Here is a 47,073-nt window from a genome sequence, read left to right as displayed (position 1 = left end):
CCTATGATACAACCTATTGTATTTTGCCTGCAATAAACGAAGAGGTTATACGCGCGTTGCTTTGTGGGTGTAGATTATCTTGTTATTCAAGAGAAGTTTTTATGCTACACTAAGCGGCTCTTGTTTAGTGTGGGGCTGTTGCGCGACAGTATACCGTGAGCATGCCCGCGAGAAATGGGGAGTCGGAGTGGTTATGAGGTGTGATGCTACGCAGGAAAAACGTGCGCACTCAGAATCAGGGGAGAGTGTTTTTTTCCAGAAGTTTTTGGAAACGCGGCAAATTCTCCTTTCAGGGGAAATAAGTAAAGACCTCGCAGAGGGAATAGTACGGCAACTCTTTGTATTGGAGTCTCTTTCCGTTTCGAAGCCCATCTATATGTACGTGGATTCTCCTGGGGGGGATGTGGATGCAGGGTACGCTATTTTTGACGTTATTCGCTTCGTCAAGACGCCAGTGTACACAATTGGAATGGGGTTGGTTGCGAGTGCTGGTGTACTCGTTTTGCTCGCGGCAAAAAAGGATTGTAGGTTTGGATTGCGCAATAGCCGGTACTTGATACACCAACCCCTTTCTGGTATGCGTGGCGTTGCGACAGACATAGAAATCCACGCACGGGAGCTTGAGAAAACGCGATCGAAACTGAACGCTTTGATCGCAAGTGAAACGGGTGTGAGCTTAGATAAAGTTGCACAGGATACAAATCGAGACTACTGGCTCGACGCTTCTCAAGCACTAGAATATGGTCTCATTTCGAACCTGATTGAAAAAAGGGCGGACCTTCCTAAGAAATAATGGATACCGAATCTGTCCTCTTTCGCGCGCAGTGCTTGCGTGCAGTGCGTGATTTTTTCCTTGAACACCACTACATAGAGCTCGATACGCCTGCACTCGCCCGTGCGCTCGTTCCAGAACGGTGTCTTGAGGTGTTTCAAACCGAGTACTTTACGTCAGTGCATGCTAAAGATACACAGAAGTTATATCTCGTTCCCTCTCCTGAGGTTTTTCTGAAACCGCTCATCGCGCAACTGCAACGTTCGGCTTTTCAGATCTCAAAGTGCTATCGCAATGGAGAGTCCATGGGCGCCTTGCATAGGCCGGAATTTACTATGGTCGAATACTACACGGTGTACGCTGACTACAAGACGTCGCTCGATGTAAGCAGCAAACTCTTTCGCTTTGTGGTTGAACAAGTACAGAGTCATCCGCTCGCGGACCCATATTCGTGTGCTTGTTTTTGTGCTCCCTTCGAGTACGTGACGGTCGAGGAAGCTTTTCTCCGCTATGCAGGCTTTTCCCTTTCGCACGCGAGTAGTGTACAGACGCTTGCGCAGGAAGTATTGCGCTCCGGAATAGACCTGGGAGCACGTGCGGGGGTCGATTATACCCAGTGGTCATGGGACGATTTGTACGAACTGTTGCTCGTGCATATTGTTGAACCAAAGTTGAGGTCAATAAAGGATCGTTGCGTCGTGCTGTATGACTATCCTATACAGATATCCTGCCTGGCGCAGGAACACACTGGACGCTCAGGGATACAATCTACGTCACCTAACAAGGGTGACGCACCTCACTGGGTGGTAAAGGAACGGTGGGAACTGTACGTCCGCGGTGTGGAACTCATAAACTGTTACACAGAGCAGCGGGATGCGAAGCATGTTACCCGGTACTGCAGGGAAGAACAAACCGCAAAACAGGGATCTGCGCGAGTTGTGCATCCTGTTCCAGAGGGCTTTGCGCACGCGTGCGCACGCATGCCCCCTTGCTCTGGAGCAGCACTCGGATTTGATCGCCTGGTTGCGCTGCTAGCCGGTCGGCACTCATTAGATGCGTTTGTGTATGATCAGTGACACTCCTCCTGCCTTGGAGAAGTTAATTGGAAGTTTCCTGGTTGTATTCGATGAGCGTTCTCACGGGAAGATCCCCAATCAGCTCATGGTACCGTAGGAATGGTAAACCCACAACGGCGAAGAAGCCCACCACTTCTGCCCCGCCAGCCCGGAGCATCGTGCGCGCTGCATTCAGCGTTCCACCGGTGGCAATCAGGTCGTCTGTTAACAGCACGCGGGCCCCCGCGACTACATCGCTCTTGTGAACCTCAACGGTCGCCTTTCCATACTCTAAGGAATAGGAGCACGAGTACGTATCCCCCGGTAGTTTCCCCGCCTTCCGAACTAAAATAAGAGGTATTCCCATGCGATCTGCAAAAGGCGCGGCAAAAATAAAGCCACGTGATTCGATTGCTGCGACCGCGGTAACGTGCTCATCGCGGTAGAATTCCACCATTTGATCAAGACAGTAACGAAATACAGCCGCGTTCATCAGCACGCCAGTAATGTCGTAGTAGAGAATTCCTTTTTTAGGGAAATCAATCCGCTTACGAATTGCGCGGTCCAGCGCCGCGTGTCCGTCCACAGGGGCATGGTAACGTCCAATACCACGCACGTCAATGATCTTACCGGTTTGTTGGGAGGCTTGGTGGATTGAGAATTACGTCTCCTGGAAAAAAGATTTCGCTGAAACTTCACGAAATCTCGGTGAAAATAAATGATTATTTTACCAATCGGTGAAAAAAAGCCGGGAAAAGTCCAAAAAGACAGTGGTTATGCTCCATTTCTTTCGATTTTTTGTTGGCATGGTTTTTGCTTTAAAGTTTGGAGGAGAAAGAACGATGAACATGTGTACAGATGGAAAAAAATACCACAGCACCGCCACGAGCGCTGCAGTTGGAGCCAGCGCCCCCGGTGTACCGGACGCTCGTGCCATTGCTGCTATCTGCGAGCAATTGCGCCAGCATGTAGCGGATCTGGGAGTACTGTATATCAAGCTACATAACTATCACTGGCACATCTACGGCATTGAGTTTAAACAGGTGCATGAGCTCCTTGAAGAGTATTATGTATCAGTTACTGAAGCCTTTGATACGATTGCCGAGCGGTTGTTACAGCTGGGCGCGCAGGCTCCTGCGTCTATGGCTGAATACCTTGCGTTGAGTGGAATTGCAGAAGAGACGGAGAAAGAGATCACTATCGTCTCTGCGCTTGCGCGCGTAAAGCGGGATTTTGAATACCTAAGTACGCGATTCAGCCAAACGCAAGTACTTGCAGCTGAAAGTGGGGATGCAGTGACTGACGGCATTATCACAGACATACTGAGGACGTTGGGAAAGGCCATTTGGATGCTTGGTGCTACCCTGAAAGCCTAGGTAGAGCAGGCTGTACGTACAACACACGTACGGCCATGCGCTGGAAGTCCTGTATTTTGCACATAAGGCCTCTCTCCCGTTACAGCATGAGGGGAGGGAGGTGTTGGTTGAAGTGCTTGGGGAAGTGTGCATAATCGTCCTACGGAAGGGGGCGTTTTGTGGAAAAAATTGTTAACGCAGACGGATCGGATGCTATCTGTCCTGCGTCTGCGGCCTGTGCTAAGTCCATACGATCTTACCAGGAGAGCTATTCTCTTGGTGAGGAAATCGCAAATGCAGTCACCCACGGTATCGGTGTCGGACTATCCATCGTTGCACTGGTGCTCCTGGTGGTGCGTGCAGTGCACTATACGCCGGCTGACTTGACGGCTCGCTATGTTGTTGGTTTTAGTGTCTTTGGCTCCTCACTCATTGTGCTGTACCTGTGCTCTACGCTGTACCATGCTCTGCCTCGTGGAGCGAAGTATGTGTTCGGTGTTATTGATCACTGTTGTATTTACGTGCTCATTGCAGGTACGTATACTGCGAGTTGCCTGACTACACTGTACGGCGCGATCGGATGGACTGTTTTTGGGGTTATTTGGGGATTAGCGTGTAGTGGGAGCGTAATATACTCCGTGTTTGGGCATCGGGTACGGTGGCTGTCTCTCGTGATGTATATAGCGATGGGGTGGCTGGTAGTGTTTGTAGCAAAGCCGTTGCGGGAACGGCTCCCTGAGATTAGCTTTCTGTTTTTGGTATTAGGAGGCGTGCTCTACACGGTTGGTTGTGTATTCTACGCACTCAAGAGAATAAAGTGGACGCATACTATCTGGCATATGTTCGTCATCGGCGGTAGCGTCATGCATTTTTTTTCGCTGTATTTAAGCTTTTAAATCCATAAGCCTCCTATGATAGATAGGAGGTTCGTTTCTTTGCGCAGACCGCATCCTGTCTGACGGAGCGAGCGAGTTCGCGCAGTCCTTTATGGTGATGAAGACTGAAACTGGTTCAACCTCAACGCATTGCATAACACCGAGACTGAGCTTAAACTCATCGCTGCTGCTGCAAGCATAGGTGTGAGACGTAATCCGAAGAAGGGATATCCGAGTCCTGCTGCTAGAGGAACGCCGAGCGTGTTGTAAAAAAATGCCCAAAATAAGTTCTGCTTCATGTTCCGCACCGTTGCAATGCTGAGATCTACCAACGTTACCACGTCCCGTATGCAGTTTCTCATCAGGACTACGTCTGCACTTTCTACTGCAATATCAGAACCTGCACCGATGGCGATCCCAACATCGGCGGATGCCAGTGCAGGCGCGTCGTTTACGCCGTCTCCTACCATCGCTACCATCATTCCGGACGCTTTTAAAGCGGAAATTTCTCGTTCCTTATCATGAGGGAGTAACTCCGCTTTACTTTTCTTGACACCACAGCGTGCAGCGATGGTGTGTGCAACGTGTTTGACGTCTCCCGTTAGCATCAGCGTTTGGATCCCACGCTTGTGCAAGGCACCAATCGCTGCAGAAGAATGTACCTTTACGGGATCTGAAACAAAAAGAACTCCTACGAGATTTTTATCCGCTGCTACAAATAAGGGCGTTTCCTCTAGATTGTGTGATGGAGAGAGATATGTGTCCATGCCATCAATACTGTGTGCGACCATCATACGTGCATTGCCTACCATGACGGTCTTTGCATACGAGGTATGCACTAAGCGCGCCCGTAGACCGAGTCCTTGTTCTGAGTTGAAATCGGTTATAGCAAGCGGTGTCATTCCTTTACGCTGTGCAGCTACGCTAATTGCAGCTGCAAGCGGATGGCCAGAGCATACTTCTAAGCTGTACGCAAGGTGGAGTATGTCTTCTTCGTTATAGGTTGGATGGAGCGTGTGTATGTGTGAAAGTGTAGGACGTCCTAAGGTGAGGGTGCCAGTTTTATCGAACGCTATTACTTTCGTGCGTGCCATTTGCTGGAATACCTGCGCTGATTTTATGAGAATACCCATCTGTGCACCCTTACCCGTTGCAACCATGAGCGCGGTAGGGACGGCAAGTCCTAACACGCACGGGCATGATATGACCAGGACAGTGACTGCGATAGAAAAGGCAAATTCTGCAGACGCTCCTGCGCATAACCACGCGCAGCCAGAGAGCAAGGAGAGTGCTACGATTGATGGTACGAAGTATGCGCTGACAGCGTCGACTAGTTTGGTGACCGGAACTTTAGACGCAGCAGTTTTTTCTACCAATGAGATAATTTGCGCAAGGGTGGTATGCTCCCCTACCCGTTCAGCACGAAATTTGAGGAACCCCGTGCTGACTAAGGACGCAGAAATGACGGAATCTCCGCGTCCTTTTTCTACCGGAATACTTTCCCCTGTGACGTTTGACTCATCGAGCGTGGCCTGCCCGGATGTGATGATCCCATCTACCGGAACTAGCTCACCTGCTTTTACAAGTACGGTGTCTCCGACAAGTACGTCCTGTGCAGGAATTTCTATCTCAATTTCATGGGTCTCATGGGCTGATGCAGCGCTTGCAGTTGTTGGGGAAGAAGGGGATGCTCCGCGCGGAACAGATACCTGACGGATAACGCGAGCCGTTTTAGGTTTTATGTCTAGCAGTTGTGTGAGTGCGCGAGAAGTGCGCCCTTTAGACAAGGCGGACAGGTATTTACCCACCGTGACGAGCGTTACGATCATTGCAGCTGATTCGAAATACAAATCCGCCACATAGTGCGATACAAGTGCCGTGTCGTTGGCATGCACGCCCATTGCTATACGCGCCGTGGCAAAGAGACCGTATGTAAAAGAACTCAGGGAACCGAGAGAGATGAGCGAATCCATAGTTGCAGTGTTGCGTCTCAGAATTGCACCATACAACGCAATAAGTCCTGCACGAAAAAGAGAGCGATTGGCGTACAGGACAGGTAATGTCAGAAACGCCTGTACAAGGGCAAAGGAAAGCGCATATTTCAGGGGGTGCAAGAACCCAGGGATCGGTAGGTGCACCATGTGCCCCATGGACAGATACATAAGGGGCACGAGTAAGCAGAGAGAAGTACGGACACGCCTTTTGAGCGTCACAAAATCTGGATGTACCGGCTGGGTTGCAGCAAGCGGTGCGGTTGTCGAATGCGTATCTAAAAGCGTGGCTTTGAATCCTGCATGTGAAACTGCATCGATGATGGTCTGAGCAAACAGGGTGTGCTCAGTAGGGTGAAGATCAGTGTGTACGTATAAATGGCTGGTGGTGGGATTTACGTAAACGTCGTATGCGCCTGTCACGTGGCGCACTGCTTCCTCTATGCGCCGCACGCACGCAGTGCAAGATATACCGTGAACAACAAATGACACTTGCATGAAAGACTACCTCCTATTCAGGACGGGTTTTTTATGTATCCAAAAGCTCTGGGGAGGAGCGGCTGGCAGTGACGGCAAGAAACTTGCATGTACCGGATAAAAAACCGTACACTTTTCATCCTATCTGCTGTGAAATGGGAGCTCAACGAATTATGACCCAAAAACTGCAAAAAATAGTGCTGCCTCCTGTCTATGGGCCTGCAGATTTTGAAGCGCGTGTCTACGCATGCTGGGAGCAGCGGCAGGCATTTAGCCCGCGTGCGCGCGGGAGTGGAACGTCGGATAGCGAGGGGTGCGATGGGCATAGCAGACAGATAGAAGGGGGTGCGCGTACCTTTGTCATTGCTATCCCACCGCCAAATATAACGGGCGTACTCCATATGGGGCACTGTCTCAATACGGTGTTGCAGGATATCGTTATCCGCTACCAGCGCATGGCCGGTGCGTGTACGCTCTGGATTCCGGGAACTGACCATGCAGGTATTGCCACGCAGCATGTGGTTGAACGCGCCTTGAGGAAGGAAGGCATCCATAAGCGTGAGGTGACGCGCGAACAATTCGTTGCACGAACGCAGCAGATAAAGGATTCCCATCAAGACACTATTCGCATGCAGTTACGGAAGATGGGGGCATCTTGTGATTGGACCTGTGAGCGCTTTACGCTTGATGCAGGTATGTCAGCCTCCGTACGCGAAGCGTTCGTTACGCTTTATGAACGTGGCTTGCTCTATCGTAGCATGTACTTGGTTAACTGGTGTCCTCGCTGTGGCACCGCGCTGTCTGACGATGAGGTTTTTCATCAAGAAAAGGATGGCGCGCTCTATTATGTTCGGTACCCTCTTTTACCCCGTACTGAAGAAGAAGGAAACGGCGTTCCCCCTCCATTAGGGACTGCTCAGGTGGGGGAAACTATCATCATTGCTACTACGCGCCCTGAAACCATTTTGGCAGATGTGGCAGTTGCGGTGCATCCAGATGATGCGCGCTACCAATCTTTGATTGGACGTAAGGTATGCGTGCCAATGGTGAACCGCATTGTTCCTATTATTGCTGATTCATATGTTGCGCAGGATTTTGGAACCGGTATGGTAAAGATTACTCCTGCGCACGATCCGAACGACTGGGATATTGGGACGCGCCATTCGCTTGAAGCGATTAATATGCTCAATCCAGATGGCTCGCTCAATGATCAGGTGCCTGCTGCGTATCGGGGGCTTTCGTGTGCTCAGGCACGGATACAAATCGTTGCCGATTTGCAGGCGCATGGGCTCCTGTCCCGTGAGGAGCGCATAGTGCATTCGGTGGGAGTGTGTTATCGCTGCGAAGCAGTTATTGAGCCGTATCTTTCTCTGCAGTGGTTTGTCAAAATGAAACCACTTGCTTCTCAGGCCCTGGCTGCGTGGAAGCGTGCGGACGTGCAGTTCCATCCTAAGAAATGGGAAAATACCTATGTGCGGTGGCTTGAGCACATTCGCGACTGGTGTATTTCGCGCCAGCTGTGGTGGGGACATCGCATCCCGGTGTGGTATTGCGCACAGTGTGCACAGCAAACGGTGAGTCGGGTGGATGTGCAGCGCTGTGCTCATTGCGGCAGTGCGGATATAACGCAGGATCCTGACGTGTTAGATACGTGGTTTTCCAGTTGGCTGTGGCCTTTTTCTACTCTTGGGTGGCCTCAGGAAACGCAGAAGCTGCGCGCGTTTTACCCCACGTCTGCGGTCATTACCGCGTATGACATTATTTTCTTTTGGGTGGCGCGCATGATAATGGCGGGGCTGGAGTTTACGCAAACGGTTCCTTTTCGAGATGTGTACCTGCACGGTTTAGTGCGTGACAAGCAGGGAAGAAAGATGAGCAAATCACTCAACAACGGGGTGGACCCGCTGCACATTATTCGCACGTACGGTGCCGATGCACTGCGTTTTACGCTTGCCTTTATGTGTGCGCAGGGGCAGGACGTGTTGATAGAAATGGATTCGTTCAAGATGGGTTCGCGGTTTGCGAATAAGGTGTGGAATGCTTCTCGTTATATTTTGGGCAATCTCGAAGGCAGGCGGGTGTACGCTATTGCGCACGTGTCTCTAACTGAACTGGATCGCTGGATCTTTCACACATTTAATGAAACTGTGCAGCAGGTGCGTACAGCACTTGAAGCGTACCGTTTTAATGATGCGGCACAGGCAGTGTATGAGTTCTTTTGGAACAGCTTTTGTGATTGGTATGTAGAGGCAAGTAAATGCTCGTTTCAGAAACCTGATGAACAGGAGAAGGATCGCGCAGCTTCAGTGCTCTGTACCCTTCTGGAAGAGACGCTGCGACTGCTCCATCCTTTTTTGCCGTTTGTAACAGAAGAGATTTACCGGTCGCTGTCGCCTTCTGTGCACGATACCACCCAAGCAATTCCGTCTGGGGCGCACGCGTTGCTCATGTGCGCGCCATATCCGGTGTATGTGCCGTCGCGGGTAGATGCGCGCGCGTGTGCGCATATAGGTGCGGTGCAGGAAATAGTGCGTGCGGTGCGTACGCTGCGCGCTGCGTGTGGTATTGATCCGCAAAAAGCTGTTTCAGTCAGACTGCGTCCGAGTTCTCCGGCGCAGGATGCGAACGCCGCAGCGCAGGTGTCCTGTGTGCACGATCCGGGAGCGGTGGCGCGCACATATGAGGAATTGATTTGTGTGTTAGCGGGTATTTCCTCGCTTGTGTATCTTGAAAGCGATGCGCCTAAACCGCAGGTTGCCGTTGCAACAGCGGGGACAGGGTTTGAGCTGTTCTTAGTAACGACGGAAGGAATTGACCGGACGATGCTGTGCGCGCGTCTTCAAAAAGCGTGGCAGAAGGCGCGGCAAAAAGTGCAGCAGGTGGAGCGTAAGCTTGCAGACGCGCAGTTTTGCACGCACGCTCCTGAAGAAGTGGTGACCGCAGAGCGCAAGAAACTGGCAGAGGCGCGCGCAACGTGCCACACCCTTGCAGGATATCTTGCGGACATGAATGGAAAGCCTGGACCGCTCTCTGACTCCGATTAGGGTCCTGTGCCCCTGAGCAATCCGTTTAGCAGCACGAACAGCCCATATACCGCGCACAGGAGCACACCGGCAGGGCGGGTGAGGGTCCTGCGGCCGAGTGCGCACGCGTGAAAGATTCCCACGACTAACAGCATGGCAGGCAGGTGTAGCAGAGAAAAGATTTTTGGCACCGGCAGGCCGTGTGGCGTAAGAGACGCGGCAGCTCCGACTACAAACAGCACATTGAGGATATCCGCACCTACTATGTTTCCCACTGCCAGTGCGCCGTGTCCGCGGCGTACTGCGGTGATGGCAGAGACGAGTTCTGGCACGCTGGTGCCAAAGGCGATGATGGTTGCGGCTATGATGCCTGCAGGTACTCCTGCGCGGAGCGCCATGATTTCTACCGTGGGGATGAGGACGCGCGAACCGAGGACGAGGAACCCGATTCCCCCTCCTAATTGCAGGAGCAGGCGGCATACACTGCGCGTATCAGTCTTGTCTGCGGGGAGCGCTGCTGTGCGGGTGTCTGGAGCGTGTGGGAGGGCCGACCAGCGCAGAGAAACCCACAGGTACAGCGCGAGCAGACTGAGAAACAGCCAGCCGACGTACTGATGCACCCGCGCGCCAAAGCGTGGCAGGGTTACCCATCCGAGCGCGCATACGACGAACAATTGCACCCGCGCGTGCCGGCGCATCAAGTGTGTGTCGAGCGCGAGCCCGGGGCGTGCAAGGAGTGCCCCGAGTCCGAGAATGAAACCGGTATCCACCACGATGGATCCTATGGCGTTTCCGAGTGCTAAGTCGGCGTTGCCGCAGAGCGCAGCGTATACAGACACGGCTGCCTCGGGGGTGGTGGTGCCCAGGCTCACGAGCGTGGCGCCCAGGAGCGCTTCGCTGATCCCCCAACGCCGGGAAAGCGCGCTGGCGCTCTCTACCAAGCAGTCTGCGCTGCGGGCCAGAAAGTAGAGCGCACAGAGCAAGACGCCGAGTAAGGTGGGGAGTGTGCGCGCCGCAAGTGCGCTGCGTACAAACGATTCCATACTGCGTACTGGAACGGTATCACACTGGGGGGAGAATGGACAGCAGGGAGGAAAACGCTCATAATGACCGCACGTGAAGTGGTCGCTCGTTCTTTCAGGTGGTGGTGCGCGGGGAATTGCCCACATTGGGGTGCTCAAGGCGCTTGAAGCGCTACAGGTTCCGCCGCCGCAATGTGTCGTAGGATGTTCTATGGGTGCGGTGGTGGGGGCGCTCTATGCGCTGGGGATGTCGGTGCGGGAGATGGAGGCGTTTTTTCAGCGTGATTTTGTTATTTCAGACTATGTGAATGCACGGGATCCCTCTGCGTGCGTTGAGGCGGGGATGGTGTGGGGGGCGCGGGCTGCGTTTCAACGCTTGGGCAAGCTGGTGCAGCTGGGGGTGAGTTTGAACACGCTCGTGCGGGGGCTGGGGCTTGATTCGGGAGAAAAGTTTGCCACGCTGCTGACGCGGGTGACGGGGGGGAAATCCTTTCACGATTGTAAAATTCCGTTTTTGTGCAATGCGGTCAATCTGTGTACGGGCGCGGAGGTTGTGCTCTCCAGTGGGGTGCTTGCCCGTGCATTGCGCGCCTCGTGTGCGTACCCGGGTGTTTTTGCGCCGGTGCGGCAGGAGGGGGTGTATTTGGCGGACGGCTGTATATTGAACAACACGCCGGTGTGGATTGCGCGCGCGCAGGGTTTTGACGCGGTGCTGGCGGTGACGTTTGACCGGTTTGAGCAGCTGGGGCTCAGTGACTTTCGGACGGGGTTTGACGTGTTGCTGCGCAGTCTTTCGTGTGCGTCGCATGCGGTTGCCACGCAGGCGCGCAATTACCCGAGCGCGTGTGTGCGGGTAGAAACGCGGCGGGACCAGAGTGATTTTTCTCGTCCGCAGGAGCTGGTGGCGCGTGGGTATGCGGCGGTGCAGCACGCCCGTGCAGTGTTGGACGTATTTTTTGCCCGCGGGGTGCGGGGGATGCTCGGGCGGCGGCGTCTGGCGCGGCAGGCGCGTGCGTATTTTGAGCGCTAACGGGGGGACGCGTGGCCTGCGGCGAGAATGAGCGTGCCTCCACCTCTCCCCCGAATCGGGCGGCTGCCGCGCGCGGCGGAAGGCTGACGCTGCTGGACGGGTGCTGCGTGGCGCTGGTGCTGGCACTGACGGCGTGGAGCGGATTTTTTGTGTACCGCATGCAGGGGGGAGCGCGGACGCTCGACATTCGGTGTGGGGCGCAGCGGTGGACGTACCCGCTCGATCAGGAACGGGTCATCCGGGTGCGCGGCCCCCTGGGGGAAACGGAAATTGAAATTCGCGCCGGGGCAGCCCGGGTGTGCCGCTCGCCGTGCGCGAACGGCACGTGCATCGCGCACCCGCCGGTGCAGCGGGTGGGGGAGTGGAACGCCTGTCTACCGAACGGCGTCTTTCTGTACGTGCACGGCACCGACGCGGCTGAACCCGAAGCAGACGCCGTGCAGTAACGCGCCGGCGCGCCCGCGCGCGTGCCGGCAGACGGCGCTGGTGGGACAGTCCGCAGGCGGCGCCCCGCTACCACGCGATTTTAAGGCCGCACACAAAGGTGCCAAAGTGCTTATCTGAGGAAATATCTTCGGTAATTAGCATGTACGGCGCGGTGGCCAGCCGCCCCTGCTCCCACCGGGCGTCAAACTCCACTTTTTCTATTGGGCTAACGGTGAACCCCACGTGGTACTGCATTGCCTTTTCGCGTAGCAGATTGTTAGCTTTGTCGGTGTTGAAACGGTTAGTGGTTCCGTACACCACCGCGTACGGCTTGAGCCAGGCGTGGGAGCCGAGCGCAATCTGATAGCTCAGCCACGTTTTGCCCACGACCGGCAGGTTGATAGGCCCCCTCATTGTAGTCTTCTTGTAATCGATGCCCCCGTTGTTTACGTAGGAGGTGTAGGTGAAGGGAATGTACAGGCGCGCCTCCACCCCCGCGTTCAAGCCGGTGAGCAGGTGCGTGTAGGGGTCGCCGGACTTTGTTTCTAATTTTAAGAATGCGGCGCAGTCCAAGTAGTCTGTAAGCTGCCTGGAAAAGACGCGCTTGCCAAACATATTGGCGCCGGCGGTGGCAAAATACGCGCCGGAAGAAAGCCACTTCCACTGCATGCTCAGCAAGGCGTCAGCGCCCAACTCGTGCACGTGCAGGCGGTGCAGCCACGCAAAGAACGTGACGAGCGCAATGGCCGGGTCCGGCTTTTTAAGGAGCTCGGCGAATCCCTGGGTGAGCTGGTTTACCACCGCTCCCAGGCCCAGTGTGCTCTGAAGTAGATTGGAGAGTTTTCCTTCCAAATGGGAAACCACCAGTGCCACTTGCGCTATGAGGGCAGCGCCCCGCACTTTTTTGACAAAAAACTCTCCGACGCCACCGTTGGCCATTATCTGGGCCACTTGTGCCCAAAATTCGGTTACCGCTGCACTTACGGCTTCTGCCGCCTTGGCCTGCACGTTTACCGTCTTCCCTATATCCGCGTCGCTCCGGTGAATGTTTCCCACATCAAGCGCCAGCACGAGCCGAAACCCGTACCCCGGGGTCAGCGTCAGCCGTCCGCCGGCGCTCCACAGCAGGCGGTTTTTCTGCTCATTGTTTTTTCCCTGCTCAGTCCCCGTGGTGTATTGGGGCTCCAGCGTGGCGTTCCCCGCCAGCTCCATCTTGATGCGCTCAGCGCGGTGGTGCGTGTACGTAAGCGTGGCGTCTGCTCCAAAGCCGTACTTGCTGTGCGCAGTACCACTATCCCACATACCGTTTGACGCAAACGAGAGCAAGCCCACGTCCAACCCAATGCCACTGCCGCCGATATCCTGCGCACGGTAGCCGAGCTTGCCCCCATAGCCGCCAAAGCCGGGCGCATAGCGCACGTCCTCCTGCTTGTAGTCGCTGGTCACGAACGGGTCCCACAGCTGCGCAAAGTTAATAAAGCAGTTCGGGTCCTTGCCAATGGTCAGGTACGCGTTGTAGCAGTGGAGCGTTGCTTCAAAAGACGCTTTGGGTTTTTTGAGCGTAAAGGCCTGCCCCGGCCTGGGGGATTCAAAATCAACGGTCAGGTCCTTGAGCCGCAGCTCCGCCCACACGCCTGAGCGCGCCCCGCCGCGACGCAGGTGCGTGGCCTTGGGCACGAGGGGGAGCGAGATTTTCAAATCATTGGTGGTGCGAAACCCGTGCGTGTACTCGTTCGGTTGCACCGAAGGGTTCTTTTTAAACTTAATGCCCCACTGCAGCTGGGCGTGACCAGTTACCTGCGGGGCAATGCCTAGCTGCTCAGAAAAAACGGGCAGTGCGCCAAACCCCGGGAGCAGCGCCCCGGCGCCCGCACAAAAAAAGACTGCACGGTGCAGTTCCCTCCCGACCCATTTCATTTTTACAACACCCCCCCCCCCGCCCGTGTCTAGCACCCTCCAGAAGGGGCCAACCGGCGCAGGGTGGCGTCACCGCCGCACGCCCCGCCCCCTCCTCAGGTAGACAGGGGGGTGGGGGCGCGCTATACTTGCAATTCTCAGTGCGCAGAGGGAGTTTTGTATCGCCCCGTGCGCCGCGCGCTGCAGCGCAGCGCACGTGCCCGTTTTCATGGCACCGCATTATGAGCGCACGAAACGTTTAAAACTCAGGGAGCGCGAGAATGTCAAAAATATCCTCCAAAATATCGAGCGTTGATCAAGAAAAATTCCAGGCATTTCTGCAACAAATCCTCAGAAACGTAAAAACGCAGGAAGACCCCCGCGTGCTCGACGCCTATCGGCGCCTTTTTCGCAAGAGCGTCCCCTTCTCCATGCGCTCATACGTGGCCGCACACCTGGCGCACACGCACTGCCGCGCCGGCGCCACCGCCGGCAGCACGCGGCGCACCGGAGCGCGGGAAGGTATACGTACCGGCAGCGCGCACGCGCCTTCCTGCGCCAGCGCGCCTGCCAGCGCCGCCCGCGCGCGCGACTTTGAGCGCAAAGCGCGCGACTACCCCGCCCTCTGCCCGGGGGACACCACGAGCATCTTCATCAGTATTGGAAAAAATCGGCACATCTATCCGCGCGACATCATCGCCCTGCTCATGCAGCGCGCCGATGTTGCACGCGAGCACATCGGCACCATCCGCATCCTCGACCACTATTCCTTTATCCAAGTCCTTTCGGGTGAGGCAGAAGCGGTTATCGCCCGTTTAAATGGCCTCTTTTACCGGGGGCGCACCCTGACGGTGAGTCACTCACGCAGGGCGGACGAGCATCCCGCTCCTTCTACAGAGCCGCACGCCGCTGCCGTTGCACCAGAGCCTGACTTTATGGCAGAGCCCATCCCCGCCCTGGAAGAATAAGGAACATGCCGTCAGTGCAGGGCGCCGCCCGGGCGCGGTGGCACTCGGTGCGGTGCGGCAGTTTTCGGTTGCAGGGCTGCGCGTGGAATCCTACCTGAGCGCGCTCAATGAGGCGCAGCGTCAGGCCGTTTGCCATTATGGCAGCCCGCTTCTTATCCTTGCCGGCGCAGGCTCAGGAAAGACGCGCGTTATCACCACCAAAATCGCCCATCTTATCCGTTCCCGGCAGGTTCGCCCCGAGCAGATTCTGGCAGTAACCTTTACCAATAAAGCGGCGCGTGAGATGCGCACGCGTGCCTGCGCGCTTGAGTCTGCCGCGCAGGGGGCAACTATCTGTACCTTCCACGCACTGGGGGTGTGGATCCTGCGTCGCTATGCAGTCCGTCTGGGATTGAACCCCCATTTTAGTATTTATGACGACCATGACGTCCGTGCACTCTTGCCAAAAATCCTGCCTCATTGCGATCACAGTCGGGCAGGCATGCTCGCGCGTGGAATTTCTCAGGCAAAGGACTATGGGCTCGACTGCGCCTCGTTTGAGTCAGTGCACGCGCGTGTCTCCGCTCCTGCATGCGCTGCCAGAGCCGTTCTGGGTGACAGGCAGTTTGCGCACGCATATGCGTGCTACCATCGGCGTATGCGCGAAATGGGAACGGTAGACTTTGGGGATCTGATTATGCTTCCGGTGCAGCTCTTGCGTGAGCACCAGGACGTCGCCGAACAGCTGCATGCACGGTGGCAGGTGGTCATGGTAGATGAGTATCAAGACTCAAACGTGGCGCAGTTTCATTTCTTGCAGGTGCTCACCGGTGCGCACACCTATCTTTGTGTGGTAGGGGACGACGATCAGTCCATCTATCGCTTTCGCGGAGCAGAGGTAAAAAATATCTTGACCTTCCCTGAGTTCTTTCAAAATACCCAGATTATCCGCCTGGAGTACAACTACCGGTCCACAGACGCAATTCTGCGTGTTGCTGATTCGGTAGTGAAAAAAAACCAAGACCGCTTAGGAAAGGCGCTGATTGCCCAGCGCACGGGAGGTACTAAGCCGCGCCTGTTCTTGCTGAATAATCAAGATGAAGAAGCTGCGCTGTGCGTGCACCTCATTCAAGAAGCGCGTGCGCGCGGCATCCCATACGCGGATTGGGCGATTTTATATCGGGTAAATGCACAGTCGCTGAGTTTTGAACAGTGTTTTTTGCGGAATCGCATTCCGTATCGCATTGTCGGCACGCTCAAATTCTACAGTCGCGCAGAGGTAAAAGACGTGCTGGCGTTTCTCCAGCTCATAGTCAATGGCTCAGATGAACTGGCCCTCCGGCGGGTGCTGAATAAGCCGCCTCGGGGCATTGGAGAAAAGACACAAGACGCATTGTTTGTCTGTGCACAGCAGGCAGCCATAACTGATTTTACCACACTCCAGTCCACCCACCTGACCGCGCTTGGCACGCGTGCGCGGCAAAAGGTCAGTAGCTTTCTGTCGCTGTTACGTGCGCTGCGTGCACGCATGCCACAGGCCCCCGCAGCGGGAGAAGAAGCTCGCACCAGTGCGCCGCCTGAGGAGCCGGTAGAGGAGCGCACCCACGATGCAGAAGGACTTGCGCGCTTTGTTTCTGTGGTAATGGAACACACGGGGCTGGAAGAATGGTATCGACAGAAGGATGAGGAAGAAGGGACGCAGTGCGCGGTCAACGTGCAGGAGTTAATGAACGCAGCGTCACTGTATGCATGTTCGCATGAGGGGTTAGTGAGTTTCCTAGAACACATCCAATTGGACCAAAATATGGCCGACGAGGGAGGAGCGGCTGACGCAGTGCACTTGATCACCATTCACAATACAAAAGGGCTGGAGTTTCGACGGGTGATTCTGACCGGACTAGAGAACGGGGTGTTTCCGCGTGATGACGAAGCAGATATACAGGAAGAGCGGCGTTTGATGTACGTTGCCTGCACGCGGGCTATGGATAGCTTATACCTTACCGCGTGTGCGTACCGCAGAATGTGGGGACGACACACGGCGATGAAGCCCAGCCGCTTTTTGACCGAGCTTGACTCCGCGCTGTTAGAAATAACCGATCCGCGACACTTTGCCTAAAGCACTGCAGTGCGCCTAGCGCGGGGAGTCTTGGGTGATGAGTAATTTGACCGCTTCGACTGCAACCCGTATGGCGTTTTCGGTGTCGTGAACTTGAATGTCTTCCAATCCCTGTGCTCTGCGGGTTTGGTTTCCAATGACTAAGAGCACTGCGCCGGTGCGCACGCGCCGTACGCTCCCGAGCACAAAGAGCGCTGCAGACTCCATTTCGGATGCGAGTGTGTTGCATGCAATCCATGCGTGCCATTTTTGCGTGAGTTCTGCATGGACGGGCATGGTATGGGGGGAGTGTTGACCGTAGAAGTTGTCTTTACACTGAACCACACCGAGCGCGTGGCGCACCTGCACGTCTTCTGCAGCGTGTTTGAGTGCAGCAGTGACCGTAAAGTCCGGCACCGCAGGAAACTCCACGGGGGCATATTCTTTACTGGTGCCTTCAAAGCGAATCGCACCGGTTGCAATAACTACCGTCCCGGCAAGAATATCAGGCTGCATGCCCCCTGAGGTCCCTACGCGGATAAAGGTGTGTGCGCCCAAATGGATGAGCTCCTCAACACCAATTGCAGTTGACGGCCCCCCAATACCGGTGGACATGACGCTGACTGGTGTTTCGCAGAGGGTGCCCGTGTACGTGACGTACTCGCGGTTGTGGCCAACTTTGTGAGGATGAGAAAAATGTTGGGCAATCTTTTCGCTTCGTGCAGGATCCCCCGGTAAGATAACATAGTGTCCGATGTCTGACGCTTTCAGTCCAATGTGGTATTCGCAATCCGTACTGTAGACAAGCTTCATGTGTTTCCCCTTTAAGCGTAAGGTGCACAGCACTCCCCAGTCACGAAGAATCCCGACCACGGGGGACGGTGACAGGTAGTTCTCTTTTTGGCGAGGCATCTTTTACCCTTTTTTCATAGACCTAGGAAAGGCGGTCACCAACCGTGCGAAAATACGCACGGCAGGAAGCGAGTGTTGAAACAAACGTGTCTTCCTCAAAGGGGTTGTGCAGATTCGCTGTGGCAAGCAGACGCATGAACGGTTCGCTGCCGCCTCGGCTGCACAGTACGCAATAGTCATGCCAGGCTTCCGCATAGGCAGTAGGAGTTATGCTGGCGTACGGTGCCGCGCCGGTGAGAGTAGAAAGGTGAGTGTATGCAACGCGGCTGCGATCCCAAAATTGCAACGCACATATCTGCGCGAGCGTGTAGTCTATGTAGTAAAAGGGTATACAGAAAATGTGACTTTGACGCATCCACAGTCCCCCGCAGGACAAGTAGTGCTGCCCTCCGTACCGACGGCGAGGTAAATACTGAGTTTCTAATGCGCGCCACGCCTTCTTGCGTTCAGTGGCAGAAGCGTCCGCATGTGCGTACACCCAGTGTTGGAATTCGTCCACAGCTGCCCCGTACGGTAAAAGCTCCACTGCCTGTGTTAAATGGCGCAGGTAGAAGCGTTCTTTCTGTTCACCAAAAAAGAGCCCCATCCACGGCCAGGTGAGAAATTCCATACTCATTGAGGGGATCTCGCACGCTTCGTACGTGGGCCACACATACGCTTCCAAACAGGGATCAAGACGCGCTCGATAGCGTTGGTAGGCTTGGAAGGCGTGGCCCACCTCGTGCGTCATAACCTCCACGTCATGTGCAGTGCGATTAAAGTTTGCAAAAATAAAAGGCGCACGATATGTGCTCAAGGTTGTGCAGTATCCACCGCTCGCTTTTGCAATACGTGCACAGACATCAAATAGGTGGTACTCGCGCATAAAGGTAAAGAACTGGTCTGTTTCTGGGGACAGTTCGCGGTACATACAAGCGGCCTGATTCAATATCCAGGGTGCATCTCCCTGGGGAACTGGATTTCCAGAAGGGAAGTACAACGGCTCGTCATAAAAGAGAAGTTCACTGAGTCCAAGTCGAGATCGCTGTTGTTCATGTAGTTCCGCAGCGAGGGGTACGGCGTAGCGCAGGATGTAGGTGCGGTAACGCGCAATATCTTGCATATCGTAGTCGCTGCGTAACAGGCGGTCATAGCCGAGTTGGATGTAATTGTCATAGCCGAGCGTGCGTGCGATGCGTGTGCGCACTCGTACCAGCGTGTCATAGAGGGTATCGAGCTCCGATTCATGTTGAGCAAAGAAGTGATAGTATGCCTCATGCGCGTCGCGCCGCGTGTTGCGGTCGGTGTGTTCCATAAAGGGGGACAGCTGGGCGAGAGTGTAGTGGTGGCCTCGGAAGAGAATGTGTGCGGAAGCGAGGAGTGTTTCATAGGCGCTGGTGAGACGATTTTCTTCTGCGAGGTCTTCCATAATCTCCGAGCAGAAGGTTTTGCTCTGAAGGCGTGCAAGGGTAAAGCGGTGAGTGCCAATAAGTTTTTCAAGACCGTCGCGCTGTGGTGATGCAAGCAGCAGCTGGTTGAAGGCATGATCTAAGCGGGCAAAGCGAGGATGTACAGCATCGAAGAAATCCTGTTCTCTGCGGTAAAAGGTGTTGCGTGTATCAATGGAACAGCGCATGTTCGCTAGTGCCTGTGCGGTAAGATATTGGCGCTGGAGATCCTCTATGGCGAGTATAGACGCATACGCATCGCGTGCACAACGGGCCTGCGCGAACTCCCCATGAGCCGCGTCGACGGCATGCTCGAGTATGTCCATGTGTGGCCGCGTGTACGGAATGTCTTCAAATCTTTGCATGCGTTATGCGCCCATCATCAGGCGGACTGAGCGTTTGTTCAAGTTAGCTGATTTCTTTCAGCAGAAGGTTTCTTCAGGAAGTTTTCCGCAACTATCTGGAGAGTATACGCATTCTAACTGTCTTTGTGCTAGCGCAGCTTGACACAGAATGATTTTTATGAGACGATCGGGAGATTTTGCGCGGGAGGCGGTGGTGGGCGCGGTTTTGGTTGGTGTGCTGCTGATGGGAGCGGCGGTTTTCGCTCTTCTTTCCCCTATGGAGTACGGTTGTGGTCTCGGGTGGGCGCAGGATGCACTGCGGTTCTTGCGTGGTGCTGCGCCAGTCGGCGGTATTTTTGCTGGTTTTATATCTCTCCTTGTAGGGGTGGCAAACATGCGTGATCGTGCGCCCACGCGCAAGCTACCGGAGCGTGTGGATAAAGGAGCAGAGGGGTGAGGACAATCTTTGTTAATGAGCGCGAGGCTGTTCGCGCTTGGCACCTGATTGACGCAGCGGGGCGCCCCTTGGGGCGTGTTGCCGCGCGCGTTGCGTGTCTCCTGCGTGGTAAGCATAAAGCATCGTACACGCCAAACCAGGAAATGGGTGATTACGTTGTGGTAATCAACGCTGAGAAGGTGTTCCTGAGTGGGACTAAACCGAAGGACAAGATGTACTACCGCCACTCAGGCTATCCTGGGGGGCTCAAGAGCGTGTCGTTTAGCGCGTTGGTCAAGCGCCGGCCTGTCGAACCGTTGCGTCACGCGGTTAAGGGTATGCTACCCAAGGGGCCTTTGGGACGCAAGCTTATCAAGAATGTGAAGATATACGCGGGATCTGTGCATCCGCACGAGTCGCAGAATCCCGTGCCGCTGTCGTGTTAAGGAGTGGTAAAGAGCGTGAAGAATCTTGGGATCGGAACAGGGAGAAGGAAAACGGCTGTCGCTCGCGTGTGTATCCGTATGGGGAACGGGAATGTTACCGTCAACAGACGGGATGTCGGCGCGTATTTTCCTACGGCGGAGCAATTGCGTCGGGTGCGCGAACCCCTCTTCGCTACCGCGAACGAGCGGCGTTACGATGTGATTGTCAATGTGTATGGCGGCGGACTTGACGGGCAGGCTGGTGCGTGTGCGCATGGTATTGCGCGCGCTCTCGTGCGTGCTGACGCTTCAAATCAGGCTTCGCTGCGTGCAGGTGGGTTGCTCACGCGTGATTCTCGCATGGTAGAGCGCAAGAAGTATGGCCAGCGCGGTGCACGGCGTAGATTTCAATTCAGTAAGCGATAGGCGCTTTTGTCTCTGTGCTATCCAGAGCCTCCAGGAGGATGTGCTTAAACTTACGGATGAGGTGGGTGCTGTTCTGCAGACTCGCTTGAGTTACCTTGGCGCGCTTTCCTGCCCGATAGAGGAGTTGGTGGGTACTCGTCCCACTGATGAGCAGTACGGGGCGGTGTGCTTTGCATGTAGGTGTTATGAGGCTGAGTGCGTCGCAGTGCGGTTGCTCGCTCGGAGTGAGACGAGTGCTCAGCAGCTGGGTTTTAAGCTTTTGAAAAGAGGCTTTGAGAAGAGGGTCGTTGAGAGCGTGTTCCCGGTTCTTAAAAGATATTCTTGGCTTGATGATACGCGATTCGCGCGGGCGTGGTTGCGAAACCGCGTCGATTCCCGTCCTGCGTCCCGTGCTCAGCTATTAGGTGAGTTAAAAAGGCGAGGGGTTTCTCATGCAGATGCAGAAGGCGCGTTAGATCTCTTGTTTCAAGAGCAAGATGAAGAAACGCTCTGCTTGAGGTTGCTGGAGAAGCTGCGAAGGCGGGGATATGGGCCGCATACGTTGCAGCGTGCATTGCAGCGGAGGCAATTTTCTCCTTCGCTCGTTCGTCGCTGTCTTGCGGTAGAAACGGAGGGTGCGTAGCGGCCCGCCGTGCAGTGCTTTTTCTTTCTGACGTAAGAGAAATGGAGTGGCTAAAAAGACGGAACGTGCCTTTTCCTGCGTGGGGTGTGGTTACGTTCATCCTAAGTGGCTTGGGCGTTGCCCTGAGTGCGGGGAGTGGAATTCCTTCGAAGAGACACCCTCGTTGTCCTCCGGCGATGTTCGTGCTGTAAAAAAGGCATCTTCTTCTCCTGTACAGGCGTTCCCGCTGTGTGCTGTGCGCGCGCAGGATGCGCAGCGTATTAGTTGTGGTATCGCAGAGTTCGATCGTGTCCTCGGCGGAGGCGCCGTAAGACGCTCCGCGATCATGATTGGCGGGGAACCGGGCATTGGTAAATCTACATTACTGTTACAAATCGCTGCAGCCTGCGGGAAATCGGTTCTCTATGTTTCGGGTGAAGAATCTCCGGGGCAAATTCGTGGGCGTGCGGATCGGCTGAATATTCCAATTCAGAACATCGAGTTGCTTTGTGCGACGCGGGTCGAGGATGTCGAGCGTGTTTTAAATACACGATGCCCTACCTTCGTTATTGTTGATTCGATTCAGACAGTTTTTTCCCCCGAAGCAGGTGCCATTCCTATGACTATCAATCAGCTGAAATATTGCGCAAATGAGTTGATAGCGTGGGTAAAGGAACGGGACTCTGTTCTCTTTTTTACTGCGCATGTAACGAAAGATGGGAATATTGCCGGGCCAAAAGTAGTGGAACATATGGTGGACACTGTGATTTCTTTTGAACGGAATGAAGAGGATATTCGTTTTTTACGTGCATTGAAAAATCGATTTGGTTCTGTTGATGAGCTGGGTATTTTTACCATGGGTGAAAATGGACTTTCCGCTGTGCAGGACACTGCAGGATTTTTTATTAGTACCAGGCAGGGAATGTTTCCTGTTGGGTCTGCAACTGTGCCCGTGTGTGAGGGGAGCCGTGTTTTTATGGTAGAAATACAGGCATTGACCGTTCCTGCAAAAAGTAGTGTTACGCGCGTTTTTTCTGATCGTATCGACTCGGCCCGCGTCAGTCGTGTTGCAGCGGTAATTGAGAAACGTGTGGGTTTGAAATTCTCAGATCAGGATATCTACGTGAATGTGGCAGGGGGTATCCGGTTATATGAGCCTGCGGTGGATGTGGCGTTGGCAATGGCCTTGTATTCAGCGCGGCAAAACACCCCAGTGAAAACAAATGCCGCGTTTATCGGTGAGGTAAGTTTATCAGGAGAAATTCGACCTGTGCGTCGGCTAAAGACGCGGCTAAAGACGGCGTATGGTCTGGGATTTTCAACGATATATGTACCTATAGGGGTTGAACACGACACACCGCCTCCTTATACCCTACGGGTGGTGGGTACGCTCGCACAGACAATTGCGGAGATATTTAGCAAGGCGAAGGCGTAGTAGCCCTTTGGTGCGTCTTTCTTCTCCTGGCGTGAGCCGGGCCGGGCGTATGCTGAAAGAGAGACCGCCGCTCTTCCGTGGAGTTTTTCCAGCTGTTACAGCTGAGAGAGTGCTTGGTGGACGAGCGTCGCCACTCGCGCAGGGTGTGCGCGCCCGCGGGAACGCTTCATTACTTGCCCCATGAGCCAGGCAGCCACGTTTGTCTTACCGTGTTGCCAATCACGCAGTGCCTTTGGATGTTCTTGAAACACCGTCTGCACTAACGTTGCGATTTCTTCCTCATCTGAAAGTTGTGCCAGACCCTGTGCGGAGATAATGTCCTGCGCTCGCGCACCGGTGGCAAGCATTTGTGCAAATATATCCTTTGCTTGTTTTCCGGTAATGCGCTGATCTTCAACTGCATCCATTAGTTCGGCAATTGCTTCAGGACTCAGATTGAGCTCTGCAATGCAGATATTCTTCTCGTTTACTACCGCAAGAACCTCCGACAGAATCCAGTTTGCCACTCGTCGCGCATTCTTAGACGCATGCGCTGCCTTCTCAAACCAGTCTGCGAGCATGCGGCTGCCGGTAAGCGTTTGGGCTGCAAACGCCGACAAGCCAAGGTCAAGTTTGAAACGTGCACGCCGCGCTGCCGGAAGTTCCCCGACTGTGTAAGAGAGATGCTGGACATATGCAGGGGTCAAGTGCAGGTCAGGTAAGTCTGGATCGCGCATGAAACGATAATCGCGCAGTGAGTGCTTTGTACGCTGTAAAAGCGTAACCCCTTCGACCGGATCCCAGCCCATCGTGCGTTTTCTCTGCATCTCTTCTTTGCTCGCAGGACCCTTTTGCCAAAACTCCTGCAATTGACGCTGTACCTCATACGTACACGCGTCCCGCACCATACGATACGAGTTCATATTTTTGATTTCAGAAATGGGAGTGTGGTGTTCTTGCCCTTTGTACAGAATCCTCACATTAACATTCGCGTCGCATCGCAGTGCGCCTTCTTCTAAATTACCATCCGTTACCTCGATAAAGGTGAGAATCTCGCGGATCGTCTGCATAAAACATGCGGCCTCCTCTGCAGAGCGCAGATCCGGCCTAGATACAATTTCAATGAGCGGCACCCCACAACGATTGAAATCAATATAGCTGTAAGCGTCTGCAGCATGCAGGCTTTTGCCTGCGTCCTCCTCCAAATGTATCCGTTCAATACGGACACGCCGCTGCACGGGCATGTCAACTCCCTGTACATCCACTGCACCATCCGTACACAAGGGAGCGTCGTACTGGGTAATTTGATAACCCTTTGGGAGATCTGGATAAAAATAGTGCTTGCGATCAAAAGCGGACCAAAGCTGGATAGTGCACCCCAACGCAAGTCCGGCGCGCACCCCGAGCCGCACGTACTCTTCACTCACAACGGGCAACGCTCCTGGCAACCCAAGACACACAGGACACACACGGCTATTCGGCATTCCTCCTGAGCGATTTGCACAGGCACAGAAAGCTTTGGTCTTTGTTAGAAGCTGACAATGAATTTCACAGCCAATAATTACCTCGTAGAAAAAGGGTGCGGCATGTGTGTCATCTGTGGCGCCTGCAATGGAGGGAACTGTGCCTGTTTGGAGGTCAGACATGAGGTGCCTCCTCCCAACGTTTTGCTAGCCGGAGAACGGCACACTCCTGCCACTGAGAACCGATAATCTGTATTCCGATGGGTAGGCCAGTGCCTGATGTTCCCACTGGTACTGATAGCGCCGGTAGGCGGGCAAGGTTAACGAAGGTGGTGAATAAATCCGAGCAATACATGGCCAGCGGGTCATGTATGCGTTCTCCAAGCGGGAAGGCACCGGTAGCGGCAGTAGGACAAACAATAAAGTGGTAGGAACAGAGGAGCTGCGTACATTCTTGTTCTATACGCGAACGTACGCGCACACTCGTTCGGTAATAATCACCGGAGAAATGGCGTGAAAGAACATAATTCCCCACAATGATCCTTCGCTGTACTTCGGGTCCAAAGCCTGAGGTACGGACGGCGCGGTAGTAATTTTCCAAAAGAGCATCAGTGTCTCCCCTCTGCCCGTAGCGAATACCGTCAAAACGCGCAAGATTGCTGGCGGCTTCAGCTGTCGCGACAAGATAATATACAGGCACTGCCGCCTGTAGTGCAGGAAGCGTCACTTCTTCTACCTGTACGTTTTGGGCACGCAGCCAGGTGAGGAAGCGTTGAAATTGCGCAGACACGTCAGGATGCACGCCAGGAGCATCTACTAATTCGCGGGGAACAGCAGCACGCAGGATAGAGCACTCGTGGGCAGAAAAAGGGGCAAGATGGTGAGACACAGCGTGTCGCCCCGTCGCAGGAGGGGGGCAAGTGCTCGTGCTGTCGTACAGGTCTTTCCCTGAGGTGACGGAGAGGGCGAGGGCAATATCGTCAATGCAGGTAGCAAAAAAGCCGATTTGGTCTAGAGAGGAGCCAAAGGCAACCACCCCATATCGACTCAAGAGACCATAGGTCGGCTTCAGGCCATAGAGGCCGCAGTAAGCAGCTGGCAGGCGTACCGAGCCTCCCGTTTCGGTACCGAGTGCAAACGGTGCCTGACCGCCTGCGACGGCGGCAGCCGAACCGCCGGAACTTCCCCCGCTGGTGCGGCTCCGATCCCGAGGATTACGCGTCGGCCCATAAACAGAATACTCGGTGGAAGAGCCCATAGCAAACTCATCCATGTTCGTTCTCCCGAGCGGGATAGCACCTGCGGCGCGCAGGCGCGCAACAACGGTGGCATCGTACGGAGCCCTATAGTCTGCAAGGAGTTTACTGCCACACGTGCAGTGCTTTCCTTTCACTGAAATATTGTCCTTGACAGCAAAGGGTAGACCTAACAAAGGCTTACCTGAGACACTCCCCCCGTTTGCTCCAGCTGTTTTAGTACTCTGGGCACACGAGGCACGGAGATTGTCTGCCGTACGCGCGTGCTCCTCCGCATCAGAGAAAAACTCGACCAAAGCCCCAAGCGGGGACGCGCTGCGTGTGTCTTCCTCGTATACGTTGCGAAACGCACGCACAATCTGCAAAGAGCTGATTGCACCGGCTTCAAGCTGAGCCTTTAACATATTCCAGCTTGCACAGGTAATAGCATGCGCGTCCATTTATGCGCTACCATCGAGCGCGCGCGGTGCGCGAAAGTAACCGTCAGCAAACTCTGTGGACAACCGCTTGAGATCGTGAACGGAAAGACCAGGTAATGCGACATCCTTGCGTACCCAGTCCGGGCAGCAGTCCACGTCAATTTTATTCCCCTGGGAGCAACGGCCTTGTGCGTTATCCGTGTCAGGATCGTCGCGTGGACCGGGGTCGAACTGTTCTACAACGGAAAAATACTGGATAATGTCCTCGATCTGTGTTGCAAGTCCTACTGCACACTCGCTGCTTTCGAGGTGAGAAAGGGTGAGCAGCTGAGCAAAGATATCAGACGTAATACGCTGTTGTGCCATGATACTCCCATGTGCCTTGTTGACCAATATCGCCGGACTAGAATAGGGAGGTAGGAGAGTCACTGCAGCCGATGCAAACCTGCACGGACGCCCGTGCACTCTCTCCCCTCTCCCTGAGGCTCAGCGGGCATACTCCACGACGCGCGTTTCTCGAATAAGAGTGACCCGGATACGCCCAGGATACTTCAAGTCGCTCTCTATTTTCTTTGCGATGTCACGTCCAAGTGCCTTCACGTCCCTGTCGGGGATTTTATCGTTGTTCACTAAAACACGCAACTCGCGCCCGGCCTGAATAGCGTAGGCTTTCTCTACACCCGAGAACCCCTCAGCAATCGCCTCGAGGTTTTCTAGACGCTTGACGTAGTGATCCACCATTTCACGCCGAGCACCAGGACGCGCAGCAGAGATAGCATCAGCTACCTGAACGAGCCAAGACTCAACACAACACGGCTCTATGTCGTTGTGGTGAGAACCAACGGCGTTTACCACTCGCGGGTCCTCATTCATTTTGCGAGCCATCTCCATACCAATTTCTGCGTGGTTGCGGTCTGAATCAGTTTCCACTCCCTTGCCAATATCGTGCAGCAACGCGCCCCTTTTGGCAATGGCAACATCTGCGCCGATTTCCGAGGCGAGCATGGAAGCGAGCAGAGCCACCTCCTTTGAGTGGTAGAGTACATTCTGTCCGTAGCTTGTACGGAAATACAGGCGCCCCAGTGCCCGTACCCCCTCGGGACACATATCGTGAATACCGAGGTCAAACAGCACTTTCTCCCCTTCCTCATAGATTTTTTGAGAAACTTCCTGCGTCACCTTCTGCACAATTTCCTCAATGCGCGCCGGATGGATTCGACCGTCAAGTACAAGACGCTCAAGAGAGATGCGCGCAATCTCTTTGCGTACCGGGTCGAAACAGGAAATGACGACAGCTTCAGGTGTGTCATCTACGACAACGTCAGCACCAGTGAGTGTCTCTAACGCGCGGATATTACGTCCCTCGCGCCCAATGATGCGTCCTTTCATTTCTTCACTGGGTAGATTCACCGTAGAGACGGTCACATCACCGGTGACATCAGCAGTAATACGCTGCATGGTAGTAACGAGGATGTCGCGCGCGCGACGCTCAGCGTTCAAAGCCGCGTCCTCCTCTATCTTGTTGATGAGAGCCTGTGCGTCGTGCTTCGCCTCGTTCTCAAGGTTTTTGATGATGAGATCCCGTGCCTGATTCTGAGTGAGGCCAGAGACACGCTCGAGCTCCTGGCGATAGCGGGCCTCTTCTTGACAGAGGGACTGATCCCGCTGTTTTAGCGATCGTTCTCGAGAATCAAGCTCCCCCGCGCGCGTAGAGAGGGCTTCCTCTTTTTGAAGAAGGCGTCGCTCTGCACGCTGCAGCTCAGCTCTTCGGTCTCTGTCGTCTCGTTCCTGCTGATTTCTTTCGCGAAGGACATATTCTTTTGCTTCAAGGAGAATGCTTTTCTTTTTGGATTCAGCTTCTTTTTGTGCCTCCTGGAGGATACGTTCTGCACGTTGCTCACAGGCGGATAAGTGAAATCTGGCGTAGAGCCAGCGAATGGTCCATCCGAAGGTTAAACCGACAGTAACAAGGACAACACCGATCACAATAGACGTGGTCATGTGTGTGCTCCTTATATTTTTTAAGGGTGCGAAACTGTCTTGCGAGAGGCTAGAGGTGTGTGCGAATTCTGTCAAGGATCTTGTCGCAAGGTTGCTCAGAGAGTCCCCGTTTCTTTTTCCCGTTTAGGGTCAGATGTTGACCGCAGCAGGGAAAAGGCGATAATACCCTCCATGAGCATTCCTATTCGCGCCGATCAGCTACGCTCGCGTTATCTCGCCTTCTTTAGCCAGAAGGCTCATGTGGTTATCTCGGGTAAGTCCCTTGTGCCCGAGCACGATCCTACCGTGCTTTTTACTACTGCTGGCATGCATCCGTTGGTTCCCTATCTTATGGGTGAGCCACATCCGGCTGGTACCCGCTTGGTCAATGCGCAAAAGTGTCTGCGCACCGGTGACATCGATGCGGTGGGCGATAACTCGCATCTGACCTTTTTCGAGATGTTGGGTAACTGGTCGTTGGGCGATTACTTCAAGGAGGAGGCAATCGCGTTCAGCTTTGAATTTCTTACTGGTGCTCCATGGCTCGGCATATCCCCTGACCGGCTTTCGGTGACTGTTTTTGCAGGGGATGAGGCTGTTGCGCGTGATGAGGAATCTGCCGCTATCTGGGAACGACTTGGTATCGCGCGCACCCATATTCATTTTTTACCACGTGCGGATAACTGGTGGGGACCTACGGGGGAAACAGGGCCATGTGGTCCGGATACCGAGATATTCTTTGATACTGGAGTTCCTCCTTGCAGTGTGAGCTGTCGTCCGGGATGTTCTTGCGGCAAGTACGTAGAGATTTGGAATGACGTGTTCATGCAGTATCGTAAGGACGCAGACGGCAGGTACCGGCCGCTTGAACGTTATTGTGTGGACACCGGTATGGGTATTGAACGCACCGTCGCGGTTTTGCAGGGCAAGCGGTCAGTGTATGATACGGAGATCTTTACCCCGCTCCTGGAGCGGATAGGTCAGTTATGTGGGAAGAGGTATGGGTGTCAGGGAGCGCACGACGTATCCATGCGGATTGTATGCGATCATATCCGTGCGGCCACTTTTATCCTCGGCGATCCTGTCCCTGTACGCCCATCTAACGTGGGTGCAGGCTACGTACTGCGCAGAATCATTCGCCGTTCAGTCCGCCACGGAAGGAAGCTCGGTATCGATGGGGAGTTCCTGTCCTCCCTCGCGCGCGTGGTGATTGGGCAATACGCTGCGGTATACCCGGAACTGGAAGAGAAAGCTACGTGTATTGCGCAGGAGCTTGCAAACGAGGAACGTAAGTTCCTCGACGCCCTCAGGAAGGGTGAGGCAGAGTACGAGAGGATGATACCCAAGTTTTTACAGGGGACAGAGCGAGAAATACCTGGGTCAGTTGCCTTTCGGCTATACGATACGTATGGATTCCCCCTTGAGCTGACCGAGGAACTTGCGCGTGAATCGGGTTTACGGGTGGACCGTGCAGGGTTTGACACCGCGTTTCAGGCGCACCAGGCGTGCTCTCGGATCGGTGCACAGCGAGTATTTAAGGGTGGGTTGGCTGATCATTCAGCGGAAACGACAGCGTACCACACGGCGACGCATCTGCTGCACCAGGCATTGCGAGTGGTTCTTGGTACGCACGTGCAGCAAAAAGGCTCAAATATTACGGCAGAACGCCTGCGTTTCGACTTTTCTCACCCAAGACCGATGAGTGCGCAGGAGAAGGTGCAGGTGGAACAGTTGGTGAATGAGCAGATCCGGGCAGACTTGCCGGTGTGCTGTGAAGTGATGTCGCTCGAAGATGCGATGAATTCTGGTGCCGTGGCGTTGTTTGGTGAGAAATACGAATCAACTGTAAAGGTGTACTCCATAGGAACTTTTTCTCGGGAAGTGTGTGGCGGTCCACATGTAGCACGTACCGGGCAGCTCGGGCGGTTTTCTATTCAAAAGGAACAGTCGAGTGCGGCGGGGGTGCGGCGTATTCGCGCGATTCTTGAGAAAAGCGGGGAAAAGTCGTAACTTGCCCTGCTGCGTATAGTTTCTCCGGCGTGTGTGCTGGTGACTGAGTCGCGGTTGTTACGGGGAGTTCTCATGGGCAGATACATAGTTCCCGCTCTGTTGTGCGTGGCGGGTATGGGGTTTGCGCACGCGCAGTCGGCGCTGCAGCCTATCGCCGAAGTGAATTTATTCCGGCGTGAGCCGGTGACGCTCGGACAGATTAAGGCAAGAATTTCTGCGATTGAGAAAGAGATGGGAAAGAAGCTCAGCACTGCTGAGCGTAGACAATTCATGGACAGTCTTATTGACGAAAAGCTTTTTGCTCAAGCGGCAGAAAAGGCGGGTATCCAGGTAACGGATGCTGAAGTGAATCAGTATTTTAATGGAATGCTTTCTCAACAGATTGGACGTGCGGTAACGGAGGCTGAGTTCGCCAATTACGTCAAGGAGAAGCAGAATATCTCGCTCGATCAGTTCATGAAGCAGCAAAACGGCATGACTATGGCAGAATACAAAAAGTTTCTAAAGACGCAGGTGAGCACGCAGCGCTACGTGGCACAAAAGAAGGCAGACGAGTTTCGGAATTTGAAGGGACCTGAGGACTCTCAAATCCGTTCCTACTACGAGCTTAATAAACAGGCCTTTTTCCGCCCTGACACGGTTAAGTTGTTTCTTATTTCTGTCCCGAAGGGTTCAGGTCCTGCTGCTGCAAAGGCGAAAGCGCAAGAGTTTGTTAAGAAACTTAAAAGTTCCGGTGTCAAAGCCACGGCTGACATTAAGAGTAAGGCAAATGGTGCACAGGCGGGTTACTCTGCCGGGGAAATATACCTGGGGAAGACTGCGGTTACTGCCACGCAGCTTGGTCTGACGATGGAGGCGTTGCTTGAAATTTTTGGCATGGGAGTTGGTGCTGTTTCGGACGTGAATGAAACGGCTAATGACTATCAGTGCTTCATAGTTTTGAAGAAAGAGGAAGCGAAGATCCTAACGCTCAGCGATTTGGTGGAGCCTGACAAGACCGTCTCGCTTTACGAGTTTATCAAGAATCTTCTTACTTCCCAAATCCAACAAAAAGCGCTCGAGGACGCTATCCGGGAAGTGTCGGCGGAGCTGAGGAAGTCTGGTACCTATAAGGTATTCTTGGCTGACGCAGAGCTCGGCAAGGTGCTCGACTGGTGAGTGAAGTATTCCCAAAGATAGGGAGGAGGCGCGCTCGGATTCTGGCTTTTCAGGCTCTCTTTGCCTGGGACGCGGCGGGCATCACGCCGGAGACGTTAACTCAGTTTACTTGGTTGCGGAGAAACCCGCCTCCTTCTACCCAGGATTTGGGGTTTTCCCGACTCCTCTTTCTCGGTACGCTCGAGCACCTGCGGGAAATTGACGGTTGTGTGAGTTCACGGTTGGAACACTGGGATTTTGTGCGTTTGAACAAGGTGGACAAGGCCATCCTGCGCCTAAGTGCGTATTCGCTACTCTTTCAAAAAGACATTCCCCCCGTCGTCGTTATACACGAGGCGGTCAGTATCGCTCGGGATTTCGGTACGGACGACTCCTTCCGCTTTGTAAATGGTGTGCTCGATAACATTGCTAAAAGTGCGTAGTAAGCGCCACCTCCTCTCTTACCTTGGAGTAGTTGGGGTGGGTATTGCTGGGCTATGCATCTATCGCTCCGTTTGGGGGAGTCGGCCCTTTTTGGAGAGACTTGCGCGTGCAGATAGTCTGATTGCTCAGGAGCGCAAAGGCGCAGCCTTGCGCGGTCTTGCGCGTATGGTGGGACACGCGCGAGAGTCGTCGCAGTATCTGAGTATTGCCAAGCGTCAGATGGAACTCTCAGCCTCCGCTGCGGCACTGCGTACACTCCAGCGTGGCATACGAAGAAGTGCAGATGATGGCAGGCTTGCTGCATTGGTGATACATCTTCTCCTGCGGGAGGCTCGTTTCGAGGAAGCAATCTCCTATGTCCCCCGGGTGGTGCACAAGGGATATGAGAGTATTGGCGCAGAGGCACTGATAAAGGCTGCTCTCATAGGTTCGCGCACAGGAGGTGACTCTCCATCTCGGGGCTCTTTTCACAGTGAGAGAGCCGAGCACGTGCCAGAGGAGCCTGTTGAGTTTTCTCAGGTTCAGGGGGGTAGAGATCAAGCGCACGTGACGGCGTTCCCTCTTGACCGGGGAGAAGAGCAGTTTCGTGTAGAACCGTCGCCGCCAATACGGCATACAACTGGCATCGCACTTGCCCGCATTGCTCCTGCGCTTTGGCTTGCAGCCTTTGGTGTCACTGGTATGCATGCCTTTCTCCAGAATGCCGCGTGTGCGTACGCCCGCGTGGGGGAGTTGCATGCTGCGTTCCGTCTGTACTCCCGTATACTGGGTACTGAGGCACCGGAGAATACGGCATTCTGGGCCACAGTCGCCTATGACGCAGGACAGTTTTCTTTGGTCTTTGAGTTGCTCCCCATAAGTCTTGCACGTGCAGATTTGTTCGGTACGTACTCTGCCGCCTCGACGCACGCCCGTACTCACTTGCTGTTAGCGGCAGATGCCGCTTTCGATGGAGGGGATAGAGCGCGTGCACGTGCTTTTTGGTACGCGTACGTTGACCGTTTTCCTGGAACATCCACACATGCACTCTACAATCTAGCACTCACTGCTCCTCATGCACAGGAGCGTGTTCGGATGCTCGCGCAGTGTGTTGAGGGGGATAAAACGTACTATCCTGCCGTTGCGTGCTATGCGCGAGAGAGCATTGCCTTTCGTGCAGCACACAGACAGCGCGATTCTGTTACGGAATTGCTCTCTGAAAGGGGGGTGTATTCTGTGCAGATGGAACAGGAGCACTTTTTGTCTCCCCATTTTCCTGTGGAGGCTCGGTCATTGCTGGCGGAATTAGCACAAGAGGCGATGCATGGGCGGGCAGATGTGCGTTTTGCATTGGAATACTTTCGTTTTTGTTATCCTGCACAAAAGAGACTACAGGGCAGTCGGGGCGCGCTGTGGCAGTTGCTTGAAGTCTTCCCTGTGGACACACAGGTGCGTCGGTATGCACGTTGGTTCTTTTTTCGAATTGGGGAATATGAGTCAGCGTTTGGTCTCAGTGATGCAGGAGGTGGTCCTGAGGATGCTTTCTATCGGGCACTTGCTGCAGCTTCTCGTACGGGGAGGGTGGAGAGTATCCTCGGGGGCTTGGTGGAAGCGACACGCGCTGTGGAAGCGCGCAGCGCAGCGTTCGCAAACATAGCGATAGTGCTTGAGCGGATGGGCAAGAAAACCGCGGCTGCAGAACACTTTGTGCTTGCGGCAGACGAAGCAACGCGCGAATCAGTACGACAACTTCAAAAGGAGGCGGGAGAGGGGGAGGCCGAAGAACATCCTCGAGCGCGCCCGGCGGCGGGGAAAGCACAGCGCTGGAGAGAATGGTACCAGCGTGCAGGACAACTTTTGCAGCAACAGGGAAAGACGGTGGCCGCGCGTGCACTGCTCCAGCGCGCGCAAGCCCGTTAAAGAGATGAAACTACTCGATGACAGCTAGGATATCAGCACCCTTGAGCAGCAGGTGCTCCTCTCCATCAATCTTTACTGGGTTTCCGGCATATTTATCGTGCATGACACGCTGACCCACCGAAACTTTTATCTTTTCCGAGTCAGAACCAACAGCAATGACGGTACCGCTTTGCATCTTCTCCTGCGCAGTGTCCGGGATGATGATTCCAGAAGCAGTCTTAGTTTCCGATTTATCAGTTTTTACCAGGACACGGTCCGCGAGCGGTATAATTTTCATGCGTTCCTCCTCATAACGAGTCATATCTTCACGTTTGCGCCGTATGCCTACACGCACCGCGCGGGGCGCATTCTATACATTTCCTTTTGAAGAATCAAGAGAACTGTAGCGCGCCGTGGGAAAGGGAGGTATGCACAGAGGGTCCAGTGGCGTGATAGGGACACCGAACAGATCTCCTCTGGTTTATCGTAAATGGCATGATATTTGCTGAGTATATGGTACGTACCTTTCGAACAAAAGGAGTACTCTGTGAGACAAATGCAGTTCCGCCACGATGAGAATACTCTCACGGCATATTTGAATGACCTGAAACGGATACCGCTCATGAACGAAAAGGAAGAATATGCATGTGCATGTGCTGCCTATGCCGGGGATGCGCAAGCTAAAAACGCGCTCGTGCGTGCAAACGTACGCTTTGTTATCAGTGTTGCCAGGCATTACCGCACGTGTGGCTTACCCCTTGCCGATCTTATCAGTGAAGGCAATATTGGTCTTTTGACGGCTGCCGAGCGGTTCAATCCAGCAAGGGGGTGTCGCTTTATTTCTTACGCTGCCTGTTGGATTCGCCAGTCTATCCTCAAGGCACTGAACGAAAAAGCACGCATCATCCGGTTGCCCGTGAGTCGTATTCGTGCTGCAAAGAGCACGTATGAGTACATACCTCCTGTTACCTCGGTGAATGTTGGTATATCGAAAACACAGGGAGGCAACAGATATGGCAAAAGGCGTGCAACGATGTGCCGAGCTGTGCCAACAGTGGAAGAAGTTCACATCTGGCACACGCCGCTATCTCTAGATGCTCCGCTTGGAGCCTCGGGAAGTCGTGGTGAGTCTGGGGATGTTGATGGACTGCGTATAGGTGACTGCGTGCCGGACGATCTTTACGCGCAGCCTGAGGAGCATATGCTTGCATGTGCATTGCAAGCTGATATTGCAAAGATTTTACGACTTTTGCCTGCGCGTGATGCGCAGGTCATCCGCTATCGATTTGGACTTGGCGGGTATGAACGGCGTTCTCTGCAAGAGATTGGAGAAATTTTTCAGATAACAAAGGAGCGCGTTCGCCAAATAGAAAAAAAGGCTTTGTTGCGTATCCGTAGCTGTGCCCGTCAACACAGACTGGATTCCTACATAGCGTAGACATCAGAGGCGTATGAAATAGGAGCAGGACGCGTTGGGCATACAACTTATAGTGTTTTTAGGAAATCCTGGTGCAGAGTACGAAGAAACGCGGCACAATGCTGCATGGTTGCTTTTAACGTACCTTTTCCCATCCATCGTGCTTCCTTGGCGATGCGGATGTCGGGGGTCGATTGCGCGTATTGAAGGGTTTGAAGGGTCAAGCGAAGAAGTTTGGCTTTTGAAACCGCTGACTTATATGAACCGTTCTGGGAAAAGCGTAGGGGCAGCATGTGCCTTTTTGCAGACGGATGCGAAGCAGCTCTTAGTAGTGCACGATGAATTAGAATTACCGTTCGGTGTGGTGAGTTTAAAACAAGGCGGAGGGCTTGGAGGACACAATGGGTTGCGCTCTATCAAGGAAGTGCTTGGTACCGCAGATTTTTGGCGGTTGCGCATAGGCATCGGGCGTCCACCCAGTGAGAGTGTGAATATAGCGCAGTACGTCCTCTCTGCCTTTTACCCGGCAGAGATGGCTGCATTCCCAAAGCTGGGGCGTGCCACGCGAGATCTTCTGTGTCAGCTTGTAGTAACAGATCAGGCAGCGACAGTCACCTTACTCAGTGCGTGGAGAAAAAAACGGTTGCTGTCTTTATGCGAATAAGGACAGGGTGACTCACCATACGGTGAAGGAAGGGTAAAAAGAGAAAGTGTGGGGAGGACTTGCATAAAGAAAGAATGGTGGGTACGCTGGCGCGCCACGTGTATTAGCTAGGACGAGGAAATCATATGGCATTTGAAACAACTTTCGTCATGCTTAAGCCGGGTGTTCTTCAACGTAGACTGGTAGGGGAGGTTTTGAGTCGCTTCGAGCGCAAAGGGCTCGTGCTGACTGCGCTCAGGCTGTTGTGCGTCGATACAGCTACTGCGGAGTTGCATTACGCGGAGCATCGCGAGAAGCCTTTTTATCCTTCGCTTATCGCTTATATTACGAGCGCACCGGTGGTTGCACTCGCATTCAAGGGGGAGAATGCTATCAGTCTTGTGCGCACGCTTTGTGGCTCTACGCGTGTGGAGCACGCTCAACCGGGAACGATTCGTGGTGATTTTGCGCTACGCACCACTACTAATATTGTCCATGCTTCTGATTCTCCCGAGAGCGCTGCACGAGAACTAGCGCTCTACTTTTCTGCGCAAGATTTTGTTGAATGGCGTGACGGGAATTACGATTTTTTCTAAAAAGTTTAGGGTCTGCGGTGCGTGTTCTTTTTCGATACGGTGATCATGTTTCCTCTTGCTGAAGAAAGGTGAGGATCAGGGGAGGGGTTAGGAATCATGGCTTCGATTGCAATACTCGGTGGAGGGGCATGGGGCACGGCGCTTGCTGCGTCTCTCACCGTAAACGGTCACACCGTAATGCTGTGGGCCCGTCGTAGGCAGACGTGCGATGCTATCAATGCACGAAACGAAAATGTTCAGTATCTGCCGGGCATTACGTTGCCCGCAGCCTTGTGTGCCTCTCCCGATATGGCATATGTCTGTGCCGGCGCGGATCTTATTGTATTAGCGGTTCCTTCGTGCTATTTGGCTGAAGTAGCTGCGCTTATGAATACCACTCCTCGTTTTCAGAGGTTGCGTACTGCTGCCGTAGGACAGGAATATCCCCTTATTGGTATTTTGACAAAAGGATTTATTCCGGATCAGGAAGGGATGCCTCATCTAATTACCGATGCGCTGGGTGCGTTGTTGCCGTCTGGGGCGCACGGGCAGCTCGTGTATATTTCGGGTCCAAGCCATGCACAGGAGGTAGCGCAGGGAAAGGTGACCGGACTTATTGCAGCGAGCCAAAATCCTATGGCGGCCATTCGGGTGCGGGAATTGCTGCGCTCGAAGAGGGTGCAGGTGTATTCCAGTCTTGATGTTGTTGGGGTGCAAGTGTGTGCAGCGGTAAAAAACGTGATTGCCATTGCATTTGGTCTTTTGGATGCGATGGCTGAGCATTCTGAAGCTTTTGGGGACAATACAGAGTCGATGCTGCTCGCAGCGGGCTTGAATGAAATTCAAACCATTGGAAAACAGTTGGGTTCTACACATCCTGAAACATTCACATCGCTTGCAGGAATAGGAGATTTGGATGTGACGTGTCGCAGCGCGTATGGACGCAACCGACGTTTCGGACGCGACATAGTGCATAAGGGGATCCTTGATTCCTTTTCTGGAATACAGGATCTCGTGAGTCGTTTGCCCGAAGTAGGGTATCTGGCGGAAGGGGTAGTTGCCTGTATGCATGTGCAGCGCCTGGCTGAGCGGGATCGGTTGAAGGTTCCAATTTGCGCGGGACTGTACGCTATTTTAAATCGGGAAAAGGGTGCTGACACCTTTATGCAAGAGATTCTTGGTTGGTAGCACGGGGGTGTTTTCTTCCGCGCGTCTCTGTGGGGGAAGCGTAAAGAACGAGTCTAGGAGTGGAAGTGAGAACTCTTACCCAAATGTTATTTTTGGCCCATAATCCGCGTTCGGACGGAGAGATATATGCATATCATCAAGCGAAATGGCGAACCGCAACCTTACATGCGCGAGAAAATAATTGTTGCTATCAGTGCTGCTTTTAGAAGTGTCCAGAATCCTCTTGCTCCTGAAGTTCCTGCTATCATCACAGATCTTGCCGCGGAGGTTGAGCGACAGCTTTTTGAGATGAACCGTGCGGGCGTTCCTGTTCACGTGGAAAAGATTCAGGACTTTGTCGAAAAGACTCTTACCAAATACAATCACAGCGATGAAGTGAAGAGTTTTATCCTGTACCGTGACGATCGCACAAAAAAGCGTATTGCAAGAGAACAGATTGCGTGCTGTTTTACTGACTCTTCAGTGCTCGGTGTACTGAAAGAAATCCAACAAGACTTTCCGTTTCCTGAGTACAGTCTCGATGCACTCGCCAGTAAGTTCCTGCTCTTTAAAAAAGAAGTTACGGACGAGCGTCGGAGTATGCAACTGCTTATTAAGGCAGCGGTGGAACTGACTGCCCAAGAGGCTCCCCAGTGGGAGCTTATTGCTGCGCGCTTGCTTATGCTCGACTTTTCACTCGCGCTAGGAACATCTTTGGAAAAGTTAAATATTCACTCCTTCTACGAGAAAATAACTTATCTTGAAGAGGCCGGTCTATATGGGGTGTACATCCGCACGCACTATAGTCGGGCAGAAATTGAGGAAGCTGCCACGTATCTTGAGTGTAGTCGCGATAAATTGTTTACGTACAGCAGTCTGGATATGATTCTGCGTCGCTATGTGATCAGAACGCGTGCGCATGTACCTCTTGAAACTCCTCAGGAGATGTTTCTCGGTATTGCACTGCATCTAGCGATGAATGAAACCCAAGATCGTATGCAATGGGTAAAACGCTTTTATACAGTCCTCAGCAAGTTGCAGGTTACGGTCGCAACACCTACGCTTTCAAACGCGCGCAAACCTTTTCATCAACTTTCCTCGTGTTTCGTTGATACGGTGCCAGATTCGCTCGACGGTATCTACCGCAGCATCGACAATTTTTCCCAGGTATCTAAGTTTGGGGGAGGGATGGGGCTGTACTTTGGAAAAGTGCGTGCGGTAGGCGCTCCCATTCGGGGGTTCCAGGGTGCTGCAGGTGGTATTCTCCGTTGGATTAAGCTCGCCAATGATACTGCAGTTGCAGTAGATCAACTAGGAGTACGCCAAGGCTCGGTGGCAGTGTATTTGGATGTATGGCACAAGGATATTCCGGAATTTTTGCAATTACGGACTAATAATGGGGATGACCGCATGAAAGCACATGACGTATTTCCTGCGGTCTGTTATCCAGATTTGTTCTGGAAGACAGTACGCGATAATTTGGGGGCGTCGTGGTATTTAATGTGTCCGCATGAGATTCTTACGGTGAAAGGCTATGCTTTGGAGGATTTTTATGCGGAGGAATGGGAGAAGCGCTACTGGGATTGTGTAAAGGATGCGCGTATCTCTAAGAGGACCATTCCGATTAAGGAGTTGGTGCGCTTGGTGCTAAAATCTGTGGTGGAAACCGGTACTCCCTTTGCGTTTTACCGAGATCATGCAAACCGTGCAAATCCCAATGGGCATCGGGGAATTATTTACTGTTCTAATTTGTGTACTGAAATTGCGCAGAACATGAGCGCTATTAATTTAGTAAGCGTAAAAATCACCGAGGTTGATGGACAAAAGGTAGTGGTGCAGACAACGCGGCCGGGGGATTTTGTTGTATGTAACCTCGCGTCGTTGGTGCTGAGCAATATTGACCTTTCAGATGATAAGGAGTTGCGCGAGGTAGTGCGTGTGGCGGTACGTGCATTAGACAACGTGATCGATTTGACATATTATCCGGTTCCCTATGCACAGGTAACCAATGCGTATTATCGTGCTATTGGTTTAGGTGTTTCAGGCTACCATCACGTGCTTGCCCAGCAAGGAATCGATTGGGAAAGTGATGAACATCTTGCATTTGCGGACAGAATATTTGAGCGCATTAACCGTGCCGCAATTGAAGCGAGTATGACAATCGCGCGCGAGAAGGGTGCGTATGGGTGTTTCACTGGGAGCGATTGGTGTACCGGTGCGTATTTTCGCAAACGCGGCTATGTCTCTGAAGACTGGCAACGTTTGCAGCGTGAGGTAGCAACACATGGGATGCGCAACGGTTACTTACTTGCAGTCGCGCCAACTAGTTCTACGTCTATCATTGCAGGGACCACTGCGGGTGTAGATCCTATTATGAAGCAGTATTTCCTCGAGGAAAAGAAAGGCATGCTAATGCCACGCGTAGCTCCTTCTCTTTCGCAGAAGACCTGTCCACTGTATAAAAGTGCACACGCAGTGGAGCAGCGTTGGAGTATCCGTGCTGCGGGTCTGCGGCAACGACATATTGACCAGGCACAGTCAGTGAATCTGTACATTACAACGGACTTTACACTGAAGCAGGTTCTAGATTTGTACGTGTATGCGTGGGAAGTAGGAATGAAGTCACTATACTACGTACGAAGCCAGTCGCTCGAAATAGATTTGTGTGGGTATTGTGCCTCGTAGGAGCGTGCTTGCATAACACTGTCCACTGTGTAGGCTTTCTTTGTGACGTTGCGTACGCTTCAAGCCGGTGTGGCGGTCAGTATCGCTCTGGATCGTGTGTGCTTTTTCTGTTATAACGGGGCGGTGGCACACTGTGTAGTAGAAGCTGCCGAAGATATTTTGGACCGGCGTTTTTCTGTATTGGATAAGGGTTTCGTGCGTTTGATAGATTACCTGGGAGGGGATGCACGCATTGTGCAGGCAGCGCGTGTTTCTTACGGTGCGGGGACTAGGACTGCGCGTGACGATGCGGCGCTTATCGATTTTCTTTTACGCAATAAGCATACGTCTCCTTTTGAGCAGGTGGTCCTTACCTTCCATGTACGTGCACCGATTTTTGTCGCGCGTCAGTGGATGCGGCATCGCACTGCTCGCATCAGTGAGGTGTCTAGTCGTTATTCGCTTCTTAGTCATGACTGTTATGTTCCGCAGGAAACTTCAGTTGCAGTTCAGTCCACGCGTAACAAGCAGGGCCGCGCGTCCGAAGGTATCTCTCCTGAACAGCAGCAGGAAGTGCGGGCAGCGTTTGAAGCTCAGCAGAAAGCGGCGTGTGCCGCTTACGACGCATTGATTCAAAAGAACATCGCGCGGGAGCTAGCGCGTATTAACGTGCCGCTTTCGCTTTACACCGAGTGGTATTGGCAGATTGATTTACACAATCTTTTTCATTTTTTGCGTTTACGTGCGAGCGCTCATGCGCAAGCAGAGATTCGTGCGTATGCAGAGGTAATCATTGAAATTACCCGTGCAGTTGCGCCGTGCGCTACCGCCTCTTTTGAAAATCATGAAAAAGATGGGGTGCAGTTTTCAGGGCGGGAGTTTGCTGCGCTTAAGGCCTTACTGGCTGGAGAGGGTCTCTCCCTTGAGGGGAAGGAACGTGCGCGCTTTGAAGAAAAATTACGCTCTGGCCTGCAGCAGTAGAAGTCTATAGTGCGCTCGTCTGTGTGAGCAGCAAGAGTATTGCCTTTCTGTGTCTTAAAAAGGTGAATGTGGTCATAGGTATGCTGATGAAAAGGAGAGCGGTCAGTTATGGGGATTGAGTACTCAGCGAGTAGCATTACTGTATTGGAAGGTCTTGAAGCGGTACGCAAGCGTCCGGGGATGTATATCGGCTCTACCGGTCCTAATGGATTGCACCATCTGGTGTACGAGGTGGTGGATAACTGTATCGATGAAGCCATGGCTGGGTACTGTGATCGTATCACCGTGGTGCTCGAACAAGGAAACGTCGTGCGTGTTGAAGACAACGGGCGAGGTATTCCTGTTGACGTGCACCCTCATGAGGGGGTTAGTGCGCTTGAGGTTGTACTTACTAAGTTACATGCGGGGGGGAAGTTTGACAAGAAATCGTATAAGGTGTCGGGTGGACTCCACGGAGTTGGAGTTTCTGTGGTCAACGCGCTGTCGTTGTGGGTAGAAGTGACAGTGTATCGTGATGGTGCTGAGTATTATCAGAAGTTTAATGTGGGGATGCCGCTTGCTCCAGTAGAGAAGCGGGGAGTGTCGGAAAAACGTGGCACTATTATCCGCTGGCAGGCGGACCCATCCATTTTCAAAGAAACGGTGGCCTATGATTTTGACGTACTCCTGACGCGTTTGCGTGAACTTGCTTTTTTGAATAGCACGGTAGTTATTCAGTTGCGTGATGAGCGGTTGGCGACCGCTAAACAGGTTGAATTTGCGTTCGAAGGAGGTATTCGTCATTTTGTCAGTTATTTAAACCGCGGTAAATCAGTTGTGCCCGAACGTCCTCTGTACATTGAGGGATCGAAGTCGGATGTTTTAGTGGAAGTTGCGTTGCAATATCACGATGGTTATACGGAAAACGTGCAGTCATTTGTCAATGATATTAATACCCGTGAGGGGGGCACGCATCTTGAAGGATTTAAGTCGGCACTTACGCGTGTGGCGAACGATTTTTTGAAAAAAAGTCCAAAGCTTGCAAAGAAGATAGAAAGGGAAGAAAAGCTCGTTGGGGAAGATGTGCGTGCTGGATTGACAGTGGTGCTTTCTGTGAAAATTCCTGAACCCCAGTTTGAAGGGCAGACAAAGACGAAGTTGGGAAACAGTGAGGTGCGGGGTATTGTTGATTCTTTGGTGGGGGAGCGTCTGACGCTCTATTTTGAGCAAAATCCAGGTGTGCTTACAAAGATTCTTGAAAAGAGCATTGCAGAGGCGCAGGCGCGTCTTGCAGCACGTCGTGCAAAGGAAGCTGCGCGCAGAAAAAGTGGAATGGATAGTTTTGGGTTGCCGGGAAAGTTGGCCGACTGTTCGCTCAAGGATCCGGCGAAGTGCGAAGTATATATTGTGGAAGGGGATTCTGCAGGAGGTTCGGCGAAAAAAGGACGGGACAGCAAGACACAGGCCATTTTGCCTTTGTGGGGGAAGATGCTGAACGTGGAAAAGACACGTTTGGATAAGGTCTTGCATAACGAAAAATTACAGCCAATTATCGCAACGCTCGGTACAGGTGTTGGCAAGGATTTTGATTTAACAAGGATTCGCTATCATAAAGTGATCATCATGGCGGATGCGGACGTGGATGGCTCTCACATCCGTACGCTTCTTTTAACGTTCTTCTTTCGATACCTGCCGCAAATAATTGAAGCTGGTTACGTATATCTTGCGATGCCGCCTTTGTATCGCATTGCGTGGAGTAAAAAGGAACTGTATGTGTATAGCGACACAGAGCGTGACGAAGCGCTAGAAAGTATCGGTAAAAAAAGTGGTGTCGCTGTGCAGCGTTATAAAGGTCTGGGGGAAATGGATGGCACTCAGCTTTGGGAGACAACTATGAATCCAGTGCGTCGCAAGATGATGCAGGTGGTGCTCTCAGATGCGGTGGAAGCAGACCGGGTGTTTAGTACTCTCATGGGTGAAGATGTCGAACCGCGCCGTAAGTTTATTGAAGAGAATGCAATATATGCGCGTTTGGACGTATGAATGTTTTGTGCATTTGTATTTCCATGTGAGTGGTGCCGTCTGACAGGGGGAAGGATCAGTGGCGTATCAAGTGACGGCAACACGGTATCGGCCGCAACGTTTTCAGCACGTGTTGGGTCAGAAGTTTGTAGTGGCAACACTGCAAAAATCTCTTGAGGAGAACAAAGTTTCTCCTGCGTATTTGTTTTCCGGCCCACATGGGTGTGGTAAGACCAGCTGTGCGCGTATCCTTGCAAAGGCATTGAATTGTGTGCAAAGAGAAGCGTCTGAACCGTGTGGAGAGTGTCCGTCTTGTAGAGAGATTGCCACCGGTACTAATTTAAATGTTATCGAAATTGACGGTGCGTCACACACAGGGGTGGGCGACGTACGTCAGATTAAGGAAGAGATTCTCTTTCCACCTCATGGGACGCGTTACAAGGTTTTTATTATTGATGAGGTGCATATGCTTTCAAACAGTGCCTTTAATGCACTGTTGAAGACAATCGAAGAGCCTCCGCCGTATGTGGTATTTATCTTTGCAACAACGGAGGTGCACAGGATTCCTGCAACGGTAAAAAGTCGCTGTCAACAATTTCATTTTCGTTTGGTAGATACTCAGACGCTTGTTTGTGCGTTGGCGCAAGCTGCCCAGCAGATGCAGATTGCAGTTGAAGACGGAGTACTGTCTTGGATTGCGCGTGAGTCAGCCGGTAGCATGCGAGACGCATATACTTTGTTCGATCAAACCGTGGTGTCTTGCGCAGGGCCGGTAACACTTGAGAACATTCAAAAAAAACTCGGGCTAATGACTGACGACTCACTTGCAGCACTGTTTTCACATTGCTGCCGCAAAGATGCTCGCGCCGCCTTGGAATTGGTAGATGCTTTGGTAAGTTCTGGTGTCTCCGTTGAACAGTGCGTAATCGACTGTGTCCGCTATGCGCGTGCACTGTTGCTTTTCACGCAGGGAATTACAAATGAGTCACTGGTAGGAATAGCGGCAAACCAAGTGCCTGAGTACGTGCGTACCACATGGAATGCGTCGCAGATTGAGCGGGCGCTTGGACTGTTACTGCAACTGTTTCGCGACATTCGTTTTTCAGTAGATCCGCGGTATGAATTGGAGCTCGCAATTTCGCGTTTAGCGTGGTTGAGTGAGTATGTCTCAATTCAAGAAGTACGCGTTGCATTGGATAGTGTGCAGCAGATACTGGACACGCATGCAGTTCCCGGGGTGTGTTCTGCGTCTGTAGGTTCGGACGATGGGGAAACAGGTGTCGTCTCCCCACACGGTATACGTCCCCCTATGTCAACATCAGTATGTACCGTGCGTGCGTTACAAGATGCCTTGGTAGAAAAGTTGCGCGCGTCACACCAGATGTTGGCAACAGCGCTTGGTTCTTCATATTCTTGGCGCGAGGAAGATACTTCTGTGTGCATGTGCGTACGCACGCATTATGAGCGCAGCGTTATCTCTCAGCACGCGTCGCTGCTCAAGGAGTATGCGTCAGAATTACTGGGACGGGAGGTATGCGTTCGCGTACTTCTGGATTCGGTGCCTTCGTCAAAAGTCGCGCCCTCCCATCTTCCTCAGAGTCCTGCCCCATCTGCTCTCTTTACAACTTCTTTGCTTATCTCTGGGCAGGAGTGTGATAGGGTGAGTGGAGATCTGCCTGCACAGGTGAAGCTTCTCTGTGATTGTGTGCAAGGGCACGTGGTGCGTGTGTATGAAGGTACTGCACGGTGTGTACCTGGGGAGGGGAAAATAGCAGGGGCTGTGCGTACTCCGTATTGAGTAGCGACAGACGGGTAGGAAGAGTGCGAAAGCTGTCAGTTCAATATGGGGATTTTGTACCAGGGGATGTGTGATGATACCGGCGATTGAAGAAGTAGTGGAGCATTTATCTCGTCTCCCGGGTATTGGAGTAAAGCTGGCGACGCGCCTTGCCTATCACCTTTTGAAACGTGACCCCGCTGAAGCGCAGGTTCTTGCGCGCGGGATTGCGTGTTTGCATGAGCGCGTATATCGGTGTGTGTGCTGCGGTGCTTTCTGTGAGGGGAGGACCTGCGCGTTGTGCACGGATGCGTCTCGGGACCGAGGCATCATTTGTGTAGTGGAGCGTGCGCAGGACGTGGAAATGATGGCGGGTGTGGGGGAGTATCGGGGTTTATTCCACGTGTTAGGAGGAGTCATTGCACCGCTTGAGGGGGTCGGTCCTGACCAGCTCCGTATTGCGGCGTTGCTGAAACGGTTGCAAGAGAGTTCAGTACGGGAAGTTATTCTGGCGTTGAATCCCACCGTGGAAGGGGATACCACCGCCTTGTATGTGCAAAAAATCCTTGCAAACTTTCCGGTAATAGTAACGCGTCTAGCGTCTGGTATCCCCGTAGGGGGGGACTTAGAATATATCGACCGAACGACATTGGCGCACAGCCTGCGTGGGCGCCGGCCACTTGATTGCTCGGAGGCTTAGAGCATGATCTCTACCGCAGTGACTACTGCCATATGTGTACCCGGTGGACGCTGCGGATAAAGAACACGCTTGCGGTGTTCAGCAAGAAGAGTCCAACGATACAGGCGCTCCACGTGAGTCCGTGTGTGAGCAATCGGTAACCTGCAATCACAAAAGGTAATGCTGCCGCCGCGATGTAGTAATGGGAGATTTGCAACGTGTGGCCGAGCACCCCGTAAGAAAGTGCGCTGAGGACTGCCGTTGTCCAGAAAAACCACCGGTGCCACGCGTGACTCCCGTAGTAGAACGTGAAGTTCCTCTGTGGGGTCACCAGGATCCGTGTTTTTCTGTGGGCGGAGCTGCGCACTTTGAGCGTTTTTTCTTCACCAGTACTATCTATGATAGATCCGGATTCTGAGATCGGCTGTGCCAGCAGTATAGCTCCCTGTGTGCTCTGTGAGGGACGATATGCGTGTATAGTGTGTATCGTAGTGTATCGGCTAATAAGAAACGCCACCGTGCACAGCACAAAGACAACGGCCCCTTCCTGTCGTGTGAGTGTCTTTTTCGCAAAAATGCCACTTGCAAAGAGAGCAAGCAGTGCCAGACTCCGGAAGAACATGACGATTTGCATGGGAACATTCCCTGCGTATGTGGTAAGCGTGCCTGTGTAGAGTATGGGGAGGAAAAGACGGACTCCTTCGAAGTTGAGTGCGCACAGAAAAAGAGAAAAATAGGATATCTCGACCGCATGTGTTTTTTCGAAGCGACGAAGGAGGTAAGTAAGCAAGAGTGGTGCAGAAAGACCCGTACCGAGGATTGCCACCAAGGTACTGCTATTTGAGGGTGCGGTGGACACCGCAGCAAGCGAGCGAGCAGCTGCTTCCGGTAGCAAGAAAGTGAGCACATGCATGAACGCACGGCCAGTGGTGTGTAACAGGGGAGGAACGCGCGCAACGGCAAGTTGTGGGAGTGAACCACCAGATAGCACGAACGCGGCCTGTAAAAGGGAAATGCTGCACAGCAGGGCGGAAAGTACGATGGAGAACGCGACGACTTTGTTTCGTCCAGCGATGGTCACCGGGCCATTGTAGGCGGTGCATGCGTGTTATGTAAAGTTGTGCTGCGATCAGGAGTCTTCTTAAGGAGATTGGCGAAAGGTGCCGAAGCTGCGGGCGCGGAGGACGTATGGGTAGAACAGGATGTGTGGGTAATCGATGCAAACGGATAGGTACTGTGCGTGCGCGTGGCGAGAAGCAAAGGAGAATAGCATGGGTGTGCTATCTGGCAGCGGTGTTTTTGACGTTATGTACGAAGTCTGCCATGGCGGGAGATATCGCGACCTTTGTGAATTTGGGATTTTCTGCGCACGGAAAGACATTTGCCTTTGGACAGCACGGGGTAACTGATGGGTTGTATCAGGCGTATGCGGATATCTATGTGGTGGACGTAGAATCAAACCGTTTTGTGCAGGGAGGGGTAGTGCGCACAACGCCGACGCGAGAAACAAAAGGCAAACGAAGCATGGATGTCTTTCTTGCGTTGCAGAACCGCGCGCAATCTCTCTTGCAACGTGCAGATATTTCTGCGCTGCGTTTGGGGCGTACTCTGTACGTGCAGGCTGAGGATCGGA

At 53.2% G+C, this 47,073-nt stretch carries 40 protein-coding genes (1 of these 40 cut by a window edge); 28 read left to right on the top strand and 12 right to left on the bottom strand.

The features are described 5' to 3' along the window. Positions 1-193: 193 nt before the first annotated feature. Together TPANIC_RS05145 and TPANIC_RS05140 are read left to right on the top strand one after the other, a co-directional pair. Positions 194-793, top strand: a complete 600-nt coding sequence (locus tag TPANIC_RS05145) for an ATP-dependent Clp protease proteolytic subunit (RefSeq protein WP_014342706.1) — start codon at positions 194-196, stop codon at positions 791-793. Then, positions 793-1,848 (top strand): EF-P lysine aminoacylase GenX, encoded by a 1,056-nt coding sequence (locus tag TPANIC_RS05140; protein WP_010882484.1) that lies wholly within the window; start codon positions 793-795, stop codon positions 1,846-1,848. Before TPANIC_RS05145 ends, TPANIC_RS05140 begins: the two co-directional genes overlap by 1 nt. 22 nt (positions 1,849-1,870) lie before the next feature. Here TPANIC_RS05140 and TPANIC_RS05135 read toward each other — a convergent pair whose 3' ends face one another. Continuing rightward, positions 1,871-2,443 (bottom strand): adenine phosphoribosyltransferase, encoded by a 573-nt coding sequence (locus TPANIC_RS05135; protein ID WP_010882483.1) that lies wholly within the window; start codon positions 2,441-2,443, stop codon positions 1,871-1,873. Between the two features lie 226 nt (positions 2,444-2,669). On the opposite strand from TPANIC_RS05135, the gene TPANIC_RS05130 reads away from it, so the two are divergent. Beyond that, positions 2,670-3,203 (top strand): Dps family protein, encoded by a 534-nt coding sequence (locus TPANIC_RS05130; protein ID WP_010882482.1) that lies wholly within the window; start codon positions 2,670-2,672, stop codon positions 3,201-3,203. 158 nt (positions 3,204-3,361) lie between these two features. After that, a complete protein-coding gene (trhA, locus tag TPANIC_RS05125; protein WP_010882481.1) occupies positions 3,362-4,078 on the top strand; it encodes a PAQR family membrane homeostasis protein TrhA in 717 nt (238 codons plus the stop codon). Positions 4,079-4,167: 89 nt separating this feature from the next. On the opposite strand, the gene TPANIC_RS05120 is transcribed toward trhA, so the two are convergent. Beyond that, a complete protein-coding gene (locus TPANIC_RS05120) occupies positions 4,168-6,546 on the bottom strand; it encodes a heavy metal translocating P-type ATPase (RefSeq protein WP_010882480.1) in 2,379 nt (792 codons plus the stop codon). A 152-nt stretch (positions 6,547-6,698) separates the two neighbouring features. Between TPANIC_RS05120 and TPANIC_RS05115 the strand changes: the two genes are divergently transcribed. Further along, entirely contained in the window at positions 6,699-9,569 is a 2,871-nt protein-coding gene (locus TPANIC_RS05115) for a valine--tRNA ligase (protein ID WP_010882479.1), read from the top strand. On the opposite strand, the gene TPANIC_RS05110 is transcribed toward TPANIC_RS05115, so the two are convergent. Beyond that, positions 9,566-10,591, bottom strand: a complete 1,026-nt coding sequence (locus TPANIC_RS05110; RefSeq protein ID WP_010882478.1) for a sodium:calcium antiporter — start codon at positions 10,589-10,591, stop codon at positions 9,566-9,568. The genes TPANIC_RS05115 and TPANIC_RS05110 overlap by 4 nt on opposite strands. A gap of 73 nt (positions 10,592-10,664) precedes the next feature. On the opposite strand from TPANIC_RS05110, the gene TPANIC_RS05105 reads away from it, so the two are divergent. Together TPANIC_RS05105 and TPANIC_RS05100 are read left to right on the top strand one after the other, a co-directional pair. Beyond that, complete coding sequence (locus tag TPANIC_RS05105) at positions 10,665-11,600, top strand: patatin-like phospholipase family protein (protein ID WP_010882477.1); 936 nt, start codon at positions 10,665-10,667, stop codon at positions 11,598-11,600. Between the two features lie 11 nt (positions 11,601-11,611). After that, a complete protein-coding gene (locus TPANIC_RS05100) occupies positions 11,612-12,046 on the top strand; it encodes a NusG domain II-containing protein (RefSeq protein ID WP_010882476.1) in 435 nt (144 codons plus the stop codon). Between the two features lie 67 nt (positions 12,047-12,113). On the opposite strand, the gene TPANIC_RS05095 is transcribed toward TPANIC_RS05100, so the two are convergent. After that, a complete protein-coding gene (locus TPANIC_RS05095; protein ID WP_014505688.1) occupies positions 12,114-13,943 on the bottom strand; it encodes a major outer sheath N-terminal domain-containing protein in 1,830 nt (609 codons plus the stop codon). A gap of 260 nt (positions 13,944-14,203) precedes the next feature. Between TPANIC_RS05095 and TPANIC_RS05090 the strand changes: the two genes are divergently transcribed. Both TPANIC_RS05090 and TPANIC_RS05085 read left to right on the top strand, forming a co-directional pair. Then, the gene (locus TPANIC_RS05090) at positions 14,204-14,890 is read left to right on the top strand and encodes a DbpA RNA binding domain-containing protein (protein ID WP_010882473.1); all 687 of its coding nucleotides are present in this window, start codon (positions 14,204-14,206) and stop codon (positions 14,888-14,890) included. Positions 14,891-14,972: 82 nt separating this feature from the next. Continuing rightward, complete coding sequence (locus TPANIC_RS05085) at positions 14,973-16,985, top strand: ATP-dependent helicase (RefSeq protein WP_010882472.1); 2,013 nt, start codon at positions 14,973-14,975, stop codon at positions 16,983-16,985. Between the two features lie 15 nt (positions 16,986-17,000). Here the strand turns inward: TPANIC_RS05085 and udp are convergent, their stop codons facing one another. Continuing rightward, positions 17,001-17,777 (bottom strand): uridine phosphorylase, encoded by a 777-nt coding sequence (udp, locus tag TPANIC_RS05080; protein WP_010882471.1) that lies wholly within the window; start codon positions 17,775-17,777, stop codon positions 17,001-17,003. A 121-nt stretch (positions 17,778-17,898) separates the two neighbouring features. Beyond that, positions 17,899-19,668: a M3 family oligoendopeptidase gene (locus TPANIC_RS05075; RefSeq protein WP_010882470.1), complete on the bottom strand. Its 1,770-nt coding sequence runs from the start codon at positions 19,666-19,668 to the stop codon at positions 17,899-17,901. 148 nt (positions 19,669-19,816) lie between these two features. Between TPANIC_RS05075 and TPANIC_RS05520 the strand changes: the two genes are divergently transcribed. The 5 genes from TPANIC_RS05520 to radA all read left to right on the top strand — a co-directional run bounded on the left by TPANIC_RS05520 (position 19,817) and on the right by radA (position 22,970). Continuing rightward, positions 19,817-20,104 carry a hypothetical protein gene (locus TPANIC_RS05520; protein WP_013945579.1) on the top strand — a complete coding sequence of 96 codons (288 nt, stop codon included), beginning with the start codon at positions 19,817-19,819 and terminating at the stop codon, positions 20,102-20,104. Continuing rightward, positions 20,101-20,529, top strand: coding sequence for a 50S ribosomal protein L13 (gene rplM / locus TPANIC_RS05065; RefSeq protein ID WP_010882469.1), 429 nt, complete (start codon positions 20,101-20,103; stop codon positions 20,527-20,529). Before TPANIC_RS05520 ends, rplM begins: the two co-directional genes overlap by 4 nt. 15 nt (positions 20,530-20,544) lie before the next feature. Then, entirely contained in the window at positions 20,545-20,934 is a 390-nt protein-coding gene (gene rpsI, locus TPANIC_RS05060) for a 30S ribosomal protein S9 (protein ID WP_010882468.1), read from the top strand. A gap of 127 nt (positions 20,935-21,061) precedes the next feature. Further along, positions 21,062-21,556, top strand: coding sequence for a recombination regulator RecX (recX, locus tag TPANIC_RS05055; protein WP_010882467.1), 495 nt, complete (start codon positions 21,062-21,064; stop codon positions 21,554-21,556). 46 nt (positions 21,557-21,602) lie between these two features. After that, the gene (gene radA / locus TPANIC_RS05050) at positions 21,603-22,970 is read left to right on the top strand and encodes a DNA repair protein RadA (RefSeq protein WP_010882466.1); all 1,368 of its coding nucleotides are present in this window, start codon (positions 21,603-21,605) and stop codon (positions 22,968-22,970) included. A gap of 95 nt (positions 22,971-23,065) precedes the next feature. Here the strand turns inward: radA and gatB are convergent, their stop codons facing one another. The 4 genes from gatB to rny form a co-directional block, all read right to left on the bottom strand. Then, a complete protein-coding gene (gene gatB / locus TPANIC_RS05045; protein WP_010882465.1) occupies positions 23,066-24,595 on the bottom strand; it encodes an Asp-tRNA(Asn)/Glu-tRNA(Gln) amidotransferase subunit GatB in 1,530 nt (509 codons plus the stop codon). Beyond that, on the bottom strand, positions 24,588-26,108 hold the full coding sequence (gene gatA / locus TPANIC_RS05040) for an Asp-tRNA(Asn)/Glu-tRNA(Gln) amidotransferase subunit GatA (protein ID WP_010882464.1): 1,521 nt from the start codon (positions 26,106-26,108) through the stop codon (positions 24,588-24,590). The genes gatB and gatA overlap by 8 nt, the downstream gene beginning before the upstream one ends. Next, a complete protein-coding gene (locus TPANIC_RS05035; protein WP_014505682.1) occupies positions 26,109-26,453 on the bottom strand; it encodes an Asp-tRNA(Asn)/Glu-tRNA(Gln) amidotransferase subunit GatC in 345 nt (114 codons plus the stop codon). Between the two features lie 120 nt (positions 26,454-26,573). Next, a complete protein-coding gene (gene rny / locus TPANIC_RS05030; protein WP_010882462.1) occupies positions 26,574-28,088 on the bottom strand; it encodes a ribonuclease Y in 1,515 nt (504 codons plus the stop codon). A 171-nt stretch (positions 28,089-28,259) separates the two neighbouring features. Here rny and TPANIC_RS05020 point away from each other — a divergent pair, with 171 nt between their 5' ends. The 4 genes from TPANIC_RS05020 (at position 28,260) to TPANIC_RS05005 (ending at position 33,557) form a co-directional block, all read left to right on the top strand. Further along, the gene (locus tag TPANIC_RS05020; protein WP_010882461.1) at positions 28,260-30,077 is read left to right on the top strand and encodes an alanine--tRNA ligase; all 1,818 of its coding nucleotides are present in this window, start codon (positions 28,260-28,262) and stop codon (positions 30,075-30,077) included. Between the two features lie 72 nt (positions 30,078-30,149). After that, a complete protein-coding gene (locus tag TPANIC_RS05015; protein ID WP_010882460.1) occupies positions 30,150-31,235 on the top strand; it encodes an MOSP complex formation periplasmic protein, TDE1658 family in 1,086 nt (361 codons plus the stop codon). Then, positions 31,232-31,657 carry a transcription antitermination factor NusB gene (nusB, locus tag TPANIC_RS05010; protein WP_010882459.1) on the top strand — a complete coding sequence of 142 codons (426 nt, stop codon included), beginning with the start codon at positions 31,232-31,234 and terminating at the stop codon, positions 31,655-31,657. Before TPANIC_RS05015 ends, nusB begins: the two co-directional genes overlap by 4 nt. Then, complete coding sequence (locus tag TPANIC_RS05005) at positions 31,623-33,557, top strand: hypothetical protein (RefSeq protein WP_010882458.1); 1,935 nt, start codon at positions 31,623-31,625, stop codon at positions 33,555-33,557. Before nusB ends, TPANIC_RS05005 begins: the two co-directional genes overlap by 35 nt. 10 nt (positions 33,558-33,567) lie before the next feature. Here TPANIC_RS05005 and TPANIC_RS05000 read toward each other — a convergent pair whose 3' ends face one another. Continuing rightward, complete coding sequence (locus TPANIC_RS05000; protein ID WP_010882457.1) at positions 33,568-33,834, bottom strand: co-chaperone GroES; 267 nt, start codon at positions 33,832-33,834, stop codon at positions 33,568-33,570. 204 nt (positions 33,835-34,038) lie between these two features. Here TPANIC_RS05000 and TPANIC_RS04995 point away from each other — a divergent pair, with 204 nt between their 5' ends. The 9 genes from TPANIC_RS04995 (at position 34,039) to recR (ending at position 45,461) form a co-directional block, all read left to right on the top strand. Then, entirely contained in the window at positions 34,039-34,974 is a 936-nt protein-coding gene (locus TPANIC_RS04995) for a sigma-70 family RNA polymerase sigma factor (RefSeq protein ID WP_010882456.1), read from the top strand. A gap of 34 nt (positions 34,975-35,008) precedes the next feature. Further along, positions 35,009-35,617 (top strand): aminoacyl-tRNA hydrolase, encoded by a 609-nt coding sequence (gene pth / locus TPANIC_RS04990; RefSeq protein ID WP_010882455.1) that lies wholly within the window; start codon positions 35,009-35,011, stop codon positions 35,615-35,617. A gap of 125 nt (positions 35,618-35,742) precedes the next feature. After that, positions 35,743-36,192 (top strand): nucleoside-diphosphate kinase, encoded by a 450-nt coding sequence (gene ndk / locus TPANIC_RS04985; protein WP_010882454.1) that lies wholly within the window; start codon positions 35,743-35,745, stop codon positions 36,190-36,192. A 96-nt stretch (positions 36,193-36,288) separates the two neighbouring features. Beyond that, positions 36,289-37,359 (top strand): NAD(P)H-dependent glycerol-3-phosphate dehydrogenase, encoded by a 1,071-nt coding sequence (locus TPANIC_RS04980; RefSeq protein ID WP_010882453.1) that lies wholly within the window; start codon positions 36,289-36,291, stop codon positions 37,357-37,359. A 126-nt stretch (positions 37,360-37,485) separates the two neighbouring features. Next, positions 37,486-40,023 carry a ribonucleoside-diphosphate reductase subunit alpha gene (locus TPANIC_RS04975; protein WP_010882452.1) on the top strand — a complete coding sequence of 846 codons (2,538 nt, stop codon included), beginning with the start codon at positions 37,486-37,488 and terminating at the stop codon, positions 40,021-40,023. Between the two features lie 42 nt (positions 40,024-40,065). Continuing rightward, positions 40,066-40,983 (top strand): FAD-dependent thymidylate synthase, encoded by a 918-nt coding sequence (thyX, locus tag TPANIC_RS04970; RefSeq protein ID WP_010882451.1) that lies wholly within the window; start codon positions 40,066-40,068, stop codon positions 40,981-40,983. 108 nt (positions 40,984-41,091) lie between these two features. Next, positions 41,092-43,005, top strand: coding sequence for a DNA topoisomerase (ATP-hydrolyzing) subunit B (gene gyrB / locus TPANIC_RS04965; RefSeq protein ID WP_010882450.1), 1,914 nt, complete (start codon positions 41,092-41,094; stop codon positions 43,003-43,005). Between the two features lie 58 nt (positions 43,006-43,063). Continuing rightward, complete coding sequence (gene dnaX / locus TPANIC_RS04960) at positions 43,064-44,782, top strand: DNA polymerase III subunit gamma/tau (RefSeq protein ID WP_010882449.1); 1,719 nt, start codon at positions 43,064-43,066, stop codon at positions 44,780-44,782. A 73-nt stretch (positions 44,783-44,855) separates the two neighbouring features. Beyond that, entirely contained in the window at positions 44,856-45,461 is a 606-nt protein-coding gene (gene recR, locus TPANIC_RS04955; protein WP_010882448.1) for a recombination mediator RecR, read from the top strand. A 22-nt stretch (positions 45,462-45,483) separates the two neighbouring features. On the opposite strand, the gene TPANIC_RS04950 is transcribed toward recR, so the two are convergent. Beyond that, positions 45,484-46,521, bottom strand: a complete 1,038-nt coding sequence (locus TPANIC_RS04950) for a hypothetical protein (RefSeq protein ID WP_010882447.1) — start codon at positions 46,519-46,521, stop codon at positions 45,484-45,486. A gap of 107 nt (positions 46,522-46,628) precedes the next feature. Between TPANIC_RS04950 and TPANIC_RS04945 the strand changes: the two genes are divergently transcribed. Further along, positions 46,629-47,073, top strand: the 5' portion of a protein-coding gene (locus TPANIC_RS04945; RefSeq protein ID WP_014342691.1) for a DUF2259 domain-containing protein. Its footprint extends 311 nt past the window's final position; the window shows 445 of its 756 coding nt (coding positions 1-445); its start codon is at positions 46,629-46,631; its stop codon lies beyond the right edge, outside the window.

The sequence above is a fragment of the Treponema pallidum subsp. pallidum str. Nichols genome, from assembly GCF_000410535.2.
Taxonomy (GTDB): domain Bacteria; phylum Spirochaetota; class Spirochaetia; order Treponematales; family Treponemataceae; genus Treponema; species Treponema pallidum.
This window is presented reverse-complemented; position numbering and strand designations above follow the sequence as displayed.

Coding starts and splice junctions, on each gene's coding strand:
- TPANIC_RS05130 (WP_010882482.1), top strand. CDS start 2,670: ATGAACATGTGTACAGATGGAAAAAAATACCACAGCACCGCCACGAGC.
- TPANIC_RS05115 (WP_010882479.1), top strand. CDS start 6,699: ATGACCCAAAAACTGCAAAAAATAGTGCTGCCTCCTGTCTATGGGCCT.
- TPANIC_RS05520 (WP_013945579.1), top strand. CDS start 19,817: ATGATTTTTATGAGACGATCGGGAGATTTTGCGCGGGAGGCGGTGGTG.
- TPANIC_RS05120 (WP_010882480.1), bottom strand. CDS start 6,546: ATGCAAGTGTCATTTGTTGTTCACGGTATATCTTGCACTGCGTGCGTG.
- TPANIC_RS05145 (WP_014342706.1), top strand. CDS start 194: ATGAGGTGTGATGCTACGCAGGAAAAACGTGCGCACTCAGAATCAGGG.
- TPANIC_RS05020 (WP_010882461.1), top strand. CDS start 28,260: ATGAGCATTCCTATTCGCGCCGATCAGCTACGCTCGCGTTATCTCGCC.
- TPANIC_RS05005 (WP_010882458.1), top strand. CDS start 31,623: ATGGTGTGCTCGATAACATTGCTAAAAGTGCGTAGTAAGCGCCACCTC.
- TPANIC_RS04980 (WP_010882453.1), top strand. CDS start 36,289: ATGGCTTCGATTGCAATACTCGGTGGAGGGGCATGGGGCACGGCGCTT.
- TPANIC_RS05015 (WP_010882460.1), top strand. CDS start 30,150: ATGGGCAGATACATAGTTCCCGCTCTGTTGTGCGTGGCGGGTATGGGG.
- TPANIC_RS05140 (WP_010882484.1), top strand. CDS start 793: ATGGATACCGAATCTGTCCTCTTTCGCGCGCAGTGCTTGCGTGCAGTG.
- TPANIC_RS05090 (WP_010882473.1), top strand. CDS start 14,204: ATGTCAAAAATATCCTCCAAAATATCGAGCGTTGATCAAGAAAAATTC.
- gatA (WP_010882464.1), bottom strand. CDS start 26,108: ATGGACGCGCATGCTATTACCTGTGCAAGCTGGAATATGTTAAAGGCT.
- ndk (WP_010882454.1), top strand. CDS start 35,743: ATGGCATTTGAAACAACTTTCGTCATGCTTAAGCCGGGTGTTCTTCAA.
- udp (WP_010882471.1), bottom strand. CDS start 17,777: ATGAAGCTTGTCTACAGTACGGATTGCGAATACCACATTGGACTGAAA.
- rny (WP_010882462.1), bottom strand. CDS start 28,088: ATGACCACGTCTATTGTGATCGGTGTTGTCCTTGTTACTGTCGGTTTA.
- TPANIC_RS05075 (WP_010882470.1), bottom strand. CDS start 19,668: ATGCAAAGATTTGAAGACATTCCGTACACGCGGCCACACATGGACATA.
- TPANIC_RS04975 (WP_010882452.1), top strand. CDS start 37,486: ATGCATATCATCAAGCGAAATGGCGAACCGCAACCTTACATGCGCGAG.
- TPANIC_RS05035 (WP_014505682.1), bottom strand. CDS start 26,453: ATGGCACAACAGCGTATTACGTCTGATATCTTTGCTCAGCTGCTCACC.
- gatB (WP_010882465.1), bottom strand. CDS start 24,595: ATGTCTGACCTCCAAACAGGCACAGTTCCCTCCATTGCAGGCGCCACA.
- TPANIC_RS05110 (WP_010882478.1), bottom strand. CDS start 10,591: ATGGAATCGTTTGTACGCAGCGCACTTGCGGCGCGCACACTCCCCACC.
- recR (WP_010882448.1), top strand. CDS start 44,856: ATGATACCGGCGATTGAAGAAGTAGTGGAGCATTTATCTCGTCTCCCG.
- gyrB (WP_010882450.1), top strand. CDS start 41,092: ATGGGGATTGAGTACTCAGCGAGTAGCATTACTGTATTGGAAGGTCTT.
- TPANIC_RS05095 (WP_014505688.1), bottom strand. CDS start 13,943: ATGAAATGGGTCGGGAGGGAACTGCACCGTGCAGTCTTTTTTTGTGCG.
- TPANIC_RS05000 (WP_010882457.1), bottom strand. CDS start 33,834: ATGAAAATTATACCGCTCGCGGACCGTGTCCTGGTAAAAACTGATAAA.